The organism is Hydrogenophaga sp. FW305-3-2-15-A-LB1 (assembly GCF_058787875.1).
The window spans coordinates 1-46,726 of record NZ_JBYTAE010000047.1 but is presented as its reverse complement, the minus strand read 5'-3'; the positions used below and the strand labels follow the sequence as shown (position 1 = coordinate 46,726).

Here is a 46,726-nt window from a genome sequence, read left to right as displayed (position 1 = left end):
GGTCGAGCATCCGTTCCGGGTCATCAAGCGCCAGTTCGGCCATGTGAAAGTGCGTTATCGAGGGCTTGCCAAGAACACGGCGCAGTTGCACACGCTGTTCGCATTGAGCAACTTGTGGATGGTGCGTCGAACGCTTTTGCAAGAGGCCCGGGGATGAGTGCGCCCAAAGGGGCCCGAGAGGCCGCCGCTGAGTCGCAAACTGACCCTGAAATGGCCCGAATCGCGCCGCATCTCTCGCCATCTGAAACATCGCGCATCAGGGCCCATGGCGGCGAGCGTTGTGCAGACCTTCCCTAGGGGGTTGCGGTGATTCAAAGGGTTTCGAAGTCGACCTGGTGGCGCGCGGTGCGCACGCCCTCCAGTTCGTGGCGCACGCGGGTGTGCGCGGGGTGGTGGGCGTAGTCGTCGAGGGCCTGGCGCGACTCGAATTCGGCGTAGAGCACGGCGTCGCAGGCGTAGTCCACGCCGCTTTCGTCCAGGCCGATCTCCAGCCGCAGCAGGCCGGGGATCTGCTCGCGCAGGCCTTCGAAGGCGCGCTTGAGCCGCTGCGCGTTGTGCGCCTTGGCCACGGCGGTCTCGCCGTGCACGTTCCACATGACGATGTGTTTGATCATGTGGCGCGGGCGGCGGTGGCGGGCTGGGCCCGGTTGAGCACGAAGTCGAAGTCCAGCGTGTGGGTGCCGTCGGGCTGCCGCACCCAGTCGGCCACCAGGGATTGGCGCACGCCGAACACGACATCTGAGTCGAGGTACTCGCCACCGTCGCGGAACACGTGCGTCACCAGCGTTTCGTAGCCGGGCGCCTGGATCATGAAATGCAGGTGCGCCGGGCGCCAGGGGTGGCGGCCGGTGGCGCGCAGCATGTCGCCCACCGGGCCGTCGTCGGGAATCGGGTACGGCTCGGCCACCACGCTCTGGAAGTGGAAACGCCCGTCGGGGCCGCTGCGCAGCACGCCCCGGCCCTGGGCCTCGGGCAGGTCGGTGCGCTGCACGTCGTACATGCCATCGGCGTCGGCCTGCCACACGTCGATCACGGCATCGGCCACCGGCGCGCCGTCGAGCCCGCGCACGCTGCCGCGCACCAGGCAGGGCGTGCCGGCCGCGCCGTTGGCCACGTCGGCGCCATGCTCGTAGTGCGGCGCGCCTTCCACGTGGAAGGGCCCGAACACCGTGGCCTCGGTACAGCCGGCGGGCTTGTCGTTGTTCTGCGCCACCGTCAGCATGGACAGGCCGAGCACGTCCGAGAGCAGGATGAATTCCTGCCGCTGGTTGGTGCATTTGTGGCCGGTGGCGGTGAGAAAGTCGATGCCGGCCTTCCACTCGGCCTCGGTCAGCTTCACTTCGCGCGCGAAGGCGTGCAGGTGCTGCACCAGGCTGGTCATGATCTGTTTGAGGCGCGGGTCTGGCGTGTTCGCCATGCGCGCGAGCACCGCCTGGGTGATGTTGTACTGGTCGAGGTTTCTCAAGCGTGGTCTCCGGGAGTGCCGGCACAATGTACGGCCTTGGGAGACCCCGAAAAAGACCTGAGACAAAAATGACTTTTTCGTCAGGCGCAACAAAGAGGAGACCATGGACCGCTGGACCGAGATCGAACTGTTCGTGCAGGTGGCCGAGACCGGCAGCCTGAGCCGCGCGGCCGAGCTGCTCAATTTGTCCAACGCCAGCGCGAGCCGCCACCTGGCCGCGCTGGAGACGCGCCTGGGCGTGCGCCTGGTGGAGCGCAACACGCGCCGCCTCTACCTCACCGACACGGGGCAGGAGTTCTTCCAGCGCTCGCGCGCCATCCTGGCCGACCTGCGCGACGCCGAGTCCACCGTGAACGCGGCCGCGCTCAACCCCACCGGCGTGCTGCGCGTCACCGCCTCGCTCTCGTTCTCCATGCACCACATCGCGCCGCTGCTGCGCGAGTACACCGAGCGCTACCCCAACGTGTCGGTGCACGTGGAAGCGGCCAACCGCTACCTGGACATCATCGACAACAACATCGACGTGGCGATCCGCAACCGCGAATACGAGCCCGACTCCAACATCACCATCCGCCGGCTCGCGGGCACGCGGCGCATCCTCACGGCGTCGCCAGCCTACCTGTCGCGCCACGGCGTGCCGCGCACCATCGACGACCTGCACCGGCACAAGCTGCTGATCTACACGCACGCCAACAACCCCAACGAACTGCGCTTCACGCGCGGCGACGAGCAGCAGACCGTCAACGTGAAGGGCCTGCTGGAGAGCAACGACGGCCAGATCCTGCGCGCCGCCGCGCTCGACGGCATGGGCATCCTGGTCCAGCCCAGCTACATCGTCTACGACGACATCGTCGCCGGCCGCCTGGTGCCCATGCTCGACGACTGGGACCTGCCCCGCCTCACCGTCAACCTGGCCTACCCCAGCCGCAAGCACCTCAGCGCCAAGGTGCGCACCTTCATCGACTTCATGGCCGCGCACTTCGAGAAGATGGACTACGAGCGCAAGTGGACGGGCCGCTTCTCCGTCTACTGACCGTCTCGCAGAGCGCCATCGCACGATGAACATCCGCCCTTTCCAGCCCGGCGACGAAGCGGCCCTCTACCGCGTGCACCGCGAGGCCATCCACCGCGTGGCTTCGCGCGACTACACGCCCGAGCAGGTCCAGGCCTGGGCGCCGGACCGGCAGGACCCGGGGCCGTGGGCCATCAAGATGCGCCGCCTTCGGCCCTTCGTGGCCGAGGTCGATGGCGTGATCGCCGGCTACGCGGACCTGCAACCCAGCGGCTACATCGATCACTTCTTCGTGTCCGCCGACTTTCCTCGCCAGGGGGTGGGCCGCCGCCTCATGGAGCGCATTCACGAAGAGGCGGCCCGCCAGGGCATCACCGAACTCACGGCGGACGTCAGCCGAACCGCACAGCCCTTCTTCGCCCGCTTCGGGTTCGAGGTCGTGGAGCAGCGCTTTCCCGTGCGCGCGGGTGTCATCATCCCGAACGCGTTGATGCGCAAACTCCTTGCACCACCCCAGGCCGCGGCCTGACCACCCCGCCATCGCCCCCCACCATGCCGAGAAACGTCGAGATCAAAGCCCGCCTGGACAACTTCAGCGCCGTCGCCGCCAAGGCCGCCGCCATGGCCGACCACGGCCCCATCGCCATCGCGCAGGACGACACTTTCTTCCGCTGCGACAACGGCCGCCTCAAGCTGCGCGTGTTTTCAGAAACGGAAGGCGAGCTGATCTTCTACCGCCGCACCGACCGGCAAGGCCCCAAGGAATCGTTCTACGTGCGCTCACCCACCGCCAGCCCGGCCAGCCTGCGCGAGGCCCTCACGCTGGCGCACGGCGAGATCGGCCGCGTCATCAAGGACCGCACGCTGTACCTGCTGGGGCGCACCCGCATCCACCTCGACAAGGTGCAGGGCCTGGGCGACTTCCTCGAACTGGAGGTGGTGCTCGAAGACGGCGAACCGCTGGAAGCCGGCGTGCGCGAAGCGCACCGGCTGATGACCGACCTCGGCATCGCGCCCTCGCAGCTGGTGGGTGGGGCGTATGTGGATCTGCTGGCGCAGGGCCAGCGCTAGCCTCAGGAAGGCCGCGTGCCCTCGAACGCATCCTGCAGCAAGCGCCGGATTGCCCCCGCCTCCAGCGGCCTCGGGTTCGGGTACTGGTTGCTCATCGCGATCTCGCAGGCCTTGTCCAGGTCCTCGGCTTTCATGCCGATGTCCTTCAGCGCCACCGGCGCGCCGTTGGCCTTGGCGAGGTCGTGCACCGCCTGCGCCGCGCTCGCGCCGCCCAGGGCGCGGCGGATGCGTTCCATGGCTTGCGGGGCCGCCGCCGCGTTGTAGGCCAGGGCGTGCGGCAGCACGATGGTGTGCGTCTCGGCGTGCGGCAGGTTGAAGCTGCCGCCCAGGGTGTGGCAGAGCTTGTGGTGCAGGGCCATGCCCACCGCGCCGAGCACGGTGCCGCAGAGCCAGGCGCCGTACAGGGCGTCGGACCGCGCCTCGGCGTCCGCCGGCTGCGCGCGGATGCGCGGCAGCGCGCGGCCCAGCGCGGCGATGCCCTCTTCGGCCATGAGGTCGATGATGGGGTTGGCATCGGTCGCGTACAGGCCTTCGGCCGCGTGAGCGATGGCGTTGATGCCGCTGGTGACGCTCATTGCCACGGGCAGGCCCAGGGACAGCTCGGGGTCGTAGATCACCGTGCGCGGCAGCACGCGCGGGTCCTTGCCGGTTTTCTTCAGGCCGGCTTCGGTGATGCCGTAGATGGGCGTCATCTCCGAGCCCGCGTAGGTGGTGGGGATGGCGACAATGGGCAGGCCCGAGTCGAGCGCGATGGCCTTGCCCAGGCCGGTGGTGGAGCCGCCGCCGATGGCCACGGCGCAGTCCGCGCCCAGCTGGCGCGCCACCTCGCGGGCTTCGCGCGCGGTCTCGATCGGCACGTGCATCACCGCGCGGTCGAAGATGCCGGCGGCGCGCGCGCCGAGCAGTTCGGCCACGCGTTCGGCCGAGGCGCGTTGCTCGGGCGTGCTGAGCACCAGCGCGCGCGCCGCGCCCAGGGCGTCCATTTCGCGCGGCAGCTGGGCCAGCGAGCCGGCACCGAAGACCACGCGCGCCGGCAGGTTCTGGTAGACGAATGATTTCATGCCTTTTTTGTCCCTATCTTGATGCGTCGTTCCCCGCGATGATCGCAGCCTATCCGGGCTCGGGTGCCTTTCGGGTCACCTGAAAATCAGTTTTCCGCAGAGGGAAATGTGGACACGAAATGGCGGGCCTTTCGCTGACAAAATGCGCGGGCACCCCCTGAAGGAGAACTTCCGTGATCAACAAGATCGCCGCCTCGGTCGCCGAGGCGCTCACCGGCATCGAAGACGGCGCCACCGTGCTCATCGGTGGTTTCGGCACCGCCGGCATTCCCGGTGAACTCATCGACGGCCTGATCGACCAGGGCGCGCGCGAGCTCACCGTGGTCAACAACAACGCCGGCAACGGCGACACCGGCCTGGCCGCGCTGCTCAAGGCCGGGCGCGTGCGCAAGGTCATCTGCAGCTTCCCGCGCCAGGCCGACAGCCATGTGTTCGACGCGCTCTACCGCAGCGGCCAGCTCGAACTCGAGCTGGTGCCGCAAGGCAACCTGGCCGAGCGCCTGCGCGCCGCCGGCGCCGGCATCGGCGCCTTCTTCACGCCCACCGGCTTCGGCACCGAACTCGCGAAGAACGCCGACGGCAGCGCGAAGGAAACGCGCGTGATCAACGGCAAGCCCTATGTGCTGGAGTACCCGATCTTCGGCGACGTGGCGCTCATCAAGGCCGAGCGCGGCGACCGCTGGGGCAACCTCACTTACCGCAAGGCCGCGCGCAACTTCGGCCCGGTGATGGCGACCGCCGCGAAGCGCACCATCGCCAGCGTCTACGGGATCGCCGAACTTGGCAGCTTCGACCCCGAAGCGGTGGTGACGCCCGGCATCCACGTGAGCGCCATCGTGCAGATCCCTCGCGTGGCCACGCAGGCCGGCGGTTTCAAGGAGGCCGCATGAGCTATACGAGAAGAACCAAAGACGAACTCGCGCGCCGCGTGGCGCAGGACATCCACGACGGCGCCTACGTGAACCTGGGCATCGGCCAGCCCACGCTGGTGGCCAACCACCTGCCCCCGGGCATCGAGGTGGTGCTGCACAGCGAGAACGGCATCCTGGGCATGGGCCCGGCGCCGGCCGCGGGCGAGGAAGACTACGACCTGATCAACGCCGGCAAGCAGCCGGTGACGCTGCTGCCCGGCGGCGTGTTCTTCCACCACGCCGACAGCTTCGCCATGATGCGTGGCGGCCACCTGGACATCTGCGTGCTCGGCGCCTTCCAGGTCTCGGCCACCGGCGACCTGGCCAACTGGAGCACCGGCGAAGCGGGCTCCATTCCGGCCGTGGGCGGCGCGATGGACCTGGCCATCGGCGCCAAGCAGACCTGGGTGATGATGGACCTGCTCACCAAGCAGGGCGCGAGCAAGGTGGTGGCGCAGTGCAGCTACCCGCTCACCGGCATCGGCTGCGTCAAGCGCATCTACAGCGACCTCGCCACGCTGGCGTGCACGCCGCAAGGTCTGAAGCTGATCGACAAGGTCGAGGGCCTGGACCACGCCGAACTCGAAAAGCTCGTGGGCCTGCCGATCGCGGCGGCCTGAACGTCCTTCAGCGCAGCGCGGCCTTGTGCAACGGCAGGGGCGCCGCGCGCAGGGCCTCCAGCTGCTCGCGCGCGATCTGCAGGAACGCGGTGCCCAGGCGCGAGAGCGGGCGGTGTCGGTTGCGCACCGCGAAGATCGGAAACGTGGGTGAACCTGGCAGCGCCGTGAACACCAGGCCTTCGGGCCGGTGGGCGCGGGCCGAGAGGTCGTCCACGAAGGCCACGGCCGCGCCGGTGGCCGCCACCGAACACGCGGCCAGGCCCGAGCGCACCTCGGCCGCCACGTTGCGCGCCACGCCGTGCGATTCGATCCAGTGGTCGATCACCGCGCTTTGCGGTGCCTCCGGGCTGTAGACCACGAGGCGGCCGGCCAGCACCTCGGCCAACGACGGCTTGGCCCTCTTCAGCAGCGCATGGTCGGCGGGCAAGGCGCATAGCAGCTCCCAGCGGCCGATCTCCTCGATGTCCAGCGCCGGGTGGTCCAGCGGCGCGCTGGAGATGGCCACGTCGGCCTCCTCCGTCACCAGCAGCTTGACGATCTCGCGCGTGGGCAGCGACTCGAACAGCACGCGCGCGGTGGTGGCCTGGCCGACCAGCGCGGCGATGCAGCGCGGCACCAGCTGCAGCGCGGTGTTGGCGCTGGAGAGCACGCGCAGCGTGGTGCGCGTGCCGAAGCGCAGGTGGGCCGCCACGTCGCGCACGTGCTGCACGCCCCGGTAGACCTTCTCGATTTCCTCCTGCAGCTCGCGCGCCTCGGCCGTGGGCACCAGCCGGCCGCTGCGGCGCTCGAACAGGGCCACGCCCAGCTGCAGTTCCAGGTGGCGCACCAGGCGGCTGATGCCCGGCTGCGAGACGTGCAGCAGCCGCGCGGCCTCGGTGGTGGAGCCGGTGGTCATGACGGCGCGGAACACCTCGATCTGACGCAGGTTCATGGGCCGCATTGTCGCCCACGCATAACCCCGTGTTATTCAGAACTGGCGGAAAAGTATTGGATCGTATGGAGCGGCCCTCCTAGCATCCCCCCACTCGGCCCGAACACCGGGATTCATTCAGGAGACAAGACATGTTCAAGCTTCACCGGCGCGCCCTGGCGCGCACCGCCCTCGCCACCGCGCTGTGCTCGACCGCCCTGCTGGCCCAGGCCCAGGCACCAGCGGCCTGGCCCAGCAAGCCCGTCACCCTCACCGTGGGCTTCGCCGCCGGCGGCTCGGCCGACATCCTGGCGCGCGCCATCTCGCAGAAACTCACCGGCGCGCTCGGCCAGCCCGTGGTGGTGGACAACAAGCCCGGCGCGGGCGGCACCATCGCCGCCGCCGCGGTGGCCTCGGCCACGCCCGACGGCCACACCCTGCTGCTGGTGACCAGCGGCCACGCCGGCAGCGGCGCGCTCTACCCCACGCTGCGCTACGACCCGATCAAGGCCTTCACCCCGGTGATCAAGCTCGCGGCCACGCCGGTGGTGGTGGTGGCCCCGGCCGCCCAGCCCTGGAAATCGCTCAGCGAACTGCTCGACGCCGCGCGCAAGGCGCCCGGCACGCTGAACTACGCCGCCGGCGGCGGTGGCGCGACCACCACCGCGCTGGCGGCCGAGTTCCTGAAGAAGGACACCGGCACCGACATGGTCCAGGTGCCCTACCGAGGCTCGGGCCCGGCGCTCACCGCGCTGCTCTCGGGCGAGGTGCAGGTCGGCTTCGAGATCCCCTCCAGCGCCCTGCCCCACATCCAGTCGGGCAAGCTGCGCGCGCTGGCCGTGACCACCCGCACCCGCAGCACCGCGCTGCCGGACGTGCCCACGGTGATCGAACAAGGCATCCGCGACTTCGAGGTGATCGGCTGGTTCGGCGTGCTGGCGCCGGCGGGCACCCCCGCCGCCATGGTGGAGCGCCTGAACCGCGAGCTCAACGCCGCGCTGCAACAGCCCGAGCTGCGCGAGCGCCTGAGCGGTCTGGGCCTGGAATCCGGCGGCGGCACGCCGGCCGAGTTCCAGAAACTGATCGGCTCGGACACGCAGCGCTACGGCGAAGCGATCCGCCGCATGGGCATCAAGGTGGAATGAGCATGGCGGTGGTGGCAGGCGGTTGGACAACGGAGGTCGCCATCGTCGGTGGTGGCCTGGGTGGGGTGTCGGCGGCGCTGGCCGCGCTGCGGCTGGGCCGGCGCGTGGTGCTGGTGGAGGCGCTGCAGTGGCTCGGCGGTCAACTCACGGCCCAGGCCGTGCCGCCCGACGAGTACCCCTGGATCGAATCGCTGCAGGCCTCGCAGAGCTACGCGCAGCTGCGCCGCGCCATCCGCGAGCACTACCGCCTGCACCTGCCCCTCACCCCCGAGGCCCGGCGCGCGCTGTGCCTCAACCCCGGTCAGGGCAATGTGAGCACCCTGTGTCACGAGCCCTGGGTGGCCGCGAAGGTGATCGACGAACTGCTCGCGCCCTGGGAACACGACGGCCGGTTGCGCGTGCTGCGCCAGCACCGCGTGCAACGCGCGCACAGCGAAGGCGACCGGCTCAGGGCGCTGGAATTGCGCGACCTGCGCACGGGCCGCGAGAGCGTGCTGCAGGCGCCGCTGTTCATCGACGCCACCGAAACCGGCGAGCTGCTGCAACAGGCCGGCGTGGAGCACGTGCTGGGCGCCGAGGCGCAGTCGGCCACGCAGGAGCCCCATGCCCTGGCGCAGGCCGACCCCATGGACCAGCAGGCCGTGACCTGGTGCTTCGCCATGGAGCACCGCCCGGGCGAGCACCACGTGATCGACCAACCCGAGGGCTACGAGCGCTTCCGCACCCTGCAGCTCGACTGCTGGCCCAACGCCCAGTACAGCTGGACGCTGTCGGACTTCGTCACCCACCAGCCGCGCACCCGCGCCCTGTTCGCGGGCGACACCGACGCGCCCGGCGTGTACGACCTCTGGCACGCGCGCCGCATCGCCTGGCGCGGCCACTTCCAGCCGGGGGCCTACGAGAGCGACATCACGCTGGCCAACTGGCCGCAGATGGACTATTGGGAGAAGCCGCTGATCGGTGTGTCCGAAGCCGAGGAACAACACGCGCTGCGGCAGGCCAGGCAGTTCAGCCTGGGCTTCTTCTACTGGATGCAGACCGAAGCCCCGCGCCACGACGGCGGCGTGGGCTACCCGGGCCTGCGCCTGCGCGGCGACGTGCTGGGCACCGAAGACGGCATGGCCCAGCAGGTCTACTGGCGCGAAGGCCGGCGCATCCAGGCCGAGTTCACCGTGCTCGAACAGCACATCGGCGTGGCCGCGCGGCCGGGGCAGGACGGCGCGGAGCGCTTCTTCGACAGCGTGGGCATCGGCGCCTACCGCATCGACCTGCACCCCAGCACGCGCGGGCGCAACACGGTGGACATCGACGCGTACCCGTTCCAGATCCCGCTGGGCGCCCTGCTGCCGCAGCGGGTGGACAACCTGCTGCCGGCCTGCAAGAACCTCGGCACCACGCGCGTCACCAACGGCGCCTACCGCGAACACGCCACCGAATGGAGCATCGGCGAAGCCGCCGGCTCGCTCGCCGCCTTCGCCTTGCAACGGGCCGAACCGCCACGCGCGGTGCGCGCCAAGCCGGAGCTGCTGCAGGACTTCCAGCGGCTGCTGCAAGCGCAAGGTGTGCTGCTGGAGTGGCCGCGCTTCGGCGCCCTCACCCCGCTGCTGCGCACCGGCTACCAGCACGCCGCCCGCGCGTGAGCGGCGGTCCTCAGTAGGCCAGCCGCGCGGTCGCGCGCAGCTGGTCCGCCGTCGCCGTGGGCAGGCCGAAGAATTCCAGGTAGGCCGGGATCTGCTCGAACAGCATGTCGGTGCCGATCTGCACCGGGCAGCCCCGGGCCCGCGCGGCCTGCAGCAGCGGCGTCATCTCGGCTTTCATCACCACCTCGCCCACCAGCGTGTCGGGCGAGAGGCGGTCCACGTCCAGCGGCAAGGGGTCGCCCGCGTTCATGCCCAGCGGCGTGGCGTTGACCACGAGGTCGAAGCCTTGGGGGTCCTTGTTGCCCACAAGCACCCGCAGCGCCGGGTGGTGCTGGCGCAAGCGATCGGCCAGGGCCTGGGCCGAGGCGGCGTTCGCGTCGAACAAGGCCAGCGTGGCCACGCCCGCGCCGGCCAGCGAGGCCGCGATGGCGCAGCCCACGCCGCCGCTGCCCACCACCAGCGCGCTCGCGCCCGCCAGCGGCAGCCCCTTGCGGCGCACGCCGCGCACGAAGCCTTCGCCGTCGAACATGTCGCCCACCAGGCGGCCGTCCTCGGTGCGTTTGACCGCGTTGCAGGAGCCCGCCACCTTCACGGCCACGCTGGCCTCGTCCAGCAGCGCCAGGGTGGCGACCTTGTGCGGCATGGTGATGAGCGCGCCGCGCGTGTTCTCCAGCGCGAACAGGCCGCGCATCAGCACGCTGAAATACTCGGGCCGGCAGTCCATGGGCATCACCAGGGCGTTGATGCCGACTGCTTCGAAATGCGGGTTGTAGATCATCGGCGACTTGACCGTGTGGGTCGGGTGGCCGATGAGGGCGATCAGCTCGGTGCGGCCATCGATGCGCACGCTCAACCGCCCACCAGGGAACCCTGCGCGACCAGGCTGGCGCGCAGCGCCGCCGCGTCCACCGCGCGCACGTCGGGCGCGCCCTCGGCCTGGCAGGCCATGGCGGCGGCGGTGCCGGCCGCCTGGCCGACCGCCATCGAGATCGTCATCACGCGGATCGCGGCCAGCGCCGCGTGCGTGGCCGAGATGCCCCGCCCCGCCACCAGCGCGTTCGACAGGCCGGTGGGGATCAGGCTGCGGTAGGGAATCTGGTACGCGTGGTCTTCGCCCAGGCCCGAATAGATCAGCTCGCCGCCGGCGGCGGGGTGGATGTCGATCGGGTAGGCGCCACAGGCGATGCCGTCGGCGAAGCTCGTGGGCTGCAGCAGCTCCTCGGCCGTGAGCACGTGGTCGCCCTGCACGCGCCGCGTCTCGCGGATGCCGACCTGGGTGGCGAAGGCCTGCAGGCGGCCGCCTTCGCAGCCGGGCACGGCACGGCGCAGGTAGGCCGCGGCCTTCCAGGCCTGGCGGCGGCCGTCGATCTCGGCGCGGCTGAGCGCGCTGGCGTCGGTGGCGTCGATGCCCAGGCGGCTGATGTTGAACCAGCCGTCGTGGGAGTAAGGGTCGCGCGACGAGTGCAGCGCGGCCCGCGCCAGCTCGCCGCTTTCATAACCCTGGCGCGCCAGGGCCTGCACCTCGGCCGGCGCCAGCGCGTCGAAGCGCGCGAAGTCGATCGGGCCGAAGCGGAACATCATGGTGGCCGGCTGCAGGGCATCGCCCGCGTCCAGCTCCAGGAAGTCCGCGCCCGCGCGGTGCAGCACGTCGATGTCGCCCGAGGTGTCGATCACCACGCGCGGGTTCACCTCGATCACGCCGCTCTTGGTGAGCAGGCGCACGGCCTGGATGCGATCGCCCTCGCGCACCACGTCGCACACCTGGGCGTGCAGCATGGGCTGCACGCCGGCTTCGGTCACGAGGTCGTCGAGCACCAGCTTGAGCACCTCGGGCGCGTACTCCACGCGGTCCATGCGGTGGCCGGTGGACATCACGAAGACCTCGTGCTCGCCGGCCGCCTGGTAGGCGCGCAGCCGCTCCACCACCTCGCTGGCCAGCCCGGCGATCACGCGGCGGCCGTTCTCGGTCTGCCAGCTGTTGAACTGGGCCACCGCCCCGCCGGTGGCGTTGCCGCCCAGGAAGCCGTAGCGCTCCACCAGCAGCACCGAAGCGCCCTGGCGCGCCGCGGCCACGGCCGCCATGGTGCCGGCGACACCGCCGCCGCACACCAGCACATCCACCGTCATCGGTGCCCGTCCGTTGGCAGGGCTCACGTTCACTCCGCCTTGATGCCACGCGCCTTGATCACGGCGGCGTAGCGCTCGGTCTCGGCCTTCATGAACTTCACGGTCTCCGCGCGGCTCTGGCTCACCGGCGACACGGCCAGCGTGGCGAAGCGGCTCTTCACCGCGTCCGAGGCCAGCGCCTGGGCCAGCAGCTTCTCGAGCTTGGCCAAGCCGTCGGCGGGGATCGAGTCCTTGGGCGCGAACAGCGCGGCCCAGCCCTGCACTTCCAGGCTGGGCTGGTTGAGCGAGCGGAAGGTGGGCACGCCCGGCAGCTCCGGCACTTCCTTCGGCGAGGACACGGCCAGCGCGCGCAGGCGGCCCGAGCGGATGTTCGCGATCACGCTGGGCAGGTTCAGGAAGCCCAGCGAGACCAGGCCGCCCATCAGGTCGGGCATGAGCGCGCTCTCACCCTTGTAGGGCACGGGGGTGATCGTGGTGCCGGTCTGGCTGGCGAAGATTTCCGAAGCCAGGTGGGCCAGCGTGCCGTTGCCGCTGTTGCCCGCCATGAGCTGGCCGGGCTTGGCCTTCGCTTCGGCGACCACGTCGGCGAAGCTCTTGAGCGGCGAGTTGGCCGGCACCACCAGCACCAGCGGCTGGGCCGAGACCATGCCCACGGCGTCGAAATCGCGCGCCACGTCGTAGCCGATGTTGGGGATCAGCGAGGGATTGATCACCATGCTGTTGCTGCCCATCAGCAGGGTGTGGCCGTCCTTGCTCTGCGCGGCGGCGTTCACGCCCACGGCGCTGCCCGCGCCGGGTTTGTTCTCCACGATCACGCCCTGGCCCAGCTGGGCGGCGAACAGCTCGGCCAGCACGCGCGCCGAGCTGTCGGCACCGCCACCGGGGGCGAAGGGCACGATGATGCGCACGGGGCGCGAAGGCCAGGCCGACTGCGCGAGCACGCCCTGTGGCCAGACGGCGGCGGCACAGCCCAGGGCCGCGGCGCCCGAGAGCAGCGTGCGGCGGCGGACGAGGGGCGAGGAAGAAGCGGAAGGCGAGGTCATGTATTGTCTCCAGGATCGGTGTCGGAAGCCGGCATCGTAGAAACGGACCCCCTAACAGGCAAATACCAATTCGATGGCATGCAATAACATGCTGTTATCGCTTGGAAGGAAGGCCATGAACCTGCGACAGATTGAGGTGTTCCGCGCCACCATGTTGACCGGATCGACCGCCGACGCGGCCCGGCTGCTGCATGTCTCGCAACCCGGCATCAGCCGCATGATCGGCCACATCGAACTCCAGTTGGGCGTGAGCCTGTTCGAGCGCGGCAAGGGCCGGCTCAAGCCCACGCCCGAGGCCCACGCGCTGTACGCCGAGGTGGAGCAGGTCTACCGGGGCGTGCAGCGCATCGACGCGCGAGCCCAGGCCCTGAAGTCCGGCGGCGGGCTGGCCGTGCGCGTGCTGGCCACGCCCAGCCTGCTGCTGGAAATCATTCCCGAGGCGGTGTCCTCGCTCTCGGCCCGCTACCCGGACTCGCGCTTCTATGTGGAATCGCAGCTGGTGCGCGAGATGGTGCGCCTGCTCTCCATCGGCGAGGCCGACGTGGGCTTCAGCAGCCTGCCCATCGACCACCCGCCCCTGGTCACCGAAGCCATCGGTTCGTGGTCGCTCAGTTGCGTGTTCCAGAAAGGCCACCGCTTCGAGCAGGAAAGCGCGGTCTCGCTGCGCGAGATCGTGAAGGAGCCGCTGATCGCCTTCAGCCCCGACACGCCGCAGGGCCGCATGGTGGCCCAGGCCTACCCGCGCGCCATCGACCCGGGCCGCCAGCGCATCGAGGTGCGCTCGGGCCAGGTGGCCTGCGCGCTGGCGGCGGCCGGCGCGGGCGTGGCGGTGGTCGACAGCCTGACCGCTCGCGCCTGGCCGCACGACCGGCTGGCCTTCCGCCCGGTGCGCAAGGCGCCGTCGACCCAGGTCTTCATGGTGCGCAACCCCCACTTCCCGGCCTCCACGCTGGAGCAGGCCCTGGTCGAGCGCGTCCGCCAGGGCTTTCGCGCGCTCCGGCGCGGCCCGGCGGAAGGAAAAACCGGCTCAGATGTTTAAGTAATAAACAACCAAAAAACCATTCGTTCCTTATCCGTGGCTTTGAAAGGATCATCCGGCATCCCTTCAACGCATCCCCATGAGGAACGACATGACCACCCGCCGCCAACTGATCCAGGCCTTCGCCGCCACCGCCCTCACCGCCAGCGCGCTTTCCGCCGTGGCCCAGCCGGCGCCGGTGACGCTGCTCAACGTGTCGTACGACCCGACGCGCGAGCTCTACGTCGAGTACAACGCCGCCTTCGCCAAGGCCTGGAAGGCCAAGACCGGTCAGGACGTGACCATCAAGCAAAGCCACGGCGGCTCGGGCAAGCAGGCCCGCTCCATCATCGACGGCTTGGACGCCGACGTCGCCACCCTGGCCCTGGCCGGTGACACCGACGCCCTGCACGACAACGGCAACTGGATCCCCAAGGACTGGCAGAAGCGCCTGCCGCTCAACAGCTCGCCCTACACCTCCACCATCGTGCTGGTGACCCGCGCGGGCAACCCCAAGAACATCAAGGACTGGGACGACCTGATCCGCCCCGACGTCAAGGTCATCACCCCCAACCCCAAGACCTCCGGCGGCGCGCGCTGGAACTACCTGGCCGCCTGGGAATTCGCCAAGCGCAAGTACGGCAGCGACGACAAGGCCAAGGAGTTCGTGGGCAAGCTGTACGCCAACGTGCCCGTGCTCGACACCGGCGCGCGCGGCTCGTCCATCACCTTCGCGCAGCGCAACCAGGGCGACGTGTTCATCTCCTGGGAAAACGAGGCCTACCTGCTGGAGAAGGAATTCGGCAACAAGGTGGACTTCGTCTACCCCTCGCTGTCCATCCTGGCCGAGCCCGCCGTGACGGTCGTGGACAAGAACGTGGACAAGAAGGGCACGCGCGCCGTGGCCCAGGCCTACCTGGAGTTCCTGTACACCGAAGAGGCGCAGGACATCATCGGCAAGCACTTCTACCGCCCGACCTCGGCCAAGGCCCAGGCCAAGTACGCCAAGCAGCTGCCCAAGCTCAACCTGTTCAAGATCGAAGACGCCTTCGGCGGCTGGGACAAAGCGGCCAAGGTGCACTTCGCCGACGGTGGCAGCTTCGACCAGATCTACACCAAGAAGTAAGAAGAAGCCTTCGCGCTGCCACCCACAAGAACGAACGACCCTTCAGGGAAACACACCGTGTCCATTCTCTTGATCGCAGGCAGCCCGTCCGAGCACTCGCGCTCGGCGGCGCTGCTCGATGCGGTGTCCCAACGGCTGGGCCTGCGCCACGCGCTGATCGAACGCCTGCACATCCGGGACCTGTCTCCCCAGGCCCTGCTGCTGGCGGACGTGGGCCACAAGTCCATCCGGTCCGCGCTGAGCCAGGTGGAGACCGCGCGCGCCGTGGTCGTGGCCACCCCGGTCTACAAGGCCGCCTACAGCGGCGTGCTCAAGGTCTTCCTGGACCTGCTGCCGCAATCCGCCCTCAAGGGCAAGGTGGTGCTGCCGCTGGCCACCGGCGGCAGCCCGCACCACATGCTCGCGCTCGACTACGCGCTGCGCCCCGTGCTGCAGTCGCTCGCCGCGCGGCACATCCTCCCCGGGGTCTACGCCACCGATGCGCAGATCCCGAAGGACACCGAAGGCCAGTACCACGTCGGCACCGAAATCGGTGACCGGCTGGACGACGCCGTGAACACCCTCCTCCACGAAGGCCTGCGAATGCCGGTCACGGCCGGGTTCGCGCCCGTGCCGTTCGCCCAGGTGCGATGTAGCGTCTGAGCCGCCGCGAGCCGGGACCACCCGGCCGATCTCGCCCGCATCCCCATTCGTTTTTTTCAGCCACCGCGCGGATGGCCTGGACGGCCGTTGCCTGCGCCTTCGTCACAGACAGAGGAATTGATCATGAGTGAACTGTTTCAACACCACCCCGAGGCCGGCGTGCCGGTCGAGCCCACGCGTTTCAGCCGCCTGAAGCAATGGGCCATCGGCTTCCTGGTCTTCGTCATCGCCGCCTTCGGCCTGGCCCTGCTGTTGCTGCCGGTGCCCGAAGCGAAAGCGCAGACCAAGGGCGAGCTGCGCATCGGCTACCAGAAGTCGGCCAGCCTGTTCGTGCTGCAGAAGGCGCAAGGCACGCTGGAGAAGAAGCTCGCCCCGCTGGGCTTCGGCGTGAAGTGGGTCGAGTTCCCGGCCGGCCCGCAGCTGCTCGAAGGCCTCAACGTCGGCGCGGTGGACGTGGGCTACGTGGGTGAAGCCCCGCCCATCTTCGCGCAGGCCGCCGGCGCGCAGTTCGTCTACTTCGGTTATGACCCGGCCGCGCCGCGCGCCGAAGCCATCCTCGTCACCAAGGACTCGCCCATCAAGTCGGTCGCCGACCTCAAGGGCAAGAAAGTCGCGCTCAACAAGGGCAGCAACGTGCACTACCTGCTGGTGAAGCAGCTGGAAAAACACGGCCTGAAGATCACCGACATCACGCCGGTCTACCTGGCCCCGGCCGACGGCCGCGCCGCCTTCGAAAGCAAGAACGTGGACGCCTGGGTGATCTGGGACCCATTCCAGGCCGCCGCCGAAAAAGCCACCGGCGCCCGCGTGCTGGCCGACGGCACGGGCAACGTGGTCAACAACTACCAGTACTACCTGGGCGCGCGCAACTTCGTCAGCAAGAACCCCAAGGTGATCGAAGCCCTGTTCGAGGACTCCGTGGCGCAAGGCATCTGGCTCAAGAAGAACCTGCGCCAGGCCGCCGAACTCATCGCGCCACTGCAAGGCCTGCCGGTCGAAGTGGTCGAACTCGCGCTGCAGCGCTACGAGTTCAACGTCAAGCCGATCACGCCCGCCGTGGCCGCCGACCAGCAAAAGATCGCCGACACCTTCTTCGAACTCAAGCTGATCCCCAAGGCGATCAAGGTCAACGAAGCCGTCGTCGTCGCCCAGCCCTGAGACCTGCGCCATGTCCAAGCCCTTCAGTGCGGCCGACCTGCGCCGCCACATCGCCCAGCTGCTGGCCGTCACCGCGGCCTCCTGGAGCATCGCCGCCGCGAAAGCGCGCAGCGTCCTGACCCCTTCAACGAACACCACCGCCATGACCTTCGATGTCTCCAACCGCCGCCGCTTCGTCCTCTCGGGCGTGGGCGCCGCCGCCCTCGCCTCGCTGCCCAGCCTGCCCGCGCAGGCCCAGCAGACCAACCGCGTGTTCCGCGTCGGCCACCAGAAAGGTTTCCTGAGCCTGCTCAAAGGCCGGGGCACGCTGGAACAGCGTCTCGCCCCCCTGGGCGTGAAGATCAGCTGGACCGAATTCACCGCCGGCCCGGTGCAGCTCGAAGCGCTCAACGTCGGCTCGATCGACTTCGGCGACGTGGGCGAAGCCCCGCCCATCTTCGCGCAGGCCGCCGGCGCGCCGCTCGCCTACGTGGCCGCCACCGTGCCGCGCCCCGCCACCGAAGCCGTGCTCGTGCCCAAGGACTCGCCCATCAAGAGCGTGGCCGACCTCAAGGGCAAGAAGGTCGCCTACAACAAGGGCTCCAACGTGCACTACTTCCTGGTCAAGCTGCTGGAGAAGAACGGCCTGAAGTACGACGACGTGCAGTCCGTCTTCCTGCCGCCGGCCGATGCACGCGCCGCCTTCGAGAAAGGCGCGGTGGATGCCTGGGTGATCTGGGACCCGTTCCTGGCCGCCGCCGAGGTGGGCCTGAACGGCCGCATCCTGGCCGACGCCACCGGCGTGGTGAACAACCGCGCCTACTACTTCTCCACGCTGGACTACGCGGCGAAGAACGCCGACGTGATCAAGATCGTGATCGAGGAGATCAACAAGCTCGACCAGTGGGGCAGCGCCAACCGCGACGCGCTGGCCGCCGAGTTCGCGCCGCTGTGGGGCCTGCCCAAGCCGGTGGTGGACCGCTCCGTGACCCGCCAGGTCTACGGCACCGGCCCGATCACCAAGGCCATCCTGCAGGAACAGCAGGTCATCGCCGACACCTTCTTCAACCTCAAGCTGATCCCGAAAAAGATCAACGTGCTCGAGGCTGCGGTCAACGCAAGTTAAGGAGCAACACGGTCATGGGTCTCAACATCTTCTGGTTCATCCCCACCCACGGCGACAGCCGTTACCTCGGCACGGCGCAGGGCGGGCGGCAGCTCAACCACGACTACCTCAAGCAGGTGGCACAGGCGGCGGACAGCCTGGGCTACGAAGGCGTGTTGATTCCCACCGGCCGTTCCTGCGAAGACCCCTGGGTCGTCGCCGCCAGCCTGCTGCCGGTGACGCAGCGGCTGAAATTCCTGGTGGCCGTGCGCCCCGGCCTGCACCAGCCGGCGCTGGCCGCGCGCATGGCCGCCAGCTTCGACCGCCTCTCCAACGGCCGCCTGCTCATCAACCTCGTCACCGGCGGCGACCGCGCCGAGCTCGAAGGCGACGGCGTGTTCCTGGACCACGCGCAGCGCTACGAGCAGTCGGCCGAGTTCATCCGCATCTGGCGCGAGATCCTCACGCGCAGCCACGAAGGCGAGACCTTCGACTACGACGGCCAGCACCTGCAGGTCAAAGGCGCCAAGCTGTTCTTCCCGCCGCTGCAGCACCCCCACCCGCCGGTGTACTTCGGCGGTTCCTCGGAAGCCGCGCACGAACTCGCGGGCGAACAGGTGGACACCTACCTCACCTGGGGCGAGCCGCCGGCCGAGGTGGCGAAGAAGGTGGCCGACGTGCGCGCCCGCGCCGCGAAGCACGGCCGCACGGTGAAGTTCGGCATCCGCCTGCACGTGATCGTGCGCGAGACCGACGCCGAGGCCTGGGCCGCCGCCGATGCGCTCATCAGCAAGCTCGACGACGACGTGGTGAACCGCGCGCAGGCCGCGTTCGCCAAGATGGATTCCGAAGGCCAGCGCCGCATGGCCGCATTGCATGCCGGTGGGGCCAAGCGCACCCGCGCCGACCTGGAGATCAGCCCCAACCTGTGGGCCGGCGTGGGCCTGGTGCGAGGCGGTGCCGGCACCGCCCTGGTGGGCGACCCCGAGACCGTGGCCGCGCGCATCCAGGAGTACGCCGAGTTGGGCCTGGAGAACTTCATCTTCTCGGGCTACCCGCACCTCGAAGAAGCCTACCGCTTCGCCGAACTCGTGTTCCCGCTGCTGCCGCGCAAGCTGCGCGAGAAGCTGCCCGGCCCCGCGCTCACCGGCCCGTTCGGCGAAACCGTGGCCAACGTATTCGTTCCCACCCCTGCGGCGCTGCGCGCCACCCCCTCCAGGGGGCAACACCAGCGGCCCGGCGAAGCCGGTTCCGCGGTGTCTCTGGAAGAGACCTCTGCAAGCGTCACGGAGTTGCCATGACCATCCATTCCATCCACCACGTGCAGCTTGGCTTCCCCGCCGGCCAGCAGTCGCTGGTGCGGCACTTCTACGGCGAGCTGCTGGGCTTGAAGGAATTCCGCCTGGGCGGCACCGGCAACGCGCTGCGCTTCTACGCCGCCTCGCAGCGTGTGGACCTCGTGCCCGTGCCGAACTGGGCCCCGCCGCCCTCGCCTTCGCGCCTGGCCTTCGAAGTGCAGAACCTGCCCGGCTTTCGCGCCAAGCTGCTCGACGCCGGGCTGGAGCTGGACGAAACCCGCCCGCTGCCCGGCCACCTGCGCTTCTTCGTCAACGACCCCGCGGGCAACCCGCTGGAGTTCCTCGAACCCGACCATTCGCCACAAGGGAGCGCCGCATGACGCAGGCCAACGCCCAAACCCTCCGCGAGGCCCCGGTGACGCCGGTGCCCGACACCATCGACGCGCCCGGCTGGGGCCTGCTGCCCGGCCGTGGCGCCGGTGCCTTCCTCGGCCCGCTGCTGCGCGGCCTCTGGCAGCGCTTCCTGCCCTGGCTGGTGCCGGTGCTGCTGGTGGTGCTGTGGCAGCTCTCGTCCTCGCTGGGCTGGTTGTCCACGCGCGTGCTGCCCGCGCCGCTGGACGTGGTCGCCGCGTTCTGGACACTGGCCGTCTCGGGCGAACTCTGGACCCATGTGAAGGTGAGCGCCGGCCGCGCCCTGATCGGCCTGGCCGTCGGCGGCGGCCTGGGCCTGGCGCTGGGCCTGCTCACCGGCTCGGTGCGCTTCTTCGAAACGCTGCTGGACTCCAGCATCCAGATGGTGCGCAACATCCCGGCGCTCGCGCTGATCCCGCTGGTGATCCTGTGGTTCGGCATCGACGAGGTGGCCAAGCTCTTCCTCATCGCAGTGGCCGTGTTCTTCCCGATCTACCTCAACACCTTCCACGGCATCCGCAACGTGGACCCGGGCCTGATCGAGATGGGCCGCACCTACGGCCTCTCGCGCTGGGGCCTGTACACCCAGATCATCCTGCCCGGCGCGCTGTCCTCCATCCTGGTCGGCCTGCGCTTCTCGCTCGGCCTGATGTGGGTGATCCTGATCGTGGCCGAGACCATCTCGGCGCAGGCCGGCATCGGCTACCTCACGATGAACGCCCGCGAGTTCCTGCAGACCGACATCGTGCTCGTCGGCATCCTGCTCTACGCCGCGCTCGGCAAGCTGGCCGACGTGTTCGCGCGCGGCCTGGAGCGCTATTGGCTGCGCTGGCACCCCGGTTACCAGAACCCCTGAACCCATCCAACGAGAACGACCACCATGACGCACTCCCTCTTCAACCGCCGCGCCGCGCTGGGCGCCCTGGGTTCCCTCGCCGCCGGTGCCGCCCTGGCCCAGGGCAACGCGCCGCGCGCCGTGCGCCTGGGTTATCAGAAATCGTCCACGCTGATCGCCGTGCTGCGCCTGCAGGGTACGCTGGAACAGCGCCTGGAGCCGCTGGGCGTCAAGCTCAGCTGGCACGAGTTCACCAGTGGCCTGCCGCTGCTCGAAGCGCTCAACCTCGACAACCTGGACTTCAGCGCCGACGTGGCCGACACCGTGCCGGTGTTCGCCCAGGCCGCGGGCGCCCAGCTCACCTTCGTGGCACAGGAAGCGCCTTCGCCTACCGCCCAGGCCATCGTGGTGCGCGCGGACTCGCCGCTCAGGAGCGTGGCCGAGCTCAAGGGCAAGCGCGTGGCCTTCGCCAAAGCCGCCGGCGCGCACTACCTGCTGATCGCCGCGCTGGAAAAAGCCGGCCTGTCCTTCGCTGACATCGAGCCCGCCTACCTCACGCCGGCCGATGGCCGCGCCGCCTTCGAGAAAGGCGCGGTGGACGCCTGGGTGGTCTGGGACCCGTTCCTCTCCGCCGCGCAGAAGCAGGCCGGCGCGCGCGTGCTCGCCGACGGCACGGGCCTGGCCTCGTACCAGCGCTACTACCTGGCCAGCACCCGCTTCGCCCAGGCCCGGCCCGACGTGCTCGGCGTGATCTACGCCGAGCTGGAGAAGACCGGCCGCTGGGTCAAGCAGAACCCCAAGGACGCCGCCGCCCTGCTCGCGCCCTTCTGGGGCCTGGACGCGGCCATCGTCGAACAAGCCAACGGCCGCCGCAGCTACGCGGTGCGCCCGGTCACGCCGCAGAACATCACCGAGCAGCAGAAGATCGCCGACGCCTTCCTGGCCGAGAAGCTGCTGCCGCGCCGCGTCAACGCGGTGGACGTGGCGCTGTTCAAGCCGCAGGGGTGAACGCATGAGCGAGAAGACCGACACCCACGGCGTGCGCGTGCAGCTGCGCCACCTGAGCAAGCGCTACGGCGCGCGCGAGGTGCTGCGCGACAACCAGCTCACCATCGAACCCGGCGAGTTCGTCGCCATCGTGGGCCGCAGCGGCTGCGGCAAGAGCACGCTGCTGCGCCTCATCGCCGGCCTGGAGCCGGCCAGCGGCGGCGAGCTGCTGCTCGACGGCAAGAACGTGGACGGCCTGCACGACGACACCCGCATCATGTTCCAGGACGCGCGCCTGCTGCCCTGGAAGCGCGTGGTCGACAACGTGGCCCTGGGCCTGCCCAAGGACCGCCGGGCCGACGCCGAGGCCGTGCTCGGCCAGGTGGGCCTGGGCGACCGCCTGAACGACTGGCCGGCCAAGCTCTCGGGCGGCCAGCGCCAGCGCGTCTCGCTGGCCCGCGCGCTGGTGCACCGGCCCCAGCTGCTGCTGCTCGACGAGCCGCTGGGCGCGCTCGACGCGCTCACCCGCATCGAGATGCACGAACTCATCGAAGGCCTGTGGAAACGCCACGGCTTCACCGCCCTGCTGGTCACGCACGACGTGCAGGAAGCCGTGGCCCTGGCCGACCGCGTGATCCTGATCGAGGACGGCGCCATCGCGCTCGACGAGCGCGTGCCGCTGGCCCGCCCGCGTTCGCGCGGCGATGCCACCTTCGCCGCGATCGAGAAACGCATCCTCGACCGCGTGCTGCAGGTGCCCGACAGCGCGCCGCCGTCGAACGACCCGATCTGGCCCGCCCAACCCGCCCACGCCCTGCGCTGGGCCGTCTGAATCTCTGCTCCCTCCACTTCAAACCAAGGAAAACACCATGTCCATCCAAGCCATCAACGTGCGCAACCAGTTCAAGGGCAAAGTCAAGGAAATCATCAAGGGCGATGTCGTCTCCGAAGTCGATGTCGAAACGCCCTGGGGCATCGTCACCTCCGTCATCACCACCCGCTCGGTGAACGACCTGGACCTGCAGATCGGCTCCGAGGTGGTCGCGCTCGTGAAGTCGACCGAAGTGTCGATCGCCAAGCTCTGAAGGCCGGCGCCGACGTGATCCTTCTCGACAACATCCACCAGACCTACCGCGGCCCGAAAGGGCCGGTGCACGCCCTGCGCGGCGTGGACCTGCAGATCCGCGGCGGTGAGGTCTTCGGCGTGATCGGGCGCAGCGGCGCGGGCAAGAGCTCGCTGGTGCGCACCATCAACCTGCTCAACCGGCCCAGCCAGGGCACGGTGACGGTCGCCGGCCGCTCCCTCACCACGCTGAACGCCGCCGGCCTGCGCGAAGCCCGGCGCGACATCGGCATGATCTTCCAGCACTTCAACCTGCTGACCTCGCGCACGGTATTCGACAACGTGGCGCTGCCGCTCGAACTCGCCGGCCTCTCGCGCCACCAGATCCGCGCGCGCGTGAACCCGCTGCTCGAACTCGTGGGCCTGGGCGCGCTGGCCGACCGCTACCCGGCCCAGATCAGCGGCGGGCAGAAACAGCGCGTGGGCATTGCCCGCGCCCTGGCCAGCCAGCCCAAGGTGCTGCTCTCGGACGAAGCCACCTCCGCGCTCGACCCCGAGACCACCCGCTCCATCCTCGCGCTGCTGCAGCAGATCAACCGCGAACTGGGCCTCACCATCGTGCTCATCACGCACCAGATGCAAGTGATCAAGCAGGTCGCCCACCGCCTCGCGGTGATGGAGGCCGGCCAGATCGTCGAACAGGGCGAGGCCCTGCAGGTCTTCAGCCACCCGGCGCACGAGGTCACGCGCAGCCTGCTCGACGACGTGGTGCCGCGCGAGCTGCCCGCCAACGTGCTCGAGCGCGTGCGCGGCCTGCTCGGCGTGCCGGGCCAGCCGCCGGCCAGCCTGCTGCGCCTGGTGTTCGCCGGCGTCGAGTCCGACCAGCCCCTGCTCTCCGACCTGGTGCGCCGCTTCGGGCTGGACCTGAACATCGTGCACGGCCAGATCGACGAGGTGCAGGGCCACCCCTTCGGCACGCTGGCCGTGCTCGCCAGCGGCGCGCGCGAGCAGCTCACCGCCGCCGTCGGCCACCTGCGCGGTGCCGGCGTGCAAGTGCAGGAGGTGGCCTGTGCTTGAACAACTGCAAACCTGGTTCCCGCCGGCCCTGCTCGACCTCTTCGTGCTCTCGTTCTGGGAGACGCTGGTGATGGTGGGCATCTCCGGCTTCGTGGGCGCGCTCATCGGCGTGCCGCTGGGCGTGCTGCTGCGCCTCACCGACCACGGCGGTGTGCTGCAGAACGCGGCCTTCAACCGCACCGTGGGCGGCATCGTCAACGCGGTGCGCTCCACGCCCTTCATCATCCTGCTGGTCGCGATCATTCCGTTCACGCGCCTCATCACCGGCTCGTCCATCGGCACGGCCGCTGCCGTGGTGCCGCTGACGATCGCCGCCGCGCCCTTCATCGCGCGCCTGGTGGAAACCTCGCTGCGCGAGGTGGACAGCGGCCTGATCGAAGCCGCGCAGGCCATGGGCGCCACCACCCCGCAGATCGTCTTCAAGGTGCTGCTGCCCGAGGCCTTCCCCGGCATCGTGGCGGGTTTCACCATCACCCTCGTGAGCCTCACCGGCTACTCGGCCATGGCCGGCGCCATTGGCGGCGGCGGCCTGGGCGACCTCGGCATCCGCTACGGCTACCAGCGCTTCCTGCCCGAGGTGATGCTGGCCGTGGTGCTGCTGCTCATCGTCTTCGTGCAGGCCGTGCAAAGCCTGGGCGACTGGCTGGTGCGCCGCCTGAGCCACAAGTAAGCCCACTCTTTCCGTTTCCTCCCCTACCCCTCACCACTTCAACTTCCCACAAGGACTTTTCATCATGACCAACAAGTTCAACAAACGGCAACTGCTGCAATCCACCCTGGCCCTCACGCTGGCCACCGCCTTCGCCGCGCCCGCGCTCGCGCAGGACAAGCCGCTCAAGATCGGCGTCACCGCCGGGCCGCACGCGCAGATCTTCGAGCAGGTGAAGAAGATCGCCGAGAAGGACGGCCTGAAGATCCAGATCGTCGAGTTCAGCGACTACGTGCAGCCCAACGCCGCGCTCGCCGCCGGCGACCTCGACGCCAACAGCTACCAGCACAAGCCCTACCTGGACAACCAGATCAAGGACCGCGGCTACAAATTCACCGCCGTCGGCTACACGGTGAACTTCCCCATCGGCATCTACAGCAAGAAGGTCAAGAGCCTGAAAGACCTGCCCGAAGGCGGCAAGGTCGGCATCCCGAACGACCCCACCAACGGCGGGCGCGTGCTGCTGGTGCTGCAGGACCAGGGCCTCATCAAGCTCAAGCCCGAAGCCGGCCTGAAGGCCACGCCGCTGGACGTGGTGAGCAACCCCAAGAAGCTCAAGTTCGTGGAGCTCGACGCCGCGCAACTGCCGCGCTCGCTCGATGACCTCGACGCCTCGGCCATCAACACCAACTACGCGCTCTCCGCCGGCCTGAACCCGGGCAAGGACGCCATCGCGCAGGAAAACGCCAAGAGCCCGTACGTGAACCTGATCGCCGTGCGCGAAGCCGACAAGGACAAGCCCTGGGTCGCCAAACTCGTGAAGGCCTACCAGTCGGCCGAGGTCAAGGCTTTCATCCAGACCGAGTTCAAGGGCTCCGTGCTCGCCGGGTTCTGACATGACCACCCCTCGCCAGATGCACCTCGGTGCCTTCTTCTTCGGCGCCGGCCACCACCTGGCCGCCTGGCGGCACCCGGACGTGGTGCCCTCGGCCGGCGGGCAGATCGCCGCGCTCACCGAATGGACGCAGCTGGCCGAGGCGGCGAAGTTCGACGCCATCTTCTTCGCCGACAACGTGGGCCTGCCCGGCCCGCCCGACGAGGTGGTGGCGAAGAACGCGCTCTGGTACCCGCTGGACCCGCTGCTCACCCTGGCCGCGCTGTCGCAGCACACCACGCACATCGGCTTGGTGGCCACGGTCTCCAGCACCTACCTGCCCCCTTACCACCTGGCCCGCAAATACGCCTCGCTCGACCAGCTGAGCGGCGGCCGGGCGGGCTGGAACCTCGTCACTTCCGGCAGCGACTTCGAGGCCCGCAGCTTCGGCCTGGACCAGCAGATCGCCCACGCCCAGCGCTACGAGCGCGCGCGCGAGTACGTGCAGGTCGTCAAAGGCCTGTGGAACACCTGGGAAGACGACGCCTTCATCGAAGACAAGGCCCACAACCGCTTCTTCGACCCCACCAAGCTGCACCGCGTGGCGCATGACGGCGAGCACTACAAGGTGCACGGCGGCCTGCAGACGCGCCGCTCGCCGCAGGGCCACCCGGTGCTGGTGCAGGCCGGCTCGTCCGGCGACGGGCAAGACCTGGCCGCCGCCAGCGCCGAGGTGGTGTTCACCGCGCAGCAGAGCGCCGATGAAGCGCGCAAGTTCTACAACAGCCTCAAGGGTCAGCTGGCCGGGTATGGCCGCTCCACCGACGCGCTGAAGATCCTGCCCGGCATCTCGCCCTTCGTGGGCCGCAGCGAGGCCGAGGCGCGCGAGAAGTTCGAGGAACTGCAATCCCTCATCGACCCCGTGCTCGGCGTCGGCCTGCTCTCCACCCTCCTCGGCAACGTGGACCTCTCGAAGTACCCGGTGGACGGCCCCTTCCCGCAAGACCTGCCGGTGACCGAAGGCTGGCAAAGCCGCCAGGAACTGTTCGCCGGCCTCGCGCGCCGCGAAGGCCTGAGCATCCGCCAGCTCTACGAGCGCGTGGCCGGCGCGCGCGGCCACTGGACGGTGGTGGGCACGCCCGAATCCATCGCCGACCAGCTCGAACACTGGTTCACCACCGGCGCGGCCGACGGCTTCAACGTGCTCGCGCCCACGCTGCCGCACGGCCTGAAGGATTTCGCGCAGCTCGTCGTGCCCGAGCTGCAGCGGCGCGGCCTGTTCCGCACCGAATACACCGGCCGCACCCTGCGCGACCACCTGGGCCTGCCTCGCCCCGCGCACCCGGCCACCGTGCAAGCCTCGCGCGAGCTCGCCACGGCCTGATCAACCACAACAAGGAGAAGACCCTCATGTCCGCCCACTGGAAATTCGAAACCCGCTCGGTGCACGCCGGCTACAAGCCCGACCCGACCACCAAGGCCGTGGCCGTGCCGATCTACCAGACCGCCGCCTATGCCTTCGACAACGCGCAGCACGGCGCCGACCTGTTCGACCTGAAGGTGCCGGGCAACATCTACACGCGCATCATGAACCCGACGCAGGACGTACTGGAACAGCGCATCGCCTCGCTCGAAGGCGGCATCGCCGCGCTGGCGCTGGCCTCGGGCCAGGCCGCCGTGACCTACGCCATCCAGACCATCGCCGAGTCGGGCGACAACATCGTCTCCAGCACCGCGCTCTACGGCGGCACCTACAACCTCTTCGCGCACACGCTGCCGCAGTTCGGCATCACCACGCGCTTCGCCGACCACCGCGACCCGGCCAGCTTCGAGCCGCTGATCGACGCGCGCACCAAAGCCATCTTCGTCGAGTCCATCGGCAACCCGCAGGGCAACATCACCGACATCGCGGCCGTTGCCGCCATCGCGCACAAGCACGGCGTGCCGCTGATCGTGGACAACACCGTCGCCTCGCCCTACCTGCTGCGCCCGATCGAGCACGGCGCCGACATCGTGGTGCAGTCGCTCACCAAATACCTCGGCGGCCACGGCACCAGCATCGGCGGCGCCATCATCGATTCCGGCAAGTTCCCCTGGGCGGAGCACAAGGCCCGCTTCAAGCGCCTGAACGAACCCGACCCGAGCTACCACGGCGTGGTCTACACCGAGGCCCTGGGCCCGGCGGCCTACATCGGGCGCGCTCGCGTCGTGCCGCTGCGCAACACCGGCGCGGCCATCTCGCCCTTCAACGCCTTCCTGATCCTGCAAGGCATCGAGACCCTCTCGCTGCGGCTGGACCGCATCAACAGCAACACGCTGCGCGTGGCCAAGCACCTGGAGCAGCACGCCAAGGTGGGCTGGGTGAACTACGCCGGCCTGCCCAACCACCCGGACCACGCGCTCGCCCTGAAATACCTGGGCGGCCACGCCTCGGGCCTGCTCACCTTCGGCGTGAAAGCCGCCGCCGGCGAAGGCCGCGCGGCCGGCGCGCGCTTCCTCGATGCGCTGCAACTCTTCACCCGCCTGGTGAACATCGGCGACGCCAAATCGCTCGCCACCCACCCCGCCTCCACCACGCACCGCCAGCTCTCGCCCGAGGAGCTGGCCAAGTCCGGCGTGCCCGAAGACGCGGTGCGCCTGTCCATCGGCATCGAACACATCGACGATCTGCTGGCCGACCTCGACCAGGCCCTGGCCGCCGTCTGAACGAACGAACCCATCACAACAAGAGACCACGATGAACCAGAAGAGACTCCTCGGCCTCGCCGCCACCCTGCTGCTGGGCGGCGCCGCGCAGGCGCAGACCGCGCCCGACCTCCAGGCCCGCGCCTGGGCCGCCTCGTGCGCGGCCTGCCACGGCACCGACGGCAAGAGCAACAGCGCGATTCCCGCCATTGCAGGGCAGGACAAGGCCGTGCTGCTGCAGAAGCTGCGGGCCTACAAGCAAGGCACGCTGCCCGCCACCGTGATGCACCAGCACGCCAAGGGCTACACCGACGCCGAGCTCGACCGCCTGGCCGCCCACTTCGCGCGCCAATCCAAATAACAACAAGGAGCCCACCCCATGAAGCAACTGCTGCAACGCCGCCACTTCCTCGCCGCCGCCGGCGGCACCGTGGCCGCCCTGGCCCTGCCGGGCTGCGCCTCGGTTTCGTCCGCGCCCAAGGCCCGCGTCGTCGTCATCGGCGGCGGCTTTGGTGGCGCCACCGCCGCCAAGTACATCCGCCAATGGGCGCCCGAGATCGAGGTGGTGCTGGTCGAACGCGAAGCCGCCTTCGTCTCCTGCCCGCTGAGCAACCTCGTGCTCGGCGGCACGGAAAAGATCGAGAACCTCACCACCGGCTACGACGCGCTGCAGAAAAAGCACGGCGTGCGCGTGGTGCGCGACGAGGCCACCGCCATCGACGCGGCCAGGAAAGAAGTGCGCCTGGCACGCGGCGACACACTGAAGTACGACCGCCTCATCGTCTCGCCCGGCGTGGACTTCCAGTTCGACCAGGTGCCCGGCCTGCAAAGCGCCGAAGCGCAAAACCAGGTGCTGCACGCCTGGAAAGCCGGCCCGCAGACCGTGGCCCTGCGCAAGCAGCTCGAAGCCCTGCCCGACGGCGGCGTGTACGCCCTGCACATTCCCAAGGCACCCTACCGCTGCCCGCCCGGCCCCTACGAACGCGCCGCGCAAGTGGCCTTCTACTTCAAGCAGCACAAGCCGCGCAGCAAGGTGCTGGTGCTCGACGCCAACCCGGACATCACCTCCAAGAAGGCCCTGTTCCTCAAGGCCTGGAACGAGCTCTACCCCGGCATCGTCGAATACAAGCCCAACAGCGAGATCGTGCGCGTGGACGCGGCCAACCGCACCGTGGAACTGCAGTTCGAAACCGTGCGCGCGGGCGTGCTCAACGTGGTGCCGCCGCAGCAGGCCGGGCGCATCGCGCAGACCGCCGGGCTCATCACCGCCAACAACAAGTGGTGCGGCGTCAACTTCCAGACCTTCGAATCCACCGTGGCCCCGGGCATCCATGTGCTGGGCGACGCCACGCTCTCGGCACCGGGCATGCCCAAGTCCGGCTTCATGGCCAACAACCACGCCAAGGTGGCGGCCGACGCGGTGATCGCGCTCATCCAGGGCCGGCCGGTGAACGCCGAACCCATCATCGCCAACACCTGCTACAGCTTCGTGAGCGACACCGACGTGGTGCACGTGGCCAGCGTGCACAAATGGAACACCGAACAGAAAACACTCGTGGCCGTGAACGGCGCGGGTGGCCTCACGCCCACCGCCAATGCGCTCGAAGGCCAGTACGCCCGGTCCTGGGCCAAAAACATCTGGGCAGACGCCTTGCTCTGACGACAACGCCATGAACTTCCAGCAACTCAGATCGGTTCGAGAGACGGCGCGCAGCGGCTTCAACCTCACCGAGGTTGCCGCCATGCTCTACACCTCGCAACCCGGCGTGAGCCGGCAGATCCGCGAGCTGGAAGACGAGCTGGGCGTGACCATCTTCGCCCGCGCGGGCAAGCGCCTCACTGGCCTCACCGGGCCGGGGCAGACGCTGCTGCCCATCGTGGAACGCCTGCTGCAGGAAGCCGACAACCTGAAGCAGGCCGGCAAGGAATTCGTCTCGCGCCTCGAAGGCGGCCTCTCGATCGCCGCCACCCATTCGCAGGCGCGCTACGCCTTGCCGCACGCCGTGCGCGACTTCCGCGCGCTGTTCCCGCAGGTCACGCTCAACCTGCACCAGGGTTCGCCCAAGCAGGTGGCCGAGATGCTGATCGCGGGCGAAGCCGACATCGGCATCGCCACCGAAGCACTGGCCAACTACCCGCAGCTCGTCACGCTGCCCTGCTACCGCTGGACGCACAGCGTCGTGGTGCCGCACGGCCACCCGCTGCTGCGCGTGGAGGGCCCGCTGTCGCTGCAACAGCTGGCCGAACACCCCATCATCACCTACGACCAGGGCTACACCGGCCGATCGCACATCGACGACGCGTTCGACAAGGAAGGCGTGCGGCCCAACGTGGTCATCACCGCCATGGACGCGGACGTGATCAAGACCTATGTGGAACTGGGCATGGGCGTGGGCATCGTCGCCAGCATCGCGGTGGACCCCGACCGCGACCGCCACCTGCACGCGCTGGACGCGCGGCACCTGTTCGAAATCAACGTGACCCGCCTCGCGGTGCGGCGCGGCACCTGGCTGCGTGGGTATGCGTACAGCTTCATCGAGAACTTCGCGCCGAGTCTCACGCGGCAGATCGTGGAAGAGGCGCTGAATGATGAGATCGTGACGGTGTAGCCGGGCGTCATCTTGCGTGAGAATGAGCGCGTGTTTCGCCAGCACCGCCACCCCACCCGAGCCCCACGCCATGAACCAGGAAACACCGCGCCTGAACCTTGTGCAACTCTCCGACCCCCATGTGGTGGCGCCGGGCATGCGCCTGATGGGGCGCATCGACACAGCGAAGTACCTCGCCCAGGCCGTCGAGCGGGTCAACCAGATCACACCACGCCCGAGCCATGTGCTGATCACCGGCGACCTCGTGGACCAGGGTTCGCTCGACGAATACCGGCACCTGCGCGAACTGCTCGAGCCACTGCCCTGTCCCTACTGGCTGATGCCCGGCAACCACGACTCGGTGCCCCAACTGCGCGAAGCGTTTCCCGACCATGCGTACCTGCAAGGCAACCCCGAAGACGACGGCACGATCGCGGCGTTCGTGCTCTATGAGCTTGACCTCGGCAGCCATCGGCTGCTCTCAATGGACACGACCGTGCCGGGCAAACCGTTCGGCACCTTGTGCGCCGCGAGGTTGAACTGGCTGAGCAAGCGACTGGACGCCCAGCCCGAGATGCCCACCCTCATCGCCCTGCACCACCCGCCCTTCACCACCGGCATCGCCTTCATGGACGGCATGGGTCTGCGCGAAGGCGCCGAGGAACTCGAACGCATCGTCTCGCGGCACCCGCAGGTGGAGCGCTTGCTGTGCGGTCATCTGCACCGCACGATCCTGCGGCGCTTCGGCGGCACGCTGGCGATGACCGCGCCCTCCACCGCCCACCAGATCGCCCTGGGGCTGCTGCCGGAAAGCGAACCCGCCTTCATCTTCGAGCCGCCGGGCTTCTACCTTCATGGCGTGCAAGCCGACGGCAGCCTCGTCAGCCATTTGCAACCGATCGGCGATTTCGGATCTGCCCAGCGGTTCGGCTGAGGCCTGCTGCCAGCCCGCGCTAGCGCCCCATCGTCATCCGTTCCACTGGCTCCGTATGGGACTGCTACAGACTGGTTGCTGCTGGATGTGCCGACGCCTTGGACGTGCGATTTGCACCACATTGCAGACATTTAGAAGTTGTGGTTGAGGGCGAGCGCCATCAGATGTCGTAGCCGCGACTATGCAGCAATCGACAACGCTGGATGGCCGTCGAAGACCTCTTTTTGATGCCGGGCAACTAGGAGGTCAGTTACTGAATGGCGTTCGTCGGTTCCCGTGGCACGGAGCAGGGAAGCGCATTGGTCTCCGCGATTGACTAAACGTTATCAACAGTGGCCGTGACCGTCGCTTGGTCCTGCCTCTGAAGAAACTTGATAGTTCCCTGCCGATAGTCCCACTCTGCGCCAACCGTTGAGTGCCCAACTCGATGTCGGCGCAATAACAGCCCGAACAGACAGTCTGCAAACTTTGTCCTCGTTTTTCCAAAGATCAAGTCGGGCATCTCGTATAACCCCAGCAGCGTTGGAATTGCGAACAGAAGGACTGGAACCCACCACGCACTTGCAAACCAACTCATCAAGGATCCCGGGGGTGCGTCTTTCAGCATCGTTGGGAGCCATATCTGCGCTGCTACAGCGAGGACTGTCAGAACCACGCCAATACCCGCACCCGCCCATTTGTGCGCTGTACACGCCTTCTCGAAGCAATAACGCGCCTTGATCTGATCTAGGAGCCGCACTCTACGAGCAGCTTTTCTGGCGCGTTGTCTAGCTAGTTCAACTCCCGCCTTTACCTCCGCGAGCTCAGCGTTGCTCGTCGCCAGTTCCGACTCGACACGTATTCGATCGTTGGTAGCGCGCTCAATCTCCAGGTTTTTCTCCGCCGTAATCTCTGCGGCCGTGGCTCTTCGGATAGTTGCCAAAAGCTCAAGAACGCTGTCATCGCTCACTAACCGTAGATCACCAAACGTCGCATCCATTAAAGCCCGCTCCGCTCGTTGGTCCAAAATAACCGCAGCAAAAATCTTGGCGTCTTCTGGCGAGGTCTCCAGGAGCGTGTTGTGGACACGCACCACCACGTCACGTCGCAAGGAAGTTGCCGCCGAACAATTCGCAACAAGTAGTTCACGGCTGACTGCTCCAATGCTTCCCCCCTGTGTAATCCAAATCAGGCCAGCGAGATGCCGGTCGGCAATCGCGAGAGGAGCCATGCGCTTCACCCGATCGTTGGTTGCCCGCTGGGTCTGCATCAACCAACCTTTCCACGCATCATTGGCCGTCCGCTTCAGCACCGGATTCCGAGTGACTAGTGTTGGGCCTGCACTGGCTAGCTTCGTTGGCACCTCACGACTACTGCGAAGCCTAATCAGATCGCACACGCTAGCGACGTCGACCTCTCGCCCCTCGCTACTGTTCCAACCAGCCAGACTTCCCCTTATGGCGGCCTCCTCGGCTGCGCCTACTCTTGCGCGTATGGCCTCGGGCACGGCTATAGCAGCATCGACAATCCGGCAACCCAGTCTATCCACCAGTGTCTGTTCGACATGCCCAACAATCGCGCGCACGCGGTCCCGCACCAACGGTGGCTCAACTGAGTACACACTGGGACCGGTGGCAGTACCTTGCAAGTAACTCAATCTACGCGCGTCGAGAACGCGCTCAACCTCGCTGACGCTATGCAAAAACACACACAATTGCGCGCCACTCGAAACTAGTGACTTTGCCAGCTCGGCACCGTATGCATCACGCCCGATATTCACTCCCAGGATGTCCATGCAGAGCGGCGCATCCAAGTAAATGTCCAGTCCTTGAAGCGCTTCGCCTCTCTTGGGCGGATCCTTGTACGTTAGCAAGCTCTCTGCAACGAGATTTGCGCCCGCAATCTCGCAGAGCAATTGGAACCCATCCGGCGAACTGTCACGTACCTGGAGCAAGTAGGTGGCAAACAGATAGTCGAGATGTTCTTGCATTTGGCCGGCGCCATCGGACTTCATGTCTGCATCTGCAGCGTCCCCGGCTGGTCTGCTCAACGTGATGGTCTTTCCAGTGCGCTTAGGCGCTTCCGGTGAATCTCTCCGACTAAGCAATGCCAACGAGTCAACATGCATCAGTCGCTCGAAGAATTCGTGATCGAGTATTGCATCCGTTCTTTGCGCTAGCTCGCTACTTCGATGCCTTATAAATGCTCGGAATCGAGAGAGTACTTCGGACACCGCAGCCTTCGTAACTAGATTTGGCTCATCCTCACTACTCTTGGCATAGGTGTAGACAGTGGCGTCCCGCGTCTGCGTATGGACAACTAGCAGTCCTGCACGATGGAGTCGCTCGGAAAGCGACTCCATCACCAGAACCGGCATGCTCAGCCCATACGCATCACGAAGCGCATCGCACAGCTCAGAGGGAATGAATCGGCTGCCGGCTCGCGAGTCGGCAAGTGGACGAATGAATCCGAACAGCCCCTCATAGAGATCTGCACGTTTGACGGTGTCGCCCAGCACCGCCCAAGCCATTAGGGCACGTTCGCCCGGCGTTCGCGTTATCTCCACTAGCGTCATCCTCCTTTTGCAAGCATATCCTGCGCTGGGCTTCGGCCTAGATTTTTCCCGTTATTGCCTTGCCAAAGCGAGCGGCGATTACTCCACGACTTCTTGTGCTCACTGACACCAACATTGAAAGCTGCCGGTCCCAGGGAGTAATCACCAGCGCTGTAAGCGCAGCGGGCAAGCGTGCACACAGTTGACAGAGCGATGTATTGAATGCATCTCACCTCTCATGGGAAGATGACATGGCAGCGTTGTAAGCGGATCGCGTCGGTCTCAGTGGCTTCATCGAAGGTCAGAAGGGCAAGATGAAGAGGTAAGGCGAACGCATCGGGATCTATGGCTCCTCGAAGCGCATCAGCTTGGTCGTCACCGCTGCAAATGATCATAAGGTCGATATCCTTTGCACCCGGATCGTCTCGCTCGACAGAACCGAAAAGATGCCATTCGGTGTCATAGGCCGTCGGTCCGAGGGAGACGGCGAGTTCCCGCAGGCGGGTGACGACGTCCTGGCGAATCACGAGCCCAACCGCTTCATCAAATCTCGGAAGCTCAGAGCTTGCGCCCCCATGTCAATGGCTGCAGCCTGCGCTTGTGCGGTGATTGAGCCATAGTTGGAAGACTTGACGATCACATCAAAGCGGCCGATGCGCTCCCTTGCATATCGCACGTCCTCTGCGCTCATGTTGTACGCGTCAATTACAGCAACGGCTATGCTCCCCCCGCGCTTGCGCTCGACTTTGATGACAGAGTCGTAGATGTAGGAAAGACCCGTGACATTTGAGTGCTGCTTCATGGCCCTGATAAAGAAGCCCATGCCCCTATCCCGGTAGGAGCCGGCATCTCCGGTTGCGGCAGCGCGCGCTACATCGCCCAAGGTCCCGAACGCAGCAGATGCCGTATGGATGCGGTGGATGGCAACACCGCTCCACAAGGTCTTGGAGGGTACGTTTACTACTAGCTGCGGCATAGTGCCTCTGGAGAAGAGTGGGTCAACGTCGGCCGGTTCGATCACCCTGTCACTGGGCACGCTCAAGACAGCGACGACAAATGTGTAGTCGGTCTTTGACCTAACGACCAAGTATCCCTCGGGAGATCGATTTACCACTTCGAGGTTCTGGCTCTCCGCTAACCTCCCTGCTACCCACTGGGTCAAGTCCCCGTTCATAGGTCAGTTCTCCAAGACTTTCTGAAATTCGGCAGGGAAGCGAGACGCGTCTTCATTTTTCCCCTCGATATGAAACGCTTCGAGGTCGTCAATGTGCTGCCGAAATTGCTCGAGCGTTGCCATCTCACCGTTTTTCAGCAGATGACGGTTGGCGTCGAGAATCGCAAGTATCCGCCTGCTGTTTGGCAGGATGCGTGTCAGCATCTTGCGCTTCCATTGTTCTGCCGCGCCGCTCTCTGGGTTGCGAGCGGCCTCGATGTGTGGGCCGTATTGGTCAAAGATCGCGTGGTTTTGAGCCAAGAGAGGCTCGATGACCTGTCGAGCATCACCACGAGTATCGAACTTCACCGCTCCGAATAGCTGCTGAAGCTTGCTAGCGTGTTCGCGTTTCCACCCCAACATCATTGCGTCTGTGAATGCCTGCGGCGCCTTGTCTACCATGGTGTGGCAGTTCGCGCAAAGCATGACCAGATTTTCGAAAGCGCCACGCTCTTCTGCGCTGAGATGGGGATCGGCACGAGGACCGCCGTCGTTGGCGGCAAAAACGTGAGCCATCTCGGCGATGTGGATCGACTTGCCTGCGGCATCTATGAAAAGCTCATTGGCACAGCCGGGGTTCTGGCAGTAACCCGCCGATGCGGAAAAGAGCCGCCGCTGCGTATGCAAATCAGGCGAAGCAGCCCCTCTTGAACAAGCCATCGTTGTAGGTCTCTCTTTTATTGAATCGCCCCGTATGGTGGTCGCGGGTCCGACCACAGTCGCTTAGGCCGGACTATTCAGCTGGCCCTTCGCCGCTACTACAAGCTCATTTAAGTCAGTTTAGCCATGGAACCACTGCCAGCAAGCCGTGGCCCGTCATGACTAGACTGAATGACTGCAATGTGGTGCAAATTGCACGTTCGGTTCGCGAGTGTGGCCTTCAGCAATCGCTGCAGACCGGCCACCCACTTTAACCATGCGATGGCGCAAGGCCAAATTCGGCCATTTGCATTACATATCCCTAGCTATACTCCGCCGATCGCGTCCAAAAAAGGCGTGATCGGGATTGGTCTCCCGTCCGCAGTTCCTGCAGCGAAAGCCGCAGGCCTCCTCCGCAGAGTTCTGCGGCTTTTTCGCTCGTGCTGCTTTTTGGCGGCTCGAGCGGGGAGTCGCGAGACTCGCCGGTTCCCGCAGGGACTGCCCGGTAGACCAACCCGTTCGGGCCGCCGCCCCTCCACAAGAGGGGCGACGGTTGTCGCAATCCGTATCCCGGGGAGCCTCTACATGGCCATCAACCTTCGCCTCTCTTTCCAACACGCGCTCGCTCGCCTGCGCCCCAAGAGCTTCGCGCACGAAGTCTCCGACCTCACCGCTCAAGCCTTCCACCGGCTCAACCGGCTGGGCCTGTCCCTGGAAAGCCAGGTCGATGACGACATCGTCCATGCCGTCCACGACGAGCGACGCAAGGCGCTTCACGACGAGGCGAGCCGCCGCTATATCGACCTGTTCGACACGCTGCTGGCGCTGCAGGCGCTGGCCGACAAGAACAACGGCCGCCGCTGAGGCGCCAGCCATTCAGGCTTTGACCTCATGGCGGACCAACGCACCATCCCCACCAGAAAGCCGCGCGGCGTGCGCGTTCTCGGCGCTGCCGCATCGGCCGACGCGACCGAGGCGCGGGTCTCGTCGCTCGCGCTGCAGGCGGCCAACCAGGTGACCGAGCTGTCGATCACCTTCAAGGCCTATCAGGCGCTGGAGCGCTTCATCTCGCCGGAGTACGAGCACGAGGTGGACGACGCTGTGCCACCCTCGCGCTCGGAGCTGGGCTCGTTGCTGCACACGCTGAATGCCGAGATGCAGCGGCAGCTCGGCGCGCTGACGGACACCACCACGGTGCTGCAGGCGCAGGTGGAGAGGAAGTCAGCGGCGGCATCTTCTTCTTCGCCGCCGTAGCGCCACCTACAATCCGGCGGCCATGTCGATGAACCGTGCGTTCACTGCCGCGCTGCTGTCTTTGCTGGTTCTTCTGGGTGTTTCCCTGGGGAACCCGGCGGCGCGCCTGAGCGCGCACGCGCCCCACCCCTACGCCCAGGACGACGGCACGCCGTTGCGCCAGGCGGTGATGACGGCGGCGGGGCGGTCTGCGATGGCGGCCCTGCGCCCCGTTGCCAAGAAGATGGGGGCGAAGGGGACCGATGGCGCGCTGCCGGTGGTCAGCGTCACGTTCACCACGCTCGACACCCCCGGGGGCGAGGCCCCCGACCGCCGTGGCCCGAGGCTGCCCGAGCCCGCGCCCCTCGGCTACCTGGCCCGCGCGCCACCTGCCGCCCTGGCGTGACGCCTGGCGCGCCGGTTGGTGCGCCACCCCCCTCTTCCTCGCCTGACGACGCCGCTGCCGCGTTGCCTCGCCGTGCCCTCCTGGCCCAGGAGGCCGCGGGGCGCGCCGCCGCCGCGCGTGCCCTTCCCTATTTCTCTATCGGACGCATCTTCATGACTTCACTGGACTACGCCTTGACCATCGGCGCCATCGCCGCCCTGCTGCTGTGGCTGGCCTGGAACGAACGCAAGGCCGACAACGCGCGCGATGCCGGGCTGCTGTTCACGCTCGGCTCCATCGTGGGGGTGGTGGCCGGCGCGGTGGCGCTGTTTCTTCCGGCTTGAACCCGATCGGGCTCAGCGGTCCGCCGAGACCTCTGCCTCGCGCAGCACGACGAGCAGGTTTTCGCTGGCCGCCAGGCCCATCTTCACGTAGGCGTCGGCCGTGACGCCGCCGATGTGCGGGCTGAGGATGATGCGGTCTTCGTCGCGGAACGGGTGGTCGGCCACCATGGGTTCCATGGCGAAGCTGTCCAGCCCGGCCGAGGCCACGTGGCCTGAGCGCACGGCGTCCAGCAGCGCGGCTTCGTCCACCAGGCCGCCGCGCGCGGTGTTGACGATGAGCACGCCGGGTTTGCAGCGCGCCAGGGTGTCGCGGTTGAGCAGGCCCCGGTTGTCGTCGGTCAATGGGCAGTGCAGCGAGATCGCGTCGGACTCGCGCCAGAGCGTGTCGAGGTCCACCACCTCGATGTCGGCCGGCACCTTGCTCGCGTAGGGGTCGAAGCCGATCACCCGCATGTCCAGCGCCTTGGCCATGCGCGCGAAGCGCTGGCCGATGGCGCCCAGGCCGATGAGGCCGATGGTGCGGCCGGCCAGTTCCACGCTTTTGTGCGTGGCCTTGTCCCAGTGGCCCGAGTGCATGCGGGCGTTCAGGGCCGGCACGGACTTGGCGCAGGCCAGCAGCAGCGCCATGGCCTGCTCGGCCACGGCCGCCGCGTTGGCGCCCACGGCGGCGCGCACTTCCACGTGGCGCGCTGTCGCGGCCACTTTGTCGATGGTGTCGGTGCCGCTGCCGTGTTTGGAGATCACGCGCAATGAAGGCGCGGCGTGGATGGCCTCTGCCCCCACCTTGCCGTAGCGCACGATGATGGCGACGGGGTCGTGTTGCTGGCAGAGCGCGACGATGTCCTGCTCGCTGGGGGTCTTGCCGGCATAGACGATGTCGAAATCGGTCAGCAGCGCGAGCGCTTGTGGGGCCAGGTCGGCGGCGGTGACGAGGATGGCGGGCCTGGTGGAGCTCACAGCCGCTCCCCTTCCTTGAGCACGCCGGCCGAGCGCAGCGCGGCGTCCAGCCATTTGGCGGCCGTGTCGCCCTGCTGGATGGCGGCGATGCGCGCGGCTTCGTCTTTCACCTTTTTCTCGGCCAGGGGCAGCAGGGCTTCGATCTTCTCGCGCTCGACGATCACCACGCCGTCGGCATCGCCGAGCACGAGGTCGCCGGGGTGCACGGTGACGCCACCGATGGAGATGGGGTGGCCGATGCGGCCGGGCACGAGCTTGGTGGGGCCGTTGGGGTTGGTGCCCACGCTGAACACGGGGAAGCCCATTTCCTCGAGTTCGAGCGAGTCGCGCACGGCGCCGTCGAGCACCACGCCGGCGATGCCGAGTTTCTGGCACGCGGTCATCATGATGGTGCCCATGAGCGCGGCGGTCTGGTCGCCCTTGCCGTCCACCACCAGCACGTCGCCGGGTTGGGCGAGCGAGATGGCGGCGTGGATCATCAGGTTGTCGCCGGGGCGCACTTCCACGGTGAACGCGGTGCCCACCACTTTCATGCTGGGGCGAAGGGCGGTGATGCGGCCGTGCAGCGCGCCGCGCCGGCCGGCCACGTCGGCCAGGATGGCCGCCTGGTAGGCGCCGGCCTGCTGCACGATGTGCGGGGGAACGCGCTCGAAGTCGCGGAGGATGTCGGGGGTGGTGGTCACGGTAGGGGTCCTGAAGGAAGTGAATCAGTCGAGCTTGGCGCCGGAGTCCTTGACGACCTTGCCCCAGCGCACGATGTCGTCGCCGATGAGCTTGGCGAAGGCTTCGGGGGTGCTGCCGGCCACGTCAGCGCCCTGGTCGCTCAGCTGTTTCTGCAGGGCGGGCAGTTGCAGGGCCTTGTTGATCTCGGTGTTGAGGCGGGCCGTGACGTCCTTGGGCAGGTTGGCCGGGCCGAGGATGCCGAACCAGGTGACGGCCTCGAAGCCCTTGTAGCCGGACTCGGCGATGGTGGGCGTCTGCGGCAGGTCGTCCACGCGCTTGAGCGAGGTGACGGCCAGGGCGCGCATCTTGCCGTTCTTGATGTGGCCGATGAGCGTGGGGATGGACGACACATAAACCTCCACGCGCTCGCTGATCACGTCGTTGATGCCCTGGGCCGCGCCTTTGTAGGGCACGTGCATGAGCTTCACGCCGGCTTCTTTCTGGAACATCTCCATGGCCAGGTGGGCCACGGTGCCGTTGCCCGAGGTGGCGAAGTTCAGCGCGCCGGGTTTGGCTTTGGCCGCCGCGACGAGGTCGGCAAACGTCTTGTAGGGCGAGGTGGCCGAGACCACGAGCGCCAGCGGCGCGCTGGCCACCATGGAGATCGGCGTGAGGTCCTTGACCGGGTCGTAGGGCAGCTTGCTGTACAGGCTGAGGTTGATGGCGAGGTTGCTGGTCTGGCCGAGCACCAGGCTGTAGCCGTCGGCGGGCGACTTGGCCACGTTGTCGATGCCGATGTTGCCGCCCGAGCCGGGCTTGTTGTCGATGATGAAGGACCACTTGGTGGTCTCGCTGATCTTCTGCGTGACCTCGCGGCCGATCAGGTCGGTGCCGCCACCCGCGGGAAAGGGCACGACCAGGCGCACCGGCTTGTTGGGCCAGGCCTGGGCATGGGCGGTGGTGACGAAAACGGATGCCAGCGCGAGGCCGGCGAGGATGCGGCGGGAAATGATCACGGTGCTTGTCTCCAGTTGTTCAGCCAACCACGTTGGCCGTGGGACCGGACTGTAGGGAGGAGTTGCGTTCAGTACAATGCCGTTTCACGGAACGAAACGAGGTGCATGGTGCGCAATCCTCCCAAAGACGATGATGAACCCGCTGCCGGGGGTGTCAACGCGGTGACGCGGGCACTCTCGCTGATGGAGACTTTCCAGGCCGGCGAGGCCACGCTGTCGCTCGCGGAAATGAGCCGGCGCGCGGGCATGCACAAGACCACGGCGCTGCGCCTGGCGCGCACGCTCGCGCTCTCCAGCTACATGGTGCAGGCCGAGGACGGCCAGTGGCGCCTGGGGCCGGCCACGGGTTGGCTGGGCGCGCGCTACCAGCGCGGCTTCGACGTGAACTTCGCCGTGGAGCCGGTGTTGCGCGAGCTCGTGCAGCTCACCGGCGAGAGCGCCACCTTCTACGTGCGCGAGGGCAACATCCGCGCCTGCATCGCCCGTGTGGAAGGCGCGCAGGCGGTGCGCCACCACGTGCGCATCGGCGAGCGCCTGCCGTTGGACAAGGGCTCGCCCGGCCGCGTGATCCTGGCGTTCAGCGGGCAGCGCGGCGAGCCCTACGAAGAGATCCGCAAGCGCGGCTACCACCTCTCGCTGGGCGAGCGCGAACCCGAGGTGTCGAGCGTGTCGGCGCCGGTGTTCGGCCTGAACTGGCGGCTGCTGGGTTCCATGTGCATCTCGGGGCCGGGCTCGCGGCTCACGAAGCCCAAGCTGGAGAAATACGCCAAGCACGTGATCCGCGCGGCCAACGAACTGTCGTATGCGCTCGCGGGCAGCCGCTCGGCGAACACGCCACCGGTGGTGTCAAACTGGCACCCCTGATGAGCACCGAACCTTCCGCCAACACCACCGCGCCGCTGGCACGACCGGCCAACCGATTCGACCGCATGGAGTGGGCCGGTGCGTTCGGCGACCTGGGCACGCTCATTCCCTTTCTGGCGGCCTACATCGGCGTGCTGAAGATGGACCCGACGGGCGTGCTGTTCGCGTTCGGCGTGGCCATGCTGGTCTGCGGCCTGTACTACCGCACGCCGTTCCCGGTGCAGCCCATGAAGGCCATTGGCGCGGTGGCGGTGGCGCAGGCGGCGCAGACGGCGGTGATCACACCCGGCACCGTGGTGGCGGCGGCGCTGGTGACGGGCGCGGTGTGGCTCGTGCTCGGGCTCACGGGCGCGGCGCGCACCCTCTCGCGCCTGGTGCCGCCCACCGTGGTGGCGGGCATCGTGCTCGGGCTGGGCCTGGGCTTCATGCTCGAAGGCGTGCGCATGATGCAGACAGCCTGGGTGCTGGCCGCCGTGGCGGGCGCCGTCACGCTGGCGCTGATGTGCACCCGGGCCATTCCCGCCATGTTCGTGCTGCTGGCCCTGGGCGCGGCGGTGGGCCTGTACCAGAACCCGGCCCTGGGCTCGGCGCTGGCGAATGCGAACGTGCAACTGACCACGCCCACCTTCGCCCTGGGTTCGCTCTCGTGGAACGACCTGTTCATCGGCGTCGTGTTTCTCGCCTTGCCGCAGATCCCGCTGACGCTGGGCAATGCGGTGATCGCGATCAAGGAGGAGAACAACCGCCTGTTCCCACACGCGCCGGTGACGGAGAAGAAGGTGGCGGTGTCGACCGGCCTCATGAACGTGTTCAGCTCAACCGTGGGCGGCGTGCCCATGTGCCATGGCGCGGGCGGCATGGCCGGCCACGTGGCCTTCGGCGCGCGCACCGGCGGGGCCGTGGTCATTCTGGGTGCCGTGCTGCTGGCGCTGGCGCTGTTCTTCAGCGACTCGGTGCACGTGCTGTTCCAGCTCTTCCCGCCGGCGGTGCTGGGCGTCATCCTGTTCTTCACCGGCGCGCAGCTGGCCCTGGGCGCGGGCGCGCTGGGTGCGGCCAGAAACGACCGCCTGGTGGTGCTGGCCACGGCCGGCCTGTGCCTGTGGAACGTGGCCATCGGCCTGGCCGTGGGGCTGGTGCTGCACCACCTCGCGCGGCGCGGGTGGTTGCGGTTCTGAAAGACGGGCTCAGTCCTCGACGCCGATCAAGCCCTCGCGCACCGCCAGGCGCACCAGGGCGGGCACGTCGTCCACGCCCAGCTTGGCCATGATGCGGGCGCGGTAGGACTCCACGGTCTTGGGCGAGAGGTCCAGCTTCGTGCTGATGACGGCGCTGGTGAGGCCCCGAACCACCATGAGGATGACCTGCCTTTCCCGCGCCGACAGGGAGAGCACGGCGGCCGATCGGGATTCGGCCATCAGGCCTTCCACCGCCAGCGTGGATGCCCGCCGACAGAGGTACCGGTGGCCGTTGGCGACCACCTCCACGGCGTTGAGCAGCTCGAGGGATGCCGAGTCTTTCAGCACGTAGCCCAGGGCGCCGCGCCGCAAGGCTTCGACCACGTGCCGGGGGTTGGCCGACATGGTGAGCATGATCACGCGCGACGGCAGCTTGCGGCGCTGCACCTCCTCCAGCACGTCAAAGCCCGAGTCGGGCTCGAGGTGCAGATCAAGCAGCACCACCGAAGGCTGCAGGCGGGCGATGTCGGCGATGGCCGCCGCCGGGTGGCCTGCTTCGCCCACGACGCGGTGCCCGGCTTTCTCCAACACATTGCGCAGGCCTTCACGCAACATCACGTGGTCATCGACCAGGTAGATGTCAGCCATGGTGGCAACCGGTTGAGGCGTCCATCAGACCAGTATTTGCGTAGGCGACCAGGTCGTCTGTTGGGTAGCGAACACAGCCCGGGGGTTGGTCAGTGGGGCAACAGCGCTGCCGCGGCGGCGCGCGTGAGGTGCCGCGTGAGTTCGTCGAGCAAGGTGGAGGCCGCGCGCGCCTGCTGCCAGTGCAACGGCACATCGAGCGGGGTGCCGGGCACCAGTTCAACGAGGTGGCCGGCCTTGAGATGGGCACGCACCATTACCTCGGGCTGCAGGCCCCAGCCCATGCCCGCGAGGGCCGCCGTGACAAACGCATGCGGCGACGGCAGGGTGTGCCGGGGCAGCTCCACGTGCCGGTGGCACTGGCGGCGCGCCCAGCGCGCCTGCAGCTGGTCCTTGGTGTTGAAGACGAGGCTGGGCGCCTTGCCCAGGCTGCCGGCCCCCACGCCCTGGGGAAAGTGGCGCTGCACGAACGCGGGGCTGGCGGTGGCGAGGTAGCGCATGGTGCCCAGCGGGCGGCTGTTGCAGCCCACGGCCGGGCGCGCGGTGGCCGTGACGGCGGCGAGCACCGCGCCGCTGCGCAGCCAGTCCGAGGTGTGGTCTTCGTCGTCCACGGCCACCTGCATGAGCACGGGCGCCTGGGCCGCGAACGCGGCCACGGCGGGGGCGAACCACGTGGCCAGGCTGTCGGCGTTCACCGCCACCGGCAGCGCCACGCGCGCGACGCCTTCGGGCGCGAGCGCGGGCAGCGTGCCTTGCAGTTCCTGTTCCAGCAGGCTCACGCGGTCCACGTGCTGGCACAGGCGCCGACCGGTTTCGGTGGCTTCGCAGGGTTGGCCGCGCACCACCAGCGCGCAGCCCACGCGCTCTTCCAGCAGCCTGATGCGCTGCGAGACGGCCGAGGGCGTCACATGGAGCGCGCGCGCGGCGCGATCGAAGCTGCCTTCGCGCACGACGGCGGCCAGGGCGGACAAGGAGGCGTAGTCCAGCATGATTCAGTTTTGCTTCATCGGATGTAGTGAAGACAGTTTGCCTTCACAGCCCCGCACTGGCAATCTCGGGGCATGACGACAACTTTCATTCAAGGCCTGGTGCTGAGCCTGGGCCTGATCGTGGCGATTGGCGCGCAGAACGCGTTTGTGCTGCGGCAGGGCCTGCGCCGGGAGCACGTGGGCAGCGTGGTGCTGTTCTGCGCCGTGGCGGACGCGGTGCTGATCACGGCCGGTGTGCTGGGCATGGCGCAGGCGCTGGGCGAAAGCCCCGGCCTGGCGCGGGCGCTGGCGCTGGCGGGCGCGGCCTTCCTCGCGGTGTACGGCTGGCGGGCCTTGCGGCGCGCGCGCCTGCCGCAGCAGCTGACTGCCGCCGATGGGGGTGAGGGTTTGAGCCGAGGCGCGGCCGTGGCGCAGGCGGCGGCGTTCACGCTGCTCAACCCGCATGTGTACCTGGACACGGTGCTGCTGGTGGGCAGCATCGGCGCCCAGCAGCCGGCCGCGCTGCGCGGCTGGTTCGTGGCCGGGGCGAGCACGGCCAGCCTGTGCTGGTTCGGGCTGCTGGGCTTTGGCGCGCGCTGGCTGGCGCCCTGGTTCGCGCGGCCGCGCGCGTGGCAGGTGCTGGACGGGCTGATCGGCATCACCATGTGGGTGCTCGCGGCGCTGCTGGTGCGCCATGCATTCACCACTTCCTGAGGATGGACCATGTACGTTTCAAAGCACCACGCCCTCGATGACAGCGAGGCGATCTTCGGCCTGATGGAGGCACACCCGCTGGGCGCCTGGGTGTGCCATACCGCGGGCGGCCTGGTGGCGAACCATGTGCCCTTCTTGCTGGACCGCAGCCGAGGCGAATTCGGCACGCTGGTGGGCCATGTCTCGCGGGCCAACCCGATCTGGCGCGCGCTGGGCGCGGCCGCGCCTTCGGTGGTGATGTTCCAGGGGCCGCAGGCCTACATCTCGCCCGGGTGGTACCCGGGCAAGGCGGCCCACGGCAAGGTCGTGCCCACCTGGAACTACACAGTGGCGCATGCGCACGGCGTCGCGCGCGCGGTGGACGACCGGGACTGGCTGCTGGACATGCTGAACCGGCTCACGGCCACGCACGAGGCCGACCGGCCCGCACCGTGGCGCGTGGACGATGCGCCCGCGGACTACGTCGACCGCATGCTGCGCGCCATCGTCGGGGTGGAGCTGCCCATCCAACGTCTCGAAGGCAAGCTCAAGGCCAGCCAGGACGAAGACCTGCCCGACCGGCTGGGCACCGTGTGCGCCTTGCGAGCGGACCCGAGCGACGAAGCTCAGGCCCTGGCCGGGCTGGTCGAAAAGGCCCTGGGTGGCATGTGAAAAAGACGCGGCCTGTACATTGCGGGCTTCATCCCTGCTCTCAACAACCACACGAGGAAATCACATGCCCAAGGCTTACTGGATGGCCACCTACCGTTCGATCAGCGACCCCGCCGCCCTGGCGGAATACGCCAAGCTGGCCGGCCCTGCCATTCAGGCGGCGGGCGGGCGCTTCCTGGCGCGCGGCATGCCCGCGCAGGTGTACGAAGCGGCGGTCCACCAGCGCGCCGTGCTGATCGAATTCGACAGCGTGGCGCAGGCCACCGGGGCGCACGACAGCCCGCAGTACCAGCTGGCGCTCAAGGCCCTGGGCAATGGCGCGGAGCGCGACATCCGCATCGTCGAAGCGGTCGAATAAAAAGCCCTGAACCGGTCAGTGCGTGAGTTGTCGAACGCAGCTGACCGCGGTGGGAACGCCTTTGAACATCCCGGCGGAACCGCCACCGGGGGGCGCGAACGCATGGAACCAGGCGAGGGCCACCGGGCCCACGCTCCATTGCGTGGAACTCCAGCTCGTGGGAAAGCTGACATGGCCGGGCCTGTGCAGCCTCTCCTGCACCGACTCCCCGCTGGTGCATCCGGTGGAAGCGCTGTCGCTGAGCTCGCAGATGGCCGGCAGGTACCAGTCGGCATAGCCATTGATGGTGGCGCGGCAGGCGCCCGCCGCGTAACCCGTCAAGGGAACGCCCACATGCTCGGGGGCCGACACGATCCGCTGCGTGTTGCAGGCGCCGTCGAACTTGCCGTTGCAGAAGGGCAGCGGCCCCGCCGAGTTGTCGGTCACGCCGGGGATTTCGAACACGGCGCCGGGCGCGACGTTGTGCTGGCTCCAGTTGTAGAGCGCGGTGCTGTCGCCGGCAATGGCCACCTTGCCGCCGATGCTCGCGCTGGGGGGCGTGGCGTCGTCGAGGGCAAAGACATGACCACCCTGGTAGACGCTGCCGTAGTCAAGCACATGGACCTGAACCGTTGGCGTGTTGGTGTTGCTGCCCCGCACGGCCATGGACACCGGAACCGGCGCCAGGGCACCGGGCGGCGCGCTGGCCACCGCACCGGGCGTGATGGTGATGGTGCACGTGGCGCCGGGTGCCAGCGTGGCGCAGTGGTTTAGGTAGGTGGTGCCCGCCGGGAACACCACCGCCGGGTCGACCTCCACCAGCGTCGCGGGGTGGGCACCGGTGTTCACCACGCTGACGCTGCGCGAGGCGCCAGAGACCTTGAGCGCCAGGACGCTGAGGCTCACGCTCAGGGTGGTCGCGGCGGCGGGCGAGGTGAGAACGGGTGGTGGGGGT

General features: G+C 67.9%; 54 protein-coding genes. 37 read left to right on the top strand and 17 right to left on the bottom strand.

Going from position 1 to position 46,726, the window contains the following annotated elements:
- Positions 1-157 (top strand): transposase (locus tag AC3WPZ_RS15675; protein ID WP_492440471.1); only part of this gene is annotated, 157 nt, incomplete at its 5' end.
- Between the two features lie 154 nt (positions 158-311).
- Here AC3WPZ_RS15675 and AC3WPZ_RS15670 read toward each other — a convergent pair.
- Both AC3WPZ_RS15670 and AC3WPZ_RS15665 read right to left on the bottom strand, forming a co-directional pair.
- The gene (locus AC3WPZ_RS15670) at positions 312-614 is read right to left on the bottom strand and encodes a Dabb family protein (RefSeq protein WP_382158596.1); all 303 of its coding nucleotides are present in this window, start codon (positions 612-614) and stop codon (positions 312-314) included.
- On the bottom strand, positions 611-1,465 hold the full coding sequence (locus AC3WPZ_RS15665) for an intradiol ring-cleavage dioxygenase (RefSeq protein WP_492432198.1): 855 nt from the start codon (positions 1,463-1,465) through the stop codon (positions 611-613). Before AC3WPZ_RS15665 ends, AC3WPZ_RS15670 begins: the two co-directional genes overlap by 4 nt.
- Positions 1,466-1,568: 103 nt before the next feature.
- On the opposite strand from AC3WPZ_RS15665, the gene AC3WPZ_RS15660 reads away from it, so the two are divergent.
- From AC3WPZ_RS15660 to AC3WPZ_RS15650, 3 genes are read left to right on the top strand one after another with little or no spacing between them, the layout of a single operon-like run.
- Positions 1,569-2,498, top strand: a complete 930-nt coding sequence (locus AC3WPZ_RS15660) for a LysR family transcriptional regulator (protein WP_382158600.1) — start codon at positions 1,569-1,571, stop codon at positions 2,496-2,498.
- A gap of 25 nt (positions 2,499-2,523) precedes the next feature.
- The gene (locus AC3WPZ_RS15655) at positions 2,524-3,006 is read left to right on the top strand and encodes a GNAT family N-acetyltransferase (protein WP_492440462.1); all 483 of its coding nucleotides are present in this window, start codon (positions 2,524-2,526) and stop codon (positions 3,004-3,006) included.
- Positions 3,007-3,029: 23 nt separating this feature from the next.
- Positions 3,030-3,548 (top strand): class IV adenylate cyclase, encoded by a 519-nt coding sequence (locus AC3WPZ_RS15650; RefSeq protein WP_492440460.1) that lies wholly within the window; start codon positions 3,030-3,032, stop codon positions 3,546-3,548.
- A 2-nt stretch (positions 3,549-3,550) separates the two neighbouring features.
- On the opposite strand, the gene AC3WPZ_RS15645 is transcribed toward AC3WPZ_RS15650, so the two are convergent.
- The gene (locus AC3WPZ_RS15645; RefSeq protein ID WP_492432204.1) at positions 3,551-4,609 is read right to left on the bottom strand and encodes a maleylacetate reductase; all 1,059 of its coding nucleotides are present in this window, start codon (positions 4,607-4,609) and stop codon (positions 3,551-3,553) included.
- Positions 4,610-4,782: 173 nt separating this feature from the next.
- Here AC3WPZ_RS15645 and AC3WPZ_RS15640 point away from each other — a divergent pair, with 173 nt between their 5' ends.
- Positions 4,783-5,499, top strand: coding sequence for a 3-oxoacid CoA-transferase subunit A (locus tag AC3WPZ_RS15640; protein ID WP_444686366.1), 717 nt, complete (start codon positions 4,783-4,785; stop codon positions 5,497-5,499).
- Positions 5,496-6,140 (top strand): 3-oxoacid CoA-transferase subunit B, encoded by a 645-nt coding sequence (locus tag AC3WPZ_RS15635; protein WP_382326845.1) that lies wholly within the window; start codon positions 5,496-5,498, stop codon positions 6,138-6,140. The genes AC3WPZ_RS15640 and AC3WPZ_RS15635 overlap by 4 nt, the downstream gene beginning before the upstream one ends.
- Before the next feature lie 7 nt (positions 6,141-6,147).
- Here AC3WPZ_RS15635 and AC3WPZ_RS15630 read toward each other — a convergent pair whose 3' ends face one another.
- On the bottom strand, positions 6,148-7,071 hold the full coding sequence (locus AC3WPZ_RS15630) for a LysR family transcriptional regulator (protein ID WP_382324293.1): 924 nt from the start codon (positions 7,069-7,071) through the stop codon (positions 6,148-6,150).
- 131 nt (positions 7,072-7,202) lie between these two features.
- Here AC3WPZ_RS15630 and AC3WPZ_RS15625 point away from each other — a divergent pair, with 131 nt between their 5' ends.
- Both AC3WPZ_RS15625 and AC3WPZ_RS15620 read left to right on the top strand, forming a co-directional pair.
- Positions 7,203-8,195 (top strand): tripartite tricarboxylate transporter substrate binding protein, encoded by a 993-nt coding sequence (locus tag AC3WPZ_RS15625; RefSeq protein ID WP_492440458.1) that lies wholly within the window; start codon positions 7,203-7,205, stop codon positions 8,193-8,195.
- 2 nt (positions 8,196-8,197) lie between these two features.
- Positions 8,198-9,835 (top strand): FAD-dependent oxidoreductase, encoded by a 1,638-nt coding sequence (locus AC3WPZ_RS15620; protein ID WP_492440456.1) that lies wholly within the window; start codon positions 8,198-8,200, stop codon positions 9,833-9,835.
- A 10-nt stretch (positions 9,836-9,845) separates the two neighbouring features.
- Here AC3WPZ_RS15620 and AC3WPZ_RS15615 read toward each other — a convergent pair whose 3' ends face one another.
- Genes AC3WPZ_RS15615 through AC3WPZ_RS15605 form a run of 3 tightly spaced genes read right to left on the bottom strand, consistent with a single transcriptional unit; the run spans position 9,846 to position 13,005 of the window.
- Positions 9,846-10,682 (bottom strand): shikimate dehydrogenase family protein, encoded by an 837-nt coding sequence (locus AC3WPZ_RS15615; protein ID WP_492440469.1) that lies wholly within the window; start codon positions 10,680-10,682, stop codon positions 9,846-9,848.
- 2 nt (positions 10,683-10,684) lie between these two features.
- Positions 10,685-11,989: an FAD-dependent oxidoreductase gene (locus tag AC3WPZ_RS15610; protein WP_382324287.1), complete on the bottom strand. Its 1,305-nt coding sequence runs from the start codon at positions 11,987-11,989 to the stop codon at positions 10,685-10,687.
- 2 nt (positions 11,990-11,991) lie between these two features.
- Positions 11,992-13,005 (bottom strand): Bug family tripartite tricarboxylate transporter substrate binding protein, encoded by a 1,014-nt coding sequence (locus AC3WPZ_RS15605; RefSeq protein ID WP_444686362.1) that lies wholly within the window; start codon positions 13,003-13,005, stop codon positions 11,992-11,994.
- Between the two features lie 115 nt (positions 13,006-13,120).
- On the opposite strand from AC3WPZ_RS15605, the gene AC3WPZ_RS15600 reads away from it, so the two are divergent.
- The 20 genes from AC3WPZ_RS15600 to AC3WPZ_RS15505 all read left to right on the top strand — a co-directional run bounded on the left by AC3WPZ_RS15600 (position 13,121) and on the right by AC3WPZ_RS15505 (position 31,434).
- Positions 13,121-14,044: a LysR family transcriptional regulator gene (locus tag AC3WPZ_RS15600; RefSeq protein ID WP_444686361.1), complete on the top strand. Its 924-nt coding sequence runs from the start codon at positions 13,121-13,123 to the stop codon at positions 14,042-14,044.
- A gap of 91 nt (positions 14,045-14,135) precedes the next feature.
- Entirely contained in the window at positions 14,136-15,149 is a 1,014-nt protein-coding gene (locus AC3WPZ_RS15595; RefSeq protein WP_382324281.1) for a sulfate ABC transporter substrate-binding protein, read from the top strand.
- A gap of 57 nt (positions 15,150-15,206) precedes the next feature.
- Positions 15,207-15,791 carry an NADPH-dependent FMN reductase gene (gene ssuE / locus AC3WPZ_RS15590; protein WP_444686360.1) on the top strand — a complete coding sequence of 195 codons (585 nt, stop codon included), beginning with the start codon at positions 15,207-15,209 and terminating at the stop codon, positions 15,789-15,791.
- Positions 15,792-15,914: 123 nt separating this feature from the next.
- Positions 15,915-16,949, top strand: a complete 1,035-nt coding sequence (locus AC3WPZ_RS15585) for a sulfonate ABC transporter substrate-binding protein (protein WP_382158630.1) — start codon at positions 15,915-15,917, stop codon at positions 16,947-16,949.
- Positions 16,950-17,091: 142 nt separating this feature from the next.
- Complete coding sequence (locus tag AC3WPZ_RS15580; protein WP_444687467.1) at positions 17,092-18,054, top strand: sulfonate ABC transporter substrate-binding protein; 963 nt, start codon at positions 17,092-17,094, stop codon at positions 18,052-18,054.
- A gap of 14 nt (positions 18,055-18,068) precedes the next feature.
- On the top strand, positions 18,069-19,334 hold the full coding sequence (gene ssuD / locus AC3WPZ_RS15575) for an FMNH2-dependent alkanesulfonate monooxygenase (RefSeq protein ID WP_444686359.1): 1,266 nt from the start codon (positions 18,069-18,071) through the stop codon (positions 19,332-19,334).
- Positions 19,331-19,711, top strand: a complete 381-nt coding sequence (locus AC3WPZ_RS15570; RefSeq protein ID WP_382324279.1) for a VOC family protein — start codon at positions 19,331-19,333, stop codon at positions 19,709-19,711. Before ssuD ends, AC3WPZ_RS15570 begins: the two co-directional genes overlap by 4 nt.
- Positions 19,708-20,598 carry an aliphatic sulfonate ABC transporter permease SsuC gene (ssuC, locus tag AC3WPZ_RS15565; protein WP_492440453.1) on the top strand — a complete coding sequence of 297 codons (891 nt, stop codon included), beginning with the start codon at positions 19,708-19,710 and terminating at the stop codon, positions 20,596-20,598. The genes AC3WPZ_RS15570 and ssuC overlap by 4 nt, the downstream gene beginning before the upstream one ends.
- 24 nt (positions 20,599-20,622) lie before the next feature.
- A complete protein-coding gene (locus AC3WPZ_RS15560) occupies positions 20,623-21,585 on the top strand; it encodes an aliphatic sulfonate ABC transporter substrate-binding protein (RefSeq protein WP_492440451.1) in 963 nt (320 codons plus the stop codon).
- A 4-nt stretch (positions 21,586-21,589) separates the two neighbouring features.
- Positions 21,590-22,396, top strand: coding sequence for an ATP-binding cassette domain-containing protein (locus tag AC3WPZ_RS15555; RefSeq protein WP_492440449.1), 807 nt, complete (start codon positions 21,590-21,592; stop codon positions 22,394-22,396).
- 37 nt (positions 22,397-22,433) lie between these two features.
- Entirely contained in the window at positions 22,434-22,649 is a 216-nt protein-coding gene (locus AC3WPZ_RS15550; RefSeq protein WP_382158642.1) for a TOBE domain-containing protein, read from the top strand.
- Positions 22,650-22,663: 14 nt separating this feature from the next.
- On the top strand, positions 22,664-23,704 hold the full coding sequence (locus tag AC3WPZ_RS15545; protein WP_382158644.1) for a methionine ABC transporter ATP-binding protein: 1,041 nt from the start codon (positions 22,664-22,666) through the stop codon (positions 23,702-23,704).
- A gap of 28 nt (positions 23,705-23,732) precedes the next feature.
- A complete protein-coding gene (locus tag AC3WPZ_RS15540; protein WP_492440466.1) occupies positions 23,733-24,374 on the top strand; it encodes a methionine ABC transporter permease in 642 nt (213 codons plus the stop codon).
- Between the two features lie 64 nt (positions 24,375-24,438).
- Entirely contained in the window at positions 24,439-25,248 is an 810-nt protein-coding gene (locus AC3WPZ_RS15535) for a MetQ/NlpA family ABC transporter substrate-binding protein (protein ID WP_492440447.1), read from the top strand.
- Position 25,249: 1 nt separating this feature from the next.
- Positions 25,250-26,611: an LLM class flavin-dependent oxidoreductase gene (locus AC3WPZ_RS15530; RefSeq protein ID WP_492440445.1), complete on the top strand. Its 1,362-nt coding sequence runs from the start codon at positions 25,250-25,252 to the stop codon at positions 26,609-26,611.
- Positions 26,612-26,637: 26 nt separating this feature from the next.
- Positions 26,638-27,933 carry an O-acetylhomoserine aminocarboxypropyltransferase/cysteine synthase family protein gene (locus AC3WPZ_RS15525; protein WP_382324264.1) on the top strand — a complete coding sequence of 432 codons (1,296 nt, stop codon included), beginning with the start codon at positions 26,638-26,640 and terminating at the stop codon, positions 27,931-27,933.
- A 31-nt stretch (positions 27,934-27,964) separates the two neighbouring features.
- Positions 27,965-28,273 (top strand): c-type cytochrome, encoded by a 309-nt coding sequence (locus tag AC3WPZ_RS15520; RefSeq protein WP_492440443.1) that lies wholly within the window; start codon positions 27,965-27,967, stop codon positions 28,271-28,273.
- 30 nt (positions 28,274-28,303) lie between these two features.
- Positions 28,304-29,572 (top strand): FCSD flavin-binding domain-containing protein, encoded by a 1,269-nt coding sequence (locus tag AC3WPZ_RS15515; protein WP_492440464.1) that lies wholly within the window; start codon positions 28,304-28,306, stop codon positions 29,570-29,572.
- Between the two features lie 10 nt (positions 29,573-29,582).
- The gene (locus tag AC3WPZ_RS15510; protein ID WP_382158650.1) at positions 29,583-30,521 is read left to right on the top strand and encodes a CysB family HTH-type transcriptional regulator; all 939 of its coding nucleotides are present in this window, start codon (positions 29,583-29,585) and stop codon (positions 30,519-30,521) included.
- 70 nt (positions 30,522-30,591) lie between these two features.
- Positions 30,592-31,434 (top strand): phosphodiesterase, encoded by an 843-nt coding sequence (locus AC3WPZ_RS15505; protein ID WP_492440441.1) that lies wholly within the window; start codon positions 30,592-30,594, stop codon positions 31,432-31,434.
- A 316-nt stretch (positions 31,435-31,750) separates the two neighbouring features.
- On the opposite strand, the gene AC3WPZ_RS15500 is transcribed toward AC3WPZ_RS15505, so the two are convergent.
- From AC3WPZ_RS15500 to AC3WPZ_RS15485, 4 genes are all read right to left on the bottom strand, one after another.
- Positions 31,751-33,988, bottom strand: a complete 2,238-nt coding sequence (locus AC3WPZ_RS15500) for a hypothetical protein (RefSeq protein ID WP_492440439.1) — start codon at positions 33,986-33,988, stop codon at positions 31,751-31,753.
- A 215-nt stretch (positions 33,989-34,203) separates the two neighbouring features.
- A complete protein-coding gene (locus tag AC3WPZ_RS15495; protein ID WP_492440437.1) occupies positions 34,204-34,494 on the bottom strand; it encodes a nucleotidyltransferase domain-containing protein in 291 nt (96 codons plus the stop codon).
- Complete coding sequence (locus tag AC3WPZ_RS15490) at positions 34,491-35,141, bottom strand: hypothetical protein (RefSeq protein ID WP_492440435.1); 651 nt, start codon at positions 35,139-35,141, stop codon at positions 34,491-34,493. The genes AC3WPZ_RS15495 and AC3WPZ_RS15490 overlap by 4 nt, the downstream gene beginning before the upstream one ends.
- A gap of 3 nt (positions 35,142-35,144) precedes the next feature.
- The gene (locus AC3WPZ_RS15485) at positions 35,145-35,840 is read right to left on the bottom strand and encodes a hypothetical protein (RefSeq protein ID WP_492440433.1); all 696 of its coding nucleotides are present in this window, start codon (positions 35,838-35,840) and stop codon (positions 35,145-35,147) included.
- A 564-nt stretch (positions 35,841-36,404) separates the two neighbouring features.
- Between AC3WPZ_RS15485 and AC3WPZ_RS15480 the strand changes: the two genes are divergently transcribed.
- The 4 genes from AC3WPZ_RS15480 to AC3WPZ_RS15465 all read left to right on the top strand — a co-directional run bounded on the left by AC3WPZ_RS15480 (position 36,405) and on the right by AC3WPZ_RS15465 (position 37,781).
- A complete protein-coding gene (locus tag AC3WPZ_RS15480) occupies positions 36,405-36,683 on the top strand; it encodes a hypothetical protein (protein WP_382324250.1) in 279 nt (92 codons plus the stop codon).
- Positions 36,684-36,710: 27 nt separating this feature from the next.
- Entirely contained in the window at positions 36,711-37,073 is a 363-nt protein-coding gene (locus AC3WPZ_RS15475) for a hypothetical protein (RefSeq protein ID WP_492440431.1), read from the top strand.
- A gap of 22 nt (positions 37,074-37,095) precedes the next feature.
- Entirely contained in the window at positions 37,096-37,458 is a 363-nt protein-coding gene (locus AC3WPZ_RS15470; protein WP_492440429.1) for a hypothetical protein, read from the top strand.
- Between the two features lie 152 nt (positions 37,459-37,610).
- Positions 37,611-37,781 (top strand): hypothetical protein, encoded by a 171-nt coding sequence (locus AC3WPZ_RS15465; RefSeq protein ID WP_382324246.1) that lies wholly within the window; start codon positions 37,611-37,613, stop codon positions 37,779-37,781.
- Positions 37,782-37,793: 12 nt separating this feature from the next.
- Here AC3WPZ_RS15465 and AC3WPZ_RS15460 read toward each other — a convergent pair whose 3' ends face one another.
- From AC3WPZ_RS15460 to AC3WPZ_RS15450, 3 genes are read right to left on the bottom strand one after another with little or no spacing between them, the layout of a single operon-like run.
- Complete coding sequence (locus AC3WPZ_RS15460) at positions 37,794-38,738, bottom strand: hydroxyacid dehydrogenase (RefSeq protein WP_492440427.1); 945 nt, start codon at positions 38,736-38,738, stop codon at positions 37,794-37,796.
- Positions 38,735-39,421, bottom strand: a complete 687-nt coding sequence (locus tag AC3WPZ_RS15455; RefSeq protein WP_492440425.1) for an RraA family protein — start codon at positions 39,419-39,421, stop codon at positions 38,735-38,737. The genes AC3WPZ_RS15460 and AC3WPZ_RS15455 overlap by 4 nt, the downstream gene beginning before the upstream one ends.
- 24 nt (positions 39,422-39,445) lie before the next feature.
- Positions 39,446-40,417, bottom strand: coding sequence for a Bug family tripartite tricarboxylate transporter substrate binding protein (locus AC3WPZ_RS15450; protein WP_382324242.1), 972 nt, complete (start codon positions 40,415-40,417; stop codon positions 39,446-39,448).
- A 105-nt stretch (positions 40,418-40,522) separates the two neighbouring features.
- On the opposite strand from AC3WPZ_RS15450, the gene AC3WPZ_RS15445 reads away from it, so the two are divergent.
- Together AC3WPZ_RS15445 and AC3WPZ_RS15440 are read left to right on the top strand one after the other, a co-directional pair.
- Complete coding sequence (locus AC3WPZ_RS15445) at positions 40,523-41,281, top strand: IclR family transcriptional regulator (RefSeq protein WP_382324240.1); 759 nt, start codon at positions 40,523-40,525, stop codon at positions 41,279-41,281.
- Positions 41,281-42,456 (top strand): putative sulfate/molybdate transporter, encoded by a 1,176-nt coding sequence (locus AC3WPZ_RS15440; RefSeq protein ID WP_492440423.1) that lies wholly within the window; start codon positions 41,281-41,283, stop codon positions 42,454-42,456. Before AC3WPZ_RS15445 ends, AC3WPZ_RS15440 begins: the two co-directional genes overlap by 1 nt.
- 9 nt (positions 42,457-42,465) lie before the next feature.
- On the opposite strand, the gene AC3WPZ_RS15435 is transcribed toward AC3WPZ_RS15440, so the two are convergent.
- Entirely contained in the window at positions 42,466-43,104 is a 639-nt protein-coding gene (locus AC3WPZ_RS15435) for a response regulator transcription factor (protein WP_492440421.1), read from the bottom strand.
- Between the two features lie 89 nt (positions 43,105-43,193).
- Positions 43,194-44,090 carry a LysR family transcriptional regulator ArgP gene (locus AC3WPZ_RS15430; RefSeq protein ID WP_492440419.1) on the bottom strand — a complete coding sequence of 299 codons (897 nt, stop codon included), beginning with the start codon at positions 44,088-44,090 and terminating at the stop codon, positions 43,194-43,196.
- Positions 44,091-44,162: 72 nt separating this feature from the next.
- On the opposite strand from AC3WPZ_RS15430, the gene AC3WPZ_RS15425 reads away from it, so the two are divergent.
- The 3 genes from AC3WPZ_RS15425 (at position 44,163) to AC3WPZ_RS15415 (ending at position 45,792) form a co-directional block, all read left to right on the top strand.
- Positions 44,163-44,783, top strand: coding sequence for a LysE/ArgO family amino acid transporter (locus AC3WPZ_RS15425; protein ID WP_382324232.1), 621 nt, complete (start codon positions 44,163-44,165; stop codon positions 44,781-44,783).
- 9 nt (positions 44,784-44,792) lie between these two features.
- Positions 44,793-45,434, top strand: a complete 642-nt coding sequence (locus AC3WPZ_RS15420; protein WP_444686335.1) for an FMN-binding negative transcriptional regulator — start codon at positions 44,793-44,795, stop codon at positions 45,432-45,434.
- 64 nt (positions 45,435-45,498) lie between these two features.
- Entirely contained in the window at positions 45,499-45,792 is a 294-nt protein-coding gene (locus AC3WPZ_RS15415) for a DUF1330 domain-containing protein (protein ID WP_382158686.1), read from the top strand.
- A 15-nt stretch (positions 45,793-45,807) separates the two neighbouring features.
- Here the strand turns inward: AC3WPZ_RS15415 and AC3WPZ_RS15410 are convergent.
- Positions 45,808-46,726 (bottom strand): hypothetical protein (locus AC3WPZ_RS15410; RefSeq protein WP_492440417.1); only part of this gene is annotated, 919 nt, incomplete at its 5' end.

Coding starts and splice junctions, on each gene's coding strand:
- AC3WPZ_RS15670 (WP_382158596.1), bottom strand. CDS start 614: ATGATCAAACACATCGTCATGTGGAACGTGCACGGCGAGACCGCCGTG.
- AC3WPZ_RS15660 (WP_382158600.1), top strand. CDS start 1,569: ATGGACCGCTGGACCGAGATCGAACTGTTCGTGCAGGTGGCCGAGACC.
- AC3WPZ_RS15655 (WP_492440462.1), top strand. CDS start 2,524: ATGAACATCCGCCCTTTCCAGCCCGGCGACGAAGCGGCCCTCTACCGC.
- AC3WPZ_RS15650 (WP_492440460.1), top strand. CDS start 3,030: ATGCCGAGAAACGTCGAGATCAAAGCCCGCCTGGACAACTTCAGCGCC.
- AC3WPZ_RS15645 (WP_492432204.1), bottom strand. CDS start 4,609: ATGAAATCATTCGTCTACCAGAACCTGCCGGCGCGCGTGGTCTTCGGT.
- AC3WPZ_RS15635 (WP_382326845.1), top strand. CDS start 5,496: ATGAGCTATACGAGAAGAACCAAAGACGAACTCGCGCGCCGCGTGGCG.
- AC3WPZ_RS15630 (WP_382324293.1), bottom strand. CDS start 7,071: ATGAACCTGCGTCAGATCGAGGTGTTCCGCGCCGTCATGACCACCGGC.
- AC3WPZ_RS15625 (WP_492440458.1), top strand. CDS start 7,203: ATGTTCAAGCTTCACCGGCGCGCCCTGGCGCGCACCGCCCTCGCCACC.
- AC3WPZ_RS15620 (WP_492440456.1), top strand. CDS start 8,198: ATGGCGGTGGTGGCAGGCGGTTGGACAACGGAGGTCGCCATCGTCGGT.
- AC3WPZ_RS15605 (WP_444686362.1), bottom strand. CDS start 13,005: ATGACCTCGCCTTCCGCTTCTTCCTCGCCCCTCGTCCGCCGCCGCACG.
- AC3WPZ_RS15600 (WP_444686361.1), top strand. CDS start 13,121: ATGAACCTGCGACAGATTGAGGTGTTCCGCGCCACCATGTTGACCGGA.
- AC3WPZ_RS15595 (WP_382324281.1), top strand. CDS start 14,136: ATGACCACCCGCCGCCAACTGATCCAGGCCTTCGCCGCCACCGCCCTC.
- AC3WPZ_RS15585 (WP_382158630.1), top strand. CDS start 15,915: ATGAGTGAACTGTTTCAACACCACCCCGAGGCCGGCGTGCCGGTCGAG.
- AC3WPZ_RS15580 (WP_444687467.1), top strand. CDS start 17,092: ATGACCTTCGATGTCTCCAACCGCCGCCGCTTCGTCCTCTCGGGCGTG.
- ssuD (WP_444686359.1), top strand. CDS start 18,069: ATGGGTCTCAACATCTTCTGGTTCATCCCCACCCACGGCGACAGCCGT.
- AC3WPZ_RS15570 (WP_382324279.1), top strand. CDS start 19,331: ATGACCATCCATTCCATCCACCACGTGCAGCTTGGCTTCCCCGCCGGC.
- ssuC (WP_492440453.1), top strand. CDS start 19,708: ATGACGCAGGCCAACGCCCAAACCCTCCGCGAGGCCCCGGTGACGCCG.
- AC3WPZ_RS15560 (WP_492440451.1), top strand. CDS start 20,623: ATGACGCACTCCCTCTTCAACCGCCGCGCCGCGCTGGGCGCCCTGGGT.
- AC3WPZ_RS15555 (WP_492440449.1), top strand. CDS start 21,590: ATGAGCGAGAAGACCGACACCCACGGCGTGCGCGTGCAGCTGCGCCAC.
- AC3WPZ_RS15550 (WP_382158642.1), top strand. CDS start 22,434: ATGTCCATCCAAGCCATCAACGTGCGCAACCAGTTCAAGGGCAAAGTC.
- AC3WPZ_RS15535 (WP_492440447.1), top strand. CDS start 24,439: ATGACCAACAAGTTCAACAAACGGCAACTGCTGCAATCCACCCTGGCC.
- AC3WPZ_RS15530 (WP_492440445.1), top strand. CDS start 25,250: ATGACCACCCCTCGCCAGATGCACCTCGGTGCCTTCTTCTTCGGCGCC.
- AC3WPZ_RS15525 (WP_382324264.1), top strand. CDS start 26,638: ATGTCCGCCCACTGGAAATTCGAAACCCGCTCGGTGCACGCCGGCTAC.
- AC3WPZ_RS15520 (WP_492440443.1), top strand. CDS start 27,965: ATGAACCAGAAGAGACTCCTCGGCCTCGCCGCCACCCTGCTGCTGGGC.
- AC3WPZ_RS15510 (WP_382158650.1), top strand. CDS start 29,583: ATGAACTTCCAGCAACTCAGATCGGTTCGAGAGACGGCGCGCAGCGGC.
- AC3WPZ_RS15505 (WP_492440441.1), top strand. CDS start 30,592: ATGAACCAGGAAACACCGCGCCTGAACCTTGTGCAACTCTCCGACCCC.
- AC3WPZ_RS15500 (WP_492440439.1), bottom strand. CDS start 33,988: ATGACGCTAGTGGAGATAACGCGAACGCCGGGCGAACGTGCCCTAATG.
- AC3WPZ_RS15490 (WP_492440435.1), bottom strand. CDS start 35,141: ATGAACGGGGACTTGACCCAGTGGGTAGCAGGGAGGTTAGCGGAGAGC.
- AC3WPZ_RS15485 (WP_492440433.1), bottom strand. CDS start 35,840: ATGGCTTGTTCAAGAGGGGCTGCTTCGCCTGATTTGCATACGCAGCGG.
- AC3WPZ_RS15480 (WP_382324250.1), top strand. CDS start 36,405: ATGGCCATCAACCTTCGCCTCTCTTTCCAACACGCGCTCGCTCGCCTG.
- AC3WPZ_RS15475 (WP_492440431.1), top strand. CDS start 36,711: ATGGCGGACCAACGCACCATCCCCACCAGAAAGCCGCGCGGCGTGCGC.
- AC3WPZ_RS15470 (WP_492440429.1), top strand. CDS start 37,096: ATGTCGATGAACCGTGCGTTCACTGCCGCGCTGCTGTCTTTGCTGGTT.
- AC3WPZ_RS15465 (WP_382324246.1), top strand. CDS start 37,611: ATGACTTCACTGGACTACGCCTTGACCATCGGCGCCATCGCCGCCCTG.
- AC3WPZ_RS15445 (WP_382324240.1), top strand. CDS start 40,523: ATGGTGCGCAATCCTCCCAAAGACGATGATGAACCCGCTGCCGGGGGT.
- AC3WPZ_RS15440 (WP_492440423.1), top strand. CDS start 41,281: ATGAGCACCGAACCTTCCGCCAACACCACCGCGCCGCTGGCACGACCG.
- AC3WPZ_RS15435 (WP_492440421.1), bottom strand. CDS start 43,104: ATGGCTGACATCTACCTGGTCGATGACCACGTGATGTTGCGTGAAGGC.
- AC3WPZ_RS15430 (WP_492440419.1), bottom strand. CDS start 44,090: ATGCTGGACTACGCCTCCTTGTCCGCCCTGGCCGCCGTCGTGCGCGAA.
- AC3WPZ_RS15425 (WP_382324232.1), top strand. CDS start 44,163: ATGACGACAACTTTCATTCAAGGCCTGGTGCTGAGCCTGGGCCTGATC.
- AC3WPZ_RS15420 (WP_444686335.1), top strand. CDS start 44,793: ATGTACGTTTCAAAGCACCACGCCCTCGATGACAGCGAGGCGATCTTC.
- AC3WPZ_RS15415 (WP_382158686.1), top strand. CDS start 45,499: ATGCCCAAGGCTTACTGGATGGCCACCTACCGTTCGATCAGCGACCCC.